Source organism: Nocardia sp. NPDC046763 (assembly GCF_040645495.1).
Taxonomy (GTDB): domain Bacteria; phylum Actinomycetota; class Actinomycetes; order Mycobacteriales; family Mycobacteriaceae; genus Nocardia.
Map to the genome: position 1 here is coordinate 1 of NZ_JBEYYI010000043.1, position 53,965 is coordinate 53,965.

At 64.9% G+C, this 53,965-nt stretch carries 54 protein-coding genes, 4 tRNA genes and 1 pseudogene; 53 read left to right on the forward strand and 6 right to left on the reverse strand.

Translation table 11 applies throughout. The features are described 5' to 3' along the window. Positions 1-311: 311 nt before the first annotated feature. The 5 genes and pseudogenes from ABZ909_RS40405 to ABZ909_RS40425 form a co-directional block, all read left to right on the forward strand. On the forward strand, positions 312-1,394 hold the full coding sequence (locus ABZ909_RS40405) for a YncE family protein (RefSeq protein WP_357011151.1): 1,083 nt from the start codon (positions 312-314) through the stop codon (positions 1,392-1,394). Positions 1,395-1,850: 456 nt separating this feature from the next. Then, positions 1,851-2,402 (forward strand): Chromate resistance protein ChrB, encoded by a 552-nt coding sequence (locus tag ABZ909_RS40410; protein WP_357011153.1) that lies wholly within the window; start codon positions 1,851-1,853, stop codon positions 2,400-2,402. Positions 2,403-2,432: 30 nt separating this feature from the next. Continuing rightward, a complete protein-coding gene (locus ABZ909_RS40415; protein WP_357011155.1) occupies positions 2,433-3,047 on the forward strand; it encodes a phosphatase PAP2 family protein in 615 nt (204 codons plus the stop codon). Next, complete coding sequence (locus ABZ909_RS40420; protein ID WP_357011157.1) at positions 3,044-4,252, forward strand: MFS transporter; 1,209 nt, start codon at positions 3,044-3,046, stop codon at positions 4,250-4,252. The genes ABZ909_RS40415 and ABZ909_RS40420 overlap by 4 nt, the downstream gene beginning before the upstream one ends. Positions 4,253-4,543: 291 nt before the next feature. Further along, positions 4,544-5,752: pseudogene (locus ABZ909_RS40425) on the forward strand (permease); the annotation flags it as partial. Positions 5,753-5,911: 159 nt separating this feature from the next. On the opposite strand, the gene ABZ909_RS40430 reads toward ABZ909_RS40425, so the two are convergent. Further along, positions 5,912-6,187, reverse strand: coding sequence for a DUF302 domain-containing protein (locus ABZ909_RS40430; protein ID WP_357011159.1), 276 nt, complete (start codon positions 6,185-6,187; stop codon positions 5,912-5,914). A 381-nt stretch (positions 6,188-6,568) separates the two neighbouring features. On the opposite strand from ABZ909_RS40430, the gene ABZ909_RS40435 reads away from it, so the two are divergent. Both ABZ909_RS40435 and ABZ909_RS40440 read left to right on the forward strand, forming a co-directional pair. Next, positions 6,569-7,864 (forward strand): site-specific integrase, encoded by a 1,296-nt coding sequence (locus ABZ909_RS40435; protein WP_357011161.1) that lies wholly within the window; start codon positions 6,569-6,571, stop codon positions 7,862-7,864. Between the two features lie 75 nt (positions 7,865-7,939). After that, the gene (locus ABZ909_RS40440) at positions 7,940-9,211 is read left to right on the forward strand and encodes a hypothetical protein (protein ID WP_357011163.1); all 1,272 of its coding nucleotides are present in this window, start codon (positions 7,940-7,942) and stop codon (positions 9,209-9,211) included. Here ABZ909_RS40440 and ABZ909_RS40445 read toward each other — a convergent pair. Further along, a complete protein-coding gene (locus ABZ909_RS40445; protein WP_357011250.1) occupies positions 9,193-9,915 on the reverse strand; it encodes a creatininase family protein in 723 nt (240 codons plus the stop codon). The two genes, ABZ909_RS40440 and ABZ909_RS40445, sit on opposite strands and share 19 nt — an antisense overlap. Before the next feature lie 232 nt (positions 9,916-10,147). On the opposite strand from ABZ909_RS40445, the gene ABZ909_RS40450 reads away from it, so the two are divergent. The 21 genes from ABZ909_RS40450 to ABZ909_RS40550 all read left to right on the forward strand — a co-directional run bounded on the left by ABZ909_RS40450 (position 10,148) and on the right by ABZ909_RS40550 (position 21,217). Further along, on the forward strand, positions 10,148-10,321 hold the full coding sequence (locus ABZ909_RS40450; RefSeq protein ID WP_357011165.1) for a helix-turn-helix domain-containing protein: 174 nt from the start codon (positions 10,148-10,150) through the stop codon (positions 10,319-10,321). Then, positions 10,321-10,938 (forward strand): hypothetical protein, encoded by a 618-nt coding sequence (locus ABZ909_RS40455; protein ID WP_357011167.1) that lies wholly within the window; start codon positions 10,321-10,323, stop codon positions 10,936-10,938. The genes ABZ909_RS40450 and ABZ909_RS40455 overlap by 1 nt, the downstream gene beginning before the upstream one ends. 3 nt (positions 10,939-10,941) lie before the next feature. Then, on the forward strand, positions 10,942-11,787 hold the full coding sequence (locus ABZ909_RS40460) for a hypothetical protein (protein WP_357011169.1): 846 nt from the start codon (positions 10,942-10,944) through the stop codon (positions 11,785-11,787). Further along, complete coding sequence (locus tag ABZ909_RS40465) at positions 11,784-11,951, forward strand: hypothetical protein (RefSeq protein WP_357011171.1); 168 nt, start codon at positions 11,784-11,786, stop codon at positions 11,949-11,951. Before ABZ909_RS40460 ends, ABZ909_RS40465 begins: the two co-directional genes overlap by 4 nt. Next, the gene (locus tag ABZ909_RS40470) at positions 11,948-12,184 is read left to right on the forward strand and encodes a hypothetical protein (protein ID WP_357011173.1); all 237 of its coding nucleotides are present in this window, start codon (positions 11,948-11,950) and stop codon (positions 12,182-12,184) included. Before ABZ909_RS40465 ends, ABZ909_RS40470 begins: the two co-directional genes overlap by 4 nt. Continuing rightward, positions 12,181-12,936 (forward strand): hypothetical protein, encoded by a 756-nt coding sequence (locus ABZ909_RS40475; RefSeq protein ID WP_357011175.1) that lies wholly within the window; start codon positions 12,181-12,183, stop codon positions 12,934-12,936. Before ABZ909_RS40470 ends, ABZ909_RS40475 begins: the two co-directional genes overlap by 4 nt. Then, positions 12,933-13,190 carry a hypothetical protein gene (locus ABZ909_RS40480; RefSeq protein WP_357011176.1) on the forward strand — a complete coding sequence of 86 codons (258 nt, stop codon included), beginning with the start codon at positions 12,933-12,935 and terminating at the stop codon, positions 13,188-13,190. Before ABZ909_RS40475 ends, ABZ909_RS40480 begins: the two co-directional genes overlap by 4 nt. Before the next feature lie 125 nt (positions 13,191-13,315). Then, positions 13,316-15,277 carry a hypothetical protein gene (locus ABZ909_RS40485; RefSeq protein WP_357011178.1) on the forward strand — a complete coding sequence of 654 codons (1,962 nt, stop codon included), beginning with the start codon at positions 13,316-13,318 and terminating at the stop codon, positions 15,275-15,277. Continuing rightward, positions 15,274-15,495, forward strand: coding sequence for a hypothetical protein (locus tag ABZ909_RS40490; RefSeq protein ID WP_357011180.1), 222 nt, complete (start codon positions 15,274-15,276; stop codon positions 15,493-15,495). The genes ABZ909_RS40485 and ABZ909_RS40490 overlap by 4 nt, the downstream gene beginning before the upstream one ends. Beyond that, positions 15,492-15,668, forward strand: coding sequence for a hypothetical protein (locus ABZ909_RS40495; protein ID WP_357011182.1), 177 nt, complete (start codon positions 15,492-15,494; stop codon positions 15,666-15,668). The genes ABZ909_RS40490 and ABZ909_RS40495 overlap by 4 nt, the downstream gene beginning before the upstream one ends. Continuing rightward, positions 15,665-16,612, forward strand: a complete 948-nt coding sequence (locus tag ABZ909_RS40500; protein WP_357011184.1) for a DUF2637 domain-containing protein — start codon at positions 15,665-15,667, stop codon at positions 16,610-16,612. The genes ABZ909_RS40495 and ABZ909_RS40500 overlap by 4 nt, the downstream gene beginning before the upstream one ends. Further along, positions 16,609-17,043, forward strand: coding sequence for a hypothetical protein (locus ABZ909_RS40505; RefSeq protein WP_357011186.1), 435 nt, complete (start codon positions 16,609-16,611; stop codon positions 17,041-17,043). The genes ABZ909_RS40500 and ABZ909_RS40505 overlap by 4 nt, the downstream gene beginning before the upstream one ends. 32 nt (positions 17,044-17,075) lie before the next feature. Further along, the gene (locus tag ABZ909_RS40510) at positions 17,076-17,990 is read left to right on the forward strand and encodes a hypothetical protein (RefSeq protein ID WP_357011188.1); all 915 of its coding nucleotides are present in this window, start codon (positions 17,076-17,078) and stop codon (positions 17,988-17,990) included. A gap of 193 nt (positions 17,991-18,183) precedes the next feature. Further along, positions 18,184-18,651, forward strand: coding sequence for a single-stranded DNA-binding protein (locus ABZ909_RS40515; protein WP_357011190.1), 468 nt, complete (start codon positions 18,184-18,186; stop codon positions 18,649-18,651). Positions 18,652-18,653: 2 nt separating this feature from the next. Then, positions 18,654-18,908, forward strand: coding sequence for a hypothetical protein (locus ABZ909_RS40520; protein ID WP_357011191.1), 255 nt, complete (start codon positions 18,654-18,656; stop codon positions 18,906-18,908). A gap of 2 nt (positions 18,909-18,910) precedes the next feature. Beyond that, complete coding sequence (locus ABZ909_RS40525; protein ID WP_357011193.1) at positions 18,911-19,513, forward strand: hypothetical protein; 603 nt, start codon at positions 18,911-18,913, stop codon at positions 19,511-19,513. Then, on the forward strand, positions 19,510-19,779 hold the full coding sequence (locus tag ABZ909_RS40530) for a hypothetical protein (RefSeq protein ID WP_357011195.1): 270 nt from the start codon (positions 19,510-19,512) through the stop codon (positions 19,777-19,779). The genes ABZ909_RS40525 and ABZ909_RS40530 overlap by 4 nt, the downstream gene beginning before the upstream one ends. After that, positions 19,776-20,171 carry a hypothetical protein gene (locus ABZ909_RS40535; protein ID WP_357011197.1) on the forward strand — a complete coding sequence of 132 codons (396 nt, stop codon included), beginning with the start codon at positions 19,776-19,778 and terminating at the stop codon, positions 20,169-20,171. The genes ABZ909_RS40530 and ABZ909_RS40535 overlap by 4 nt, the downstream gene beginning before the upstream one ends. Continuing rightward, positions 20,171-20,365, forward strand: coding sequence for a hypothetical protein (locus ABZ909_RS40540; protein WP_357011198.1), 195 nt, complete (start codon positions 20,171-20,173; stop codon positions 20,363-20,365). Before ABZ909_RS40535 ends, ABZ909_RS40540 begins: the two co-directional genes overlap by 1 nt. Then, positions 20,362-21,024 carry a hypothetical protein gene (locus tag ABZ909_RS40545; protein WP_357011200.1) on the forward strand — a complete coding sequence of 221 codons (663 nt, stop codon included), beginning with the start codon at positions 20,362-20,364 and terminating at the stop codon, positions 21,022-21,024. The genes ABZ909_RS40540 and ABZ909_RS40545 overlap by 4 nt, the downstream gene beginning before the upstream one ends. Positions 21,025-21,031: 7 nt before the next feature. Beyond that, positions 21,032-21,217 (forward strand): hypothetical protein, encoded by a 186-nt coding sequence (locus ABZ909_RS40550; RefSeq protein WP_357011202.1) that lies wholly within the window; start codon positions 21,032-21,034, stop codon positions 21,215-21,217. Between the two features lie 84 nt (positions 21,218-21,301). On the opposite strand, the gene ABZ909_RS40555 is transcribed toward ABZ909_RS40550, so the two are convergent. Next, complete coding sequence (locus ABZ909_RS40555; protein ID WP_357011204.1) at positions 21,302-22,282, reverse strand: hypothetical protein; 981 nt, start codon at positions 22,280-22,282, stop codon at positions 21,302-21,304. Positions 22,283-22,699: 417 nt separating this feature from the next. On the opposite strand from ABZ909_RS40555, the gene ABZ909_RS40560 reads away from it, so the two are divergent. Continuing rightward, positions 22,700-23,041, forward strand: coding sequence for an ankyrin repeat domain-containing protein (locus ABZ909_RS40560; protein WP_357011206.1), 342 nt, complete (start codon positions 22,700-22,702; stop codon positions 23,039-23,041). 1,297 nt (positions 23,042-24,338) lie between these two features. Continuing rightward, positions 24,339-25,028 carry a hypothetical protein gene (locus ABZ909_RS40565; protein WP_357011208.1) on the forward strand — a complete coding sequence of 230 codons (690 nt, stop codon included), beginning with the start codon at positions 24,339-24,341 and terminating at the stop codon, positions 25,026-25,028. 53 nt (positions 25,029-25,081) lie between these two features. Here ABZ909_RS40565 and ABZ909_RS40570 read toward each other — a convergent pair. The 3 genes from ABZ909_RS40570 to ABZ909_RS40580 all read right to left on the reverse strand — a co-directional run bounded on the left by ABZ909_RS40570 (position 25,082) and on the right by ABZ909_RS40580 (position 25,346). Beyond that, positions 25,082-25,156: transfer RNA gene (locus ABZ909_RS40570), tRNA-Val, on the reverse strand. A gap of 23 nt (positions 25,157-25,179) precedes the next feature. Next, positions 25,180-25,250, reverse strand: a tRNA-Cys gene (locus ABZ909_RS40575). A 23-nt stretch (positions 25,251-25,273) separates the two neighbouring features. Continuing rightward, positions 25,274-25,346, reverse strand: a tRNA-Gly gene (locus tag ABZ909_RS40580). Positions 25,347-25,703: 357 nt separating this feature from the next. Here ABZ909_RS40580 and ABZ909_RS40585 point away from each other — a divergent pair. From ABZ909_RS40585 to ABZ909_RS40695, 23 genes are all read left to right on the forward strand, one after another. Beyond that, a tRNA-Val gene (locus ABZ909_RS40585) sits at positions 25,704-25,775 on the forward strand. A 55-nt stretch (positions 25,776-25,830) separates the two neighbouring features. Next, complete coding sequence (locus ABZ909_RS40590) at positions 25,831-25,959, forward strand: winged helix-turn-helix transcriptional regulator (protein WP_357011210.1); 129 nt, start codon at positions 25,831-25,833, stop codon at positions 25,957-25,959. A gap of 126 nt (positions 25,960-26,085) precedes the next feature. Continuing rightward, on the forward strand, positions 26,086-26,862 hold the full coding sequence (locus tag ABZ909_RS40595) for an ROK family protein (RefSeq protein WP_357011212.1): 777 nt from the start codon (positions 26,086-26,088) through the stop codon (positions 26,860-26,862). Positions 26,863-27,288: 426 nt separating this feature from the next. After that, positions 27,289-28,071 (forward strand): maleylpyruvate isomerase family mycothiol-dependent enzyme, encoded by a 783-nt coding sequence (locus ABZ909_RS40600; RefSeq protein WP_357011214.1) that lies wholly within the window; start codon positions 27,289-27,291, stop codon positions 28,069-28,071. A 712-nt stretch (positions 28,072-28,783) separates the two neighbouring features. Beyond that, positions 28,784-30,166 (forward strand): wax ester/triacylglycerol synthase domain-containing protein, encoded by a 1,383-nt coding sequence (locus ABZ909_RS40605; RefSeq protein ID WP_357011216.1) that lies wholly within the window; start codon positions 28,784-28,786, stop codon positions 30,164-30,166. Positions 30,167-30,918: 752 nt separating this feature from the next. Continuing rightward, positions 30,919-31,761 (forward strand): alpha/beta fold hydrolase, encoded by an 843-nt coding sequence (locus tag ABZ909_RS40610; RefSeq protein WP_357011252.1) that lies wholly within the window; start codon positions 30,919-30,921, stop codon positions 31,759-31,761. 20 nt (positions 31,762-31,781) lie between these two features. After that, positions 31,782-32,537 (forward strand): TauD/TfdA family dioxygenase, encoded by a 756-nt coding sequence (locus tag ABZ909_RS40615; RefSeq protein WP_357011218.1) that lies wholly within the window; start codon positions 31,782-31,784, stop codon positions 32,535-32,537. Positions 32,538-32,656: 119 nt separating this feature from the next. After that, complete coding sequence (locus ABZ909_RS40620) at positions 32,657-33,898, forward strand: asparagine synthase C-terminal domain-containing protein (protein WP_357011220.1); 1,242 nt, start codon at positions 32,657-32,659, stop codon at positions 33,896-33,898. A 23-nt stretch (positions 33,899-33,921) separates the two neighbouring features. Then, a complete protein-coding gene (locus ABZ909_RS40625) occupies positions 33,922-34,704 on the forward strand; it encodes an enoyl-CoA hydratase/isomerase family protein (RefSeq protein ID WP_357011222.1) in 783 nt (260 codons plus the stop codon). 5 nt (positions 34,705-34,709) lie between these two features. Beyond that, entirely contained in the window at positions 34,710-36,203 is a 1,494-nt protein-coding gene (locus ABZ909_RS40630; RefSeq protein ID WP_357011224.1) for a class I adenylate-forming enzyme family protein, read from the forward strand. Continuing rightward, positions 36,200-39,205: an AMP-binding protein gene (locus tag ABZ909_RS40635; protein WP_357011226.1), complete on the forward strand. Its 3,006-nt coding sequence runs from the start codon at positions 36,200-36,202 to the stop codon at positions 39,203-39,205. The genes ABZ909_RS40630 and ABZ909_RS40635 overlap by 4 nt, the downstream gene beginning before the upstream one ends. Next, entirely contained in the window at positions 39,202-42,975 is a 3,774-nt protein-coding gene (locus tag ABZ909_RS40640) for an amino acid adenylation domain-containing protein (protein ID WP_357011228.1), read from the forward strand. The genes ABZ909_RS40635 and ABZ909_RS40640 overlap by 4 nt, the downstream gene beginning before the upstream one ends. Beyond that, on the forward strand, positions 42,972-43,226 hold the full coding sequence (locus tag ABZ909_RS40645) for an acyl carrier protein (RefSeq protein WP_357011230.1): 255 nt from the start codon (positions 42,972-42,974) through the stop codon (positions 43,224-43,226). The genes ABZ909_RS40640 and ABZ909_RS40645 overlap by 4 nt, the downstream gene beginning before the upstream one ends. After that, on the forward strand, positions 43,223-44,356 hold the full coding sequence (locus tag ABZ909_RS40650) for an acyl-CoA dehydrogenase family protein (protein ID WP_357011232.1): 1,134 nt from the start codon (positions 43,223-43,225) through the stop codon (positions 44,354-44,356). Before ABZ909_RS40645 ends, ABZ909_RS40650 begins: the two co-directional genes overlap by 4 nt. Then, positions 44,353-45,138, forward strand: a complete 786-nt coding sequence (locus ABZ909_RS40655) for a TauD/TfdA family dioxygenase (protein ID WP_357011234.1) — start codon at positions 44,353-44,355, stop codon at positions 45,136-45,138. Before ABZ909_RS40650 ends, ABZ909_RS40655 begins: the two co-directional genes overlap by 4 nt. 47 nt (positions 45,139-45,185) lie before the next feature. Then, positions 45,186-46,625, forward strand: coding sequence for an MFS transporter (locus ABZ909_RS40660; RefSeq protein WP_357011236.1), 1,440 nt, complete (start codon positions 45,186-45,188; stop codon positions 46,623-46,625). Positions 46,626-46,630: 5 nt separating this feature from the next. Further along, positions 46,631-47,641: a ParB N-terminal domain-containing protein gene (locus ABZ909_RS40665; RefSeq protein ID WP_357011238.1), complete on the forward strand. Its 1,011-nt coding sequence runs from the start codon at positions 46,631-46,633 to the stop codon at positions 47,639-47,641. Continuing rightward, positions 47,638-48,852, forward strand: a complete 1,215-nt coding sequence (locus ABZ909_RS40670) for a cytochrome P450 (RefSeq protein ID WP_357011240.1) — start codon at positions 47,638-47,640, stop codon at positions 48,850-48,852. Before ABZ909_RS40665 ends, ABZ909_RS40670 begins: the two co-directional genes overlap by 4 nt. 22 nt (positions 48,853-48,874) lie before the next feature. Then, positions 48,875-49,687, forward strand: coding sequence for a phytanoyl-CoA dioxygenase family protein (locus ABZ909_RS40675; RefSeq protein WP_357011242.1), 813 nt, complete (start codon positions 48,875-48,877; stop codon positions 49,685-49,687). Positions 49,688-49,719: 32 nt separating this feature from the next. Continuing rightward, the gene (locus ABZ909_RS40680) at positions 49,720-50,793 is read left to right on the forward strand and encodes a zinc-binding dehydrogenase (RefSeq protein WP_357011244.1); all 1,074 of its coding nucleotides are present in this window, start codon (positions 49,720-49,722) and stop codon (positions 50,791-50,793) included. 28 nt (positions 50,794-50,821) lie between these two features. Continuing rightward, the gene (gene mce, locus ABZ909_RS40685; protein WP_357011245.1) at positions 50,822-51,244 is read left to right on the forward strand and encodes a methylmalonyl-CoA epimerase; all 423 of its coding nucleotides are present in this window, start codon (positions 50,822-50,824) and stop codon (positions 51,242-51,244) included. A 25-nt stretch (positions 51,245-51,269) separates the two neighbouring features. Then, on the forward strand, positions 51,270-52,592 hold the full coding sequence (gene ccrA, locus ABZ909_RS40690) for a crotonyl-CoA carboxylase/reductase (protein WP_357011246.1): 1,323 nt from the start codon (positions 51,270-51,272) through the stop codon (positions 52,590-52,592). 6 nt (positions 52,593-52,598) lie between these two features. Continuing rightward, positions 52,599-53,965 (forward strand): acyl-CoA dehydrogenase family protein (locus tag ABZ909_RS40695; RefSeq protein WP_357011248.1); only part of this gene is annotated, 1,367 nt, incomplete at its 3' end.

The window sequence follows — 53,965 nt, forward strand, 5'->3', positions numbered from 1 at the left end:
AACGTGCCCTGGCCAAGGACCGTGAAAGCCGATACTCCAGTTGCGGTGAGCTGGCCGCTGCCGCCAACGACACACTGAGGGCGGCAACCGGGCTGACGGCGGCACACTCGCCGACGCCGGCGAACGAGCTCAACCGGCACCGCCGGTGGCGAGGTGGATCTTGGTGGTCAACCCGCCGCGGGAACGCCCGATCGCACGGTCGGCTGGATGAGCTCACCGCAACCGTCTCATCGTCGCCGAAATCCAAGATGGTGACGGAGACCATCCCGGCAGTCGGAGGCGCCGAGTATGCGAGCGCGATGGAGTCGGCGGTGCTGGGGACCCCGGTCCGAAAGCGCCGCGTCCGCCGCCGGTTGCTTGCGGTTGCCGCCGCGGCGGTCGCGATCATCGCCGCGGTCGCTGTCGTCCTGATGTGGCCGAAACCGCCACAGCACGGCTCGCCGGCTTTCACCGTCAGGCCGGTCGCTGTAGGGAAGAGCCCGCAGGGCGTCGCGGTCGATCCCATGACACACAATGTGTATGTCGCGAATTTTTCCAGCGGTACCGTTTCCGTTCTCGACGGCACCACCAGCGCTGTCACCGCCACCATCGAAAACATTCCGGGCGCGATGGGTGTGGCGGTCGACCCGCAAACCCGCACCGTGTACGTGAGCGACTACGCCGACGCCGGCAAGGTGTTCGTGGTCGACGCGAACACCAACACCGTCACCGCGAACATCGCCGTCGGGGCCAACCCGGACGAAATTGCGGTCGACCCCCGTACCCATCTGGTGTATGTCACCAACGCCACCGTCGATCCGCTCGCAGAGGGCCAGACCGGCGTACGCGTGGCGTCGAAGCCGGGTTCGGTGTCGGTGATCGACCCGCGCGCCCGCGCCGTGACCGCCACCATCGGGGTGGGCCTCCGGCCGATCACGGTCATGTTCGACGCCGATCGCTCGCGGCTCTACGTCGGCAACGAGACCGACAACTCCGTGTCGGTGATCGACGTGTCGACCGACACCGTGGCCGCGACTGTCGCGGTGGGCCGGGCGCCGCTGGGCCTCGCGCTCGACCATCGCTCCGGCACCCTCTACGTCGCGAACAACGTGGGTGACTCGATATGGATGATCGACACCCACACGAACCGGGTCGACGGCACCATCGCCGTCCGCCGCCCGAGCATGATCGCCATCGACGAGAATCGCCGCATCGTCTACGTCGGGGTGCTGCCGACGACCGATGACCCGGCCACGCTCGACCTGACCCCGGTGGCGATCGACGCCGACACCCACAAGGTCACCCCCATCCCCGGGTCCGGCCGGAATACAGCGGCGGCCGCGGTGGACCCCGGCACCGGCGCCGCCTGCCTCGCAGACTTCGTCGACAATGCGGTCTACGTGGTCAGACCCTGACCGATTACCTTGCGGCACAGGTGGACCCGCAGCCACGACCGTCTCGCGCAGAGTGGGCGGTGACCCTGAAACGGTCGGTGATCAACCACATGATCGAGCACGCTCTCCTCTCGTCCCTGGACCCCATTTGCTGACCATCAGGCCGCACGTGCCGGATTCGGAGCGCAGTCTGGTCGCGGGGCCGTTCAGCGCGACAGTGGTATTTCGTTGCGCTGCAATGTAGTCGGTGTAGAGATAGCTTGTCGCTTCGTGCTGGATGATGTTGTGGCCGAGGATGTTTCGGCATGGCGGGTGGGTTTCGATGAGGTGTTCGCTCGGGTAGCAGTGCGCCGCCGCGAGCCCGCGCGATCGCGACGAACAGGCGGCCGGATTCGGAGTAGTGGCCGGTGTGCTCGTGTGGACCGGAACGGCCGTCACGGCGGCGGGGTAGAAGTAACGTCTGTTACATTTCGTGTCGTGACGGAGAATCGGGCGGTGGTGCGGTGGCTGGTGCTGTTGGTACGGGTGCCGACCGAACCGTCGCGGCATCGGGTGGCCGTGTGGCGTGAACTGCGCCGGGTGGGTGCCCTGCAGGTCGGGCAGGGCGTGTGGGTGGTGCCCGATGTTCCGGTCTTTGCCGACGGAGTCGCGCGGGTGATCGAGCTGGCTCGCCGCGGCGAGGGTGAGGTACTGGTTTTGGACGCTACGGGTCACGCCGATACCGATACGGCGCGGTTGGAGGCGATGTTCACGGCCGAGCGCGTTGAGGAGTGGGCGGAATTCCTGGCTGATTGCGCCGGGTTCGATGCCGAGATCGACAAGGAGATCGCCAAGGCCAAGTTCACGATGGCCGAGCTCGAGGAGGAGGAGCAGAGCCTGGAACGGCTGCGGCGCTGGCATCGTGACATCAAGGCCCGCGATGTGTTCGGCGCGCCCGCGGCCGCCGAGGCCGGGCAGCAGCTCGAGCACTGCGCCGATCGGCTGGCCGACTACACCGAGCGGGTCTTTCAAGCCCTGCACCAGATGTAACCGACCACTACCGGACCGGAGGGAGCCCTGATGAGCATGGACACGCGAATCTTCTACGACATCAACGACTTTGCGCGCGATACCCCGTGGCTGCATCCGATCGTGTCCGGCTACGCCAATTACGGTGTCGTGCTGTTCGGGGTATTGCTGCTGGCTGGATGGTGGATCGCGCGCCGCGACGGCGATCCTGCTCGGATGGTGGCGGCGGTGTGGGCTCCGCTGGGCATGTTGATCGCGCTGGTGATCAACCAGCCGATCGCCGCCGCGGTCGACGAGACCCGCCCATGTAATGCGTTGCACGACATCGTGGTTCTGCACTGCAACACCGATGCCGGGTTCCCCAGCGACCACGCGGTCATGGCCGGTGCGGTCGCGGCCGGACTGTGGCTGGTACACCGGCGACTCGCGGTGCTCGGCGCGGTGGCCGCGCTCGTGATGGCGTTCGCTCGGGTCTACATCGCCGCGCACTACCTCCAAGACGTCCTCGCCGGACTCGCCCTCGGGGCGGCGGTCAGCCTTGTCGGGTTCTACCTTGCCCGACCGCTCATGGCACGGCTACTGGCCCTGCTCGCTCGTACTCCACTGCGCATCCTGCTCACCGACACCGCCGCTGAACCCGCTGCCGCGCAACAAGAATCGCGATGACCGCTACTCCGGGTACCCGAACCGATACCGGCCCGGCGCGGCTGCTGCCGCTGTACGCGGCCGGGTTCGTGACCGCGTTCGGTGCGCACAGCATCGCGGCCAGCCTCGCCGGATACACCAGAGAACAGCATGCGAGCCTGCTCACCTTGGGGCTGCTGCTGGCCGTCTACGACGGTGCGGAGGTGCTGCTCAAACCCGTCTTCGGGACGCTGTCCGACCGCGTCGGGGCACGGCCGGTGCTGCTCGGCGGGCTGGTGGCGTTCGCGCTCGCGTCCGCGGCGTTCGTACTGGTCGGCAATCCCGGCCTGGTCGGGGTCGCGCGGTTCGGTCAAGGCGCGGCCGCGGCCGCGTTTTCCCCAGCCGCCGGGGCGATGGTCGCCCGGCTCACCCCGACCAACGGACACGGGCGCGCGTTCGGCAACTATGGCGCGTGGAAAGGCCTGGGCTACACCCTCGGCCCGCTGCTGGGCGGCATCCTCGTCGCACTGGGCGGCTATGGCCTGCTGTTCACTGCCCTCGCGGTACTGGCGGCGGCGGTCGCGGTGTGGGCGGCGGTCGTCGTGCCCGCCGTCGCGGTGCTGCCGAAAACCCGTCAGACCGTGCTGGATCTGGCACACCGCCTCACCGGCGGCTCGTTCCTGCGCCCGACCGCCGCCCTGGCCGGAGCCACCGCCGCGCTTGCGGTCGGGGTCGGATTCCTTCCCGCGATCGGTGCCCGCCACGGCCTGGGACCGCTGGCCACGGGCGCCGTCGTGTCGCTGCTCGCCGCCACCGCCGCGCTCGTTCAACCACGCGTGGGGCGTGCCCGCGACACCGGACGGCTGAAGGACCGATCCGGTTTGGCAGCCGGGCTCCTCCTGGCCGCGATCGGGCTCGCCACCGCCGCAGCGCTGCCCGCAACAGCGGGGACGGTGTGCGCTGCCGTAATCATCGGGGCCGGTACCGGACTCATCACCCCCCTCGGATTCGCGCACCTGGCCGCAACAAGCCCACCCGAACGGATCGGCCAGACCATGGGAGCCGCCGAACTCGGCCGCGAACTCGGCGACGCCGGCGGCCCCCTTCTCGTCGGAATCATCGCCACCGCCGCCACACTCGACACCGGCCTGCTCATGCTCGGCGCACTCCTCGCCGCCCTCGCCGCCGCGATAACCCTGACCACACGAGCAACCGCCGTCGTTTACCCCGATACCGACGCCGCCTGACACCGCGAAAACCGCACCGTCTACCGCTGCGTGCCACAACCCGCGAAGCGCTGGAATCAGATCCTGCTGCTCCCCGCCTACCCCGAATCGGGTCGATAGCGCTCCGCTCGAGCACCATCGACTGTTTCGTCGCCGTCATCGCGGAAACTGCCTCTGCGACAGCCTTCTTCGAGTGCAGTGCACGCCACGTGCACCTGCGTTGATAGGGCAATCCGTCCTTGTGCGGCGGGCTTGCGGTCCACACCGGTTGATTCATACCCCTATGGGGTATAGGGTCGCGACGGTGTAGTCATGGAGACTTCTGAACAGGACGAGACAAGGACGGCGATGAACGCTATCGGACACGCGCTGGCATTGGCGGGCTCGATGACCTGGGAGATCCTGTGGGCACTGATCCTTGGCTTCGCGCTGTCGGCGCTGGTGCAGGCGGTCGTACGCAAGTCGACGATCGTCCGACTACTCGGCGATGACCGCCCCCGTACACTCGCCGTCGCGGCCGGATTGGGTGCCGCGTCATCATCGTGCTCGTATGCGGCTGTGGCGCTCGCGCGTTCACTGTTCCGCAAGGGCGCGAACTTCACCGCAGCCATGGCCTTCGAGATCGGCTCGACCAACCTGGTCGTCGAACTGGGTATCATCCTGGCCCTGTTGATGGGGTGGCAGTTCACCGCGGCCGAATTCGTCGGCGGCCCGATCATGATCGTGTTGCTGGCGGTGCTGTTCCGGCTGTTCGTGCGCTCCCGGCTGGTCGACGCGGCCCGCGAACAGGCCGACAAGGGGCTGTCCGGATCGATGGAAGGCCATGCCGCCATGGACATGTCGGTGCCGACGGAGGGTCCGTTCCTGCGACGACTGTTCTCCCGGCAGGGTCTGACGGCCGTATCTCACGTCTTCGTCATGGAATGGGCCGCCATCCTGCGCGACCTGGTCATCGGCCTGCTCATCGCGGGCGCGATCGGCGCCTGGGTGCCGGATTCGTTCTGGCAGAAGTTCTTCCTGACCGACCACCCGCTGCTCTCGGCGATCTGGAGCCCGCTCGTCGGACCGCTGGTGGCGATCCTGTCGTTCGTCTGCTCGATCGGCAATGTGCCACTGGCCGCGGTGCTGTGGAACGGCGGCATCAGCTTCGGCGGCGTCATCGCCTTCATCTACGCGGACCTGCTGATCCTGCCGATCCTCAACATCTACCGCAAGTACTACGGCGCCCGCATGATGCTCACCCTGCTGGGCACCTTCTACGCCGCCATGGTCGGCGCCGGCTACCTCGTCGAGATCCTCTTCAGCACAACCGGTCTCATCCCGCGCGAACGCAACGCCATGGTGATGACCGAAGGCATCCACTGGAACTACACCACCTGGCTCAACATCGCCTTCCTCATCCTCGCCGCACTCCTGGTCATCCGCTTCGTCCGCACCGGCGGCATCCCGATGCTGCGCATGATGGGCGGCGCACCCGACGACGAGCACGCCCACCACGATCACAGCGCGCACGTCGACCACGACCACAGCGCGCACGCCGACCATGACCACAGCGCGCACGTCGACCATGACCACAGCGATCATCGGGCCCCGCACGACCCCGCTCCCAGCGGACACGATCACGCCGACCACGACCACACCGGGCATCATCCGCCCGGCCACACCCACTGACCCGCTGCGCTATCCGGCAGTGATCTCGTCGATGGCCGCGTGGAGGCGGTCGCCGGCTTCATCGGCAACCGCCTTCATGCCTGGTGCGTCGGCCAGGTCGGCCATCAACTGTGGGTCGGTGGCTTCGACCAGCACCGTGTCGGGTCCGATGCTGCGCACCACGACGTTGCAGGGCAGCAGCAGGCCGATGCGCCGCTCGGCGTCGAGCACGCGGTGGGCCAACGGCGGATTGCGGGCGCCCAGGATCAGGTAATCCTCTATACCGGCCCCGAGCTTGGCGCGCATCTGCGGCGATTGCGGAGGGGTGTTTACGGCAGGCGGCTGACGCTTCCGTCAGGTCACAAGTAGGTCAGAACAGCAGAAAGGCCCGGTGGAAACCGGGCCCTATCTGGTCGAACTCTGGTGCGCGATACTGGGATTGAACCAGTATCGCGTAGTTTCACCTCAGGGCCGCTGTGCAGCGAAAATGGGTTTCTATCAGTATCTTTCACGAACTTGCTCTGTTGCACTGGTTCGCATGGGTAGGCACCGATACACTTTTCTCAGTTCATGGTGAGTTCATTGCAGAGGGGTACTGGCTGAGTTCACATGAACTCAACGTGAACTCGGTTATGAACTCAATCTGAACTGAGATCTGAGGACCCCGCGAGCAGAGGCGGTAGTGGCATGGTCCGAGGGAAGGGGCGGAAGGACAGGACGCCAGGGACGTTCGGTTCCGTCGACAAGCTCCCCAGTGGGCTTTTCCGTGCCCAGTACTACGGGCCGGACGGGCGTCGTTACAAAGCGCCGACGCTCTTTCTCGCGCAGCAGGATGCACGCTCGTGGCTCTCGGTCGTCCACTCGGACATCATCCGTAAGGCATGGCAGCCGCCCGACATGGTGGTCACCGAAGACATCAAATTGACGTTCAGGGAGTACGCCGAACAGTGGATCAAAGCGCGCGACTTGGCCGATCGCACCCGAGAGGACTACCAGGACTGGCTTGATGCCCACATCTTGCCTGTCCTTGGCGATTACCCGATCGGATCGATCGAAGAGAACGACATCCGAGTGTGGTACGGCAAGCTGAATGCTGAGACGCCGACGCTTCGTGCTCGGGTGTACGGGCTGTGCTCCACGATCTTTAACACAGCACTCACGGACAAGAAGGTTCCCGTTCACCAAAACCCTTGCAAGGTCAAAGGTGCTGGCAGTGTGACGAGGGCGAAGGTGATTCGGCCAGCGACCCTCGCTGAGCTCGAAGTGATCGTGACCACCTTGCCGCCGCGGTTCAAGCTGATGGCTCTGTTTGCTACCTGGTGCGCTCTGAGGTTTGGCGAACTAACTGAGTTGCGACGCAGGGATATCGACCTCGTGCGGCGGCGGATCTACGTTCGGCGGGGAGTCGTCCGCCTCAAGAGCAAAGAGCGTGGGGTTGCGGTCCGAAAGGTCAAGGAGCCCAAGTCTGATGCGGGCAGTCGCGACGTCTCGATCCCACCTCACCTGATCCCCGCAGTGGAGGACCATCTCCGCGATCACGTTGGTCCCGGCCGGAACGCCCTCATCTTCCCGTCGATGACTGACGAGAATGAACACCTTGCGCCATCGACCTTTTCGCGCCACTGGTACAACGCATGCCGGGCTGCTGGGCGATGGGTCGAAGCTGCTGACGACGATCCCGACAGCACGGATCATGCTGACCTCACTTTGCACGACCTTCGTCATACCGGCGCAGTGCTGGCGGCTCTCACCGGTGCGACCTTGAAAGAGCTCATGGAACGTTTGGGTCATTCGACCCCCGGTGCTGCAATGCGGTATCAGCATGCAGCTAACGACCGTGACACTGCGATCGCAGTGGCTCTTTCGAAATTCGTTGAGCCAGAGCCGGATATCGAAGACATGAGCAATGATCGAGCGAAGCCACGGCCTCCCCGTCGCTCGCGGTCGAACGGTTCGTCTCCGCGCAGACGGCCGAGGAGCTAAAGGGGGAGTAATGCAAGAAATTCCAAGAACATGTCGGCCGATCGTGTTGTACTTGTCCGGCATGGGGAGGCATCGATGAGTACAGCCGGACAACTCCCGAGCTCGTTCGACACACCGCTAGACCAGCTGCTGGGTACCGAGCTGAAGGGAACGCCCAACAAGCTGATCGCGCGAAAGATGGTCGAGTACAGCCAGAGCGACGGTGGTCCGCCAGTCTCGGCTGACGGCAGCACGATTGCTCGCTACAAGAAGGGCGTACATCGACCGAGCGAGCGCAGTCGCGATGTTCTGGTCGCGGTGCTGAGCAAGCTTGCAAATCGAGACGTATCAGCCGAGGAACTCGGCTACACGACGCCTGAACCTCGGACCTCCGAGTTTTTCATTCCGGAGTTATCACTTGTTCGTCCTGGAATCGTCACGCTAGCACAGGAACCCATTGACCCAGCCTTCGTCGGGCACCTCCAACTAATGCTCACTGAGCATGTTCGAATGGACGCCTTGGCAGGCCCTCGCTACATCCTTGACACTCTGCGCAGTCAGCTGATCCTCGTAGAGGAATTGTGCGGAAAGGCCCGCGGAGCAATGCGTGCATCGCTGTTGGAGGTCAGTGCACGGTTCTGCGAGTTCGCGGGCTGGCTGTATCAGGACTCCGGCGATCTTCAGGCGTCGCTGTACTGGACGAACCAGGGGATGGACTATGCCGAGGAGTTGGGTGACAACCATCTCATGTCCTACATCCTCATGCGCAAGAGCAACATCTTGACCGAGGCTGGAAGGGGCGCTCAGGGGTTGGGGCTCGCGAACGCCGCATTGCGGCGGTGGGAAGACATCACGCCAGAGCTTCGCGCCGTGGCGCTTCGGCAACTCGCAAATGCGCACGCGCTTTTCGGTGAGGCGGACGAGTGCCGACGGGCTCTGGATACCGCGATGGCGCAGGTCTTGGACGCGGACCCCGACGACCCGGGCCGTCTCGCGAAGTACTGCACTCCGTCCTACATCGAGATGGAGGCTGCGCAAAGCTGGGTGCTGCTCGGAAGGCCAGAGCGTGCAATCGAAACCTACAACTTAGGGCTTGCCGACTGGCCAGTGTCTCAGCGTCGAGACCAAGGGCTATGTGCTGCGCGCCTGGCCTCCGCGTGTGTCAGGGTAGGCGAATTTGAGCAAGCAACCCTCGCGGGCGCGAAGGCAATCGAACTTACTCAACTGTCGCCGTCTGCACGTTCCATGGGAGTTCTGCGGGACTTGTCGCGGCAGCTTTCGGCAAGTCGTGAGAAAGCCGTAGGTGATCTAAGGGGCATGCTCTCGAACGTCCGGCAGTTTCCGAAGCCCTATTCAGCGAGTGCCTGAAGGTGATTCTTGAAACCGTGAGAAAGCGATTCGAGAGCAAGCCTGCCTTTTTCCTTGGTTCCCAATGAAGGGAATCCGATCACGCCGCTTGTGGTGTACGCGGTCATGCCTTTGATAAGCAAGAATTGCCTATCATCCGCGCGCCAATCAGCTGTCTCGAAGCCGGATCGGAGCAGTTCCGGGGCGACGTGGAGCAAGATGGAAGTCTCGAGCTCACCTGCGTGCATATCCTCGTGAGCGTTGGTCTTCATTCCGGAATCAGTCCGCGCAGAATGCCAGTCCAGAGGGCCAGGGAAGAGAGTCATCTGCCGGTCCGTGACGTTCGCCTCCTGCACGATGTTCTGAAGAATGTAATTACCGCCGTGGCCATTGACAAGCACTAGCTTCTGGACTCCCGACGTGATCAAGGACTCCTTGATATCGCTGATTATGGCTGCCAGAGTTGTTGCCCGAATGCTGACGGAACCGCTGAAACCTGCGTGCTCATGTGAACACGAGAAGCTGACGGGCGGCAGCAGCATCACGTCATGGTCATTGGCGATCTTCTGTGCGATCGCGCACGCAATCGCAGTATCGGTAATAAGAGGGTGGTAATCGCCATGCTGCTCGAAACTTCCGATCGGCAAGACGGCCACAGTGGGGTTCTGTGCTCGTACATCTGCGGAGGTAGCGCCAGTTAGCAAGTGGTCCACGCGAACCAACATACCGTGCCGCACTCAGAACATCGGATGAATCCGTTGGGGTCGTACGGGGGTCGTACGATGCCGTCCCCTATACGCCCTTGCTGCCTCCTGTACCACTGCTACGCCCGGCATGTCGTGAGTTTCTCTGTATCTCAACGGGTTTCAGCCCCGCCGATCAGAGAAGGAAACGATTGCCTTGGTAGTTACAGGAAAGCGCCGCGAAGGCCAAAAGCAAAGGGCCAGAGGCGAATACATGCGGCTCGAAGAAGTAGCCGAGTACTTCCGGGTCCACAAGGACACCGTGCGCCGCTGGATCTCGGAAGGTCGCCTGACCGGTTACATGGTCGGTCCGAACACCCTACGGGTCCTCCGAGATGAGGTCGTGGCCTTGCCGCGTCCCATCCCGACCGCAGGGAGCGCGGCCTGATGGGCATGACCTCAGTAACAGCCCGAGAGCTGACCGAGCAGATCAAGGCTAGCGCCGAGGATCTCTGGCAGCTGATTGCGCAGGCATATCTCGATCGAGTCTGGGAGGTGCTGAGCTACAGCTCGTGGGACGAATACTGCGCGAAAGAGTTCGGTAGTTGTCGACTCCAGCTTCCCCGGGAAGACCGGCAAGAAGTCGTTGCCTCGATGCGTGAGATCGGGATGAGCCAAAGGGCTATCGCCGCAGCCATTGGTTTGAGCAAAGGGACTGTCCAGAACGACCTCGCGGCAAGTGGACAATTTTGTCCACCTGAGCCGGTTCTCAGTTCGGATACCAAGACCCAACAGCCTGAATCTATCGATAATGCAGCAGTTTTGGCGAAGCCTCAACCCGAAACGCGCCGTCGTCGCCCGATCGCCGAGGCGTTCGACGTGGCGCGGTACGACCTGCTGAAGCGGGCCGAGTCGCTGGTTCGGCTGGCCGCTGACGACCGGTTCGACCGCAACGCCGATCAGCTGGCGCACCGCTACCGATTCGACCTCATCCAGGCCCGGGACGCGATTCAGGCCGTCCTTGATCGCCTGCCCGAACCCACCACGGATTCCCGGAAGGAATGACCCATGTATCTCATCAACTCCGAGCAGCCGGGAGACCCCATGATCAGTCAGATCATCGAGATCGATGCCCCCATGGCACGGCACATGCTTGAAAACAACCCGAACAATCGCCCGGTCCGCCAGGCTCGGGTGCAGCAGTACTACGACGACATGGTTTCTGGCCGTTGGCTTTTCAACGGTGAAGCGATCAAGTTCAGCGCCGATGGTGAACTCCTTGACGGTCAGCATCGGTTGCAGGCGATCGCGCGGACCAGCGGCCAGAAGTTCCCGATGCTGGTGGTGCGTGGTCTGCCCCGCGATACCCAGGTGACGATGGACCAGGGGGCCAAGCGCACCCCGGCCGATCAGCTCACCCTGACCGGGGTCACCGGCCACAACACCACCTTGATCGCCGCAGCGCTGCGGGTCTATATCCCGTGGCTGGAAGGCAACCTGTTCGGCGACTACACCCGTAATGCGGTGTCGACCACCAGGATTGTCGAGTTCGCGCAGGTGTACCCGGAGACGGTGGCCTTGGCCGAGCGGTTCACCTCGGTGGCCAAACGGTTGAAGTGCCGACCCGCGGTGGCGGTCGCAGCGCTGATCCGGCTCACCGAGATCGACGCCGAGGCGGCCGGTGAGTTCCTGCGGTTGTGGGACAGCCTGGTCGGATTGCCCGCGGGCTCCCCGATTCTGGCGCTGCGCCAGCGCCTGGACTACACGCACACCCACAAGATCCGCACCAGCGACCGCGACCAGATCGGGTTGATCGTGGCGGCCTGGAATCTGTGGCGGCGCGGCAAGTCGGTGTCGAAATTGCAGCGGCCCAAGGGCGGCTTCAGCATCGAGAACTTTCCAGAGCCGAGGTGATCACCATGTTCCGAACCTCTCTGATCGTCGCGGCGATCCTGCTGATCATTGGCTTGATTGCCCCTGGCCTCGCGTCGCTGCTACTGGTGGCGCTGCTGATCGTCGGCGCTGCGGGCCTGGCCCGATCGTCTTCGCGCTCCCGTCATTGGGGTGGTCGGCGATGAACGACTACATCCTCATGGAATCGTCGGACCGGCGCGCGGTGTCGATGCCGCCCGGGGTGCTGGCGGTGTTGATCCTGCTGGCGTTCGTGTTCGCGGCGGGCCTGTATCTGGGCGTGCTGCTGTTCGGGCGGCACTCGGCGCTGCCGGTGACCGTGGTCGCGTGCCCTGCGCCGGGGACGCAGGTGGCGGTGTGGCCGTCGGACTGCCCGCATGATGTGGTGGTGACGCGGTGAGCGGCAAGGAGTTTCGCCAGCAGCCCCACGAGACCCGGTTCCTGGAATTCGTCTCGCAGGAACGCACGATCGCGATGGCGCTGGTGCCGACCGCGATCGGCCGCAGTCCGCGGGCGGCGCGCACGATGGTGCACCGGCTCAAGCAATCCGGCCAGCTCCAGGTGACCCGCATGGACACCGGTGAGCCGGGGCCGTGGCGCGCCTCGCCGTACTTCGATGAACCCGGCATGCCCGCGCACGGCCCGCTCTGGGTCTTTCCCGAGCGCGAAACATGCTGGGGGTACACCGATTTCGATCCGGGGCCGTGGGAGCCGCGGCCATCGATGGCGGCGCACATGACCGCGGTGACCTCGCTGCGGCTGGCGCTGATGGGCATGGAGACCGACCCGGACCTGTGGACCAGTGAGCGAATGCTCTACCACCGATTGCATTCGGAGAACGGCCAGCCTGTCGGGCATGTGCATGACGCCTGGTTTCAGGACTTCACCGACCCGGACAAGGTGTGGGCGGTCGAAGTCGAGTTGACCCGCAAGCGTGGTGCGGGACGGCTGCAACACGCCATGACTGCCGCCCTCGATGCCGCCGACCGGCACGAACTGGCCGGAGTCCTGTACTTCGTGCGTGGCGAGAGCCTGCGCCGCGCGGTCGAGGACACGGCCGTGCGGATCGCGAACAAACGAGGCATCGAACGGGTGCCGAATCTCGAAATCCATGACCTGGACGCCACTTTGGCGCGAAAGGAGATGCCGTGATCATGCACGGAAACCCGCCGAACGACCCCGGCCCTCTGCTGATCATCATCGACGGTCGCGGCGGCCATCAGCGTGTCGAGATGGCGCATTGGCTGTGCCGGAAAGCCGCTTCCCGCTTGGGAATTGACTCCGATCGAATCGGACTGTGGCCGACCGAATCACGGCCGGACCTGTGGTCACTCCCTGCCGACCGCGCAATTGCCACGCTGGAAGCTTTGATCCGCGAGTCCCAGCCGCCGGACGAGGTGATCTGATCATGGCCGATTGCACTCCGCTGATCACCCCGCAGGATTGTGGCACCACCGCGCAAATTCCCTCGCCCGTACCAACCTCAGTACAGGTACCCACGTCGGATCCCTCCGCGGCACCGCAGGTACTGGTGAACACCGTTCCCACGCCGACGAACGCACCAACCCGGTTCGAGAACCCGGCACTGCCCAACGGTTGGCGGGCACCGGACTGGCATCTGCATATCGGCAGCGTCGGTGAGGTTTTCGCGACCGTGGGCACCGTCGTGCTCGGGCTCGGATTCCTGATCACCCTTGCAGTCGTCCTGAACGGGCTGGCGGCATGGCGGCGGTGGGAGGCCCGACAGGTCCGCAACTACGCCGCCGGTGCCCTGGTGCTGCCGATCGCCGCAATGTGGATCGCCGATTCCTGGTTTGCGCCATTGACCTTGTGGTGGCAGGGCACTCGCGTGCTCGTGGCGTCGGGTCCAGCGTCGGGCGCGATCGTGGCCATGATCGCCGGGTGCCTGCCGGTGGCCTGGGCCGCGACCGCGGTATATCGGGCGCGGTTCCTGGCTCGACTGGATACCGAGGGCTCGGATTCGCCGTGGAAAACCCGCCGGTTGCAACGCCGCCAGCGCCACGGCAAAGCCCGCGCTGCCCGCCGCGCTGCCCGCTACGGCGCACCGCTGGTCACCGGCTGGTTCAAGGCCCGGGTCGTGCTCGGGTCGCTGTCGGAACGCACCGACGCGACCCAGCCGAGCACGATCACCCGGTTGGTCGATAAGCGCACCTCGCGGTTGGAACTTCCGATCGAGGGGCTCGGGCACATGGTGGTGCTGGGCAAGTCGCAGAAGGCGGGCAAGACCACCATGCTCGTGCGACTCGGAACCGGCCTGTATTCCGCCTACTGGCACCGCTACGTCCGCACCGGCGAGAAACGGCCCTTGCTGATCTTCATCGATTGCAAGGGTGGCAAACCCGGCCTCGCGACGGGCCGACAGGTGGTGAAGATCGCCGCGAAGCTGAAGGTAGACCCGAAGCGAATTGCGTTGTGGCCCATCACCAATCGCCTCGATCTGTGGTCGATGGACGTCGATGACATGTGCGCCACGCTGGAAGCGATGATCAACCCGGTGGCCGCGACCGAGTCGGGGTCGGAGCATTTCAAGCAGAACCGGATCCGGGTGACCAAGCTCGCGGTCGACGCGCCGTGCGGTCCGCCCCGGTCGAAGAAGGAGTTCCTCGACCGGCTCAGCGTCGACTGGCTGACCAAGGTCGGGTGGGCGAACGACGATGCGATCCTCGCCGAGATCGACGCGTTGGAGAAGAACAAGCCGCCCGCGGTCGGGGACGTCAGCGGTAAGTTCCGCAACATCTTCTCCGCGATCGGTGAGGGCTTCGATGGCGGCCGACCGCTGGATTCCTTCGACGTCATCTATGCGACGGTGCCCGGCACGGTCCGTGGAGAGAACGCCCGCGCCCAGGTCGCCGCGCTGAACACGCTGATCACGCAGTTCGCGTGTGGTGAGCATGACCGGCAGATCATTTTGATCATCGACGAGATGTCGGCGGTGGCCGACAAGACCGGCGGCATCTCTCAGATCGATATTGCCGAACGGCTTTTGGGCATGGACGTAGTCGCGTTCTTCGCCGCTCAGAACCAATTCGGGCTCGGGCAAACCCCCGACGAACGCCGCCGCCTGCTCGAAGCCTGCCCCTCTGGCGCGCTGCTGATGGCACAGGAAGGCGGCGGCAAGGTCAGCGAGGTCTTCGGATCCGGCCCGGTCACCGAGAACACGCGGCAGTCCAAGAACGGCAAGGTCGGCGAGGACGGCACCCTGGGTAACCGGGAAACGTTCTTCATCGACCCCAACCGGCTCGCGGAATTCGAACGCGGAGACGTGGTCTGGGTCCATGCCCTCAAAGCCCAATGGGGCCACGTGATCCCGGTCGACTTGGACGAGATCGTTCCGCTGCCCGCGGATCCGCGCCCGGAACGGTGGGCGGTCAACACCCTGCCGCGGGTGCCGTTGCAGAAGGTCCGCGATCTCGATTCCGGGCGGGCACGCCGCGCCGATCTCGGATTCAGCGAGGGCGGTGAAGCAGCATGACCGACTACCGAAACGGCCTGTGGACAGCCGTCATTGCCGAACGCGACACCCATACCGCTCGCGGCTACGACCACATCCATGACCGCTTACACGGCCGTTCACACCTGCACGAGTTGGCCGAGCACTACATCGGTCTCGGCACAGCCGAAGGCGTGGTGAAAGCCGCGTCGCTGGTGCTGGCAGCCCGGGAGATGTGTGGCGAGGAGCGTCGATCATGACCGACTACCTGCGCCCCATGGCCGCCTACGTGGCCACCCTCGGCGGACACCACAACCGCCATGACCGCACCCTGTTGTCCACCCCGGACAGCTACGCGGACACCCCGGACACCCGGGCGGACACCCCCGTCGACAACGCGGACAACAGCACCGAGTGGGGGTGGACACGATGACCGCTCCCACCACCCCGCGCGGGCGTGGCGTCGCACGGACCGGGTTCGTGTTCGGGTCGCTGACCTCGGTGGCCACCAATGTCCTGCATACCTTCCTGCCGACCGTCCATATGCCCGCCGGGCTCACCCTGGTGATCGCCGCCCGGATCGGGTCCGCGGTGTGGCCGTTGGGATTGCTGCTCAGCGTCGAAGTCCTGGCCCGGGTGTCGTGGCGGCGCGGGCGCGGCTGGTCGATCGCGCGGTTCGGCGGAGCCGGAGCCGTGGCGTTCGGGTCGGCCGTCATCTCCTACTCCCACGTCCGAGATGTCCTGTTGGCCTGGGGGTACGGGCATCCTGCCGCCGAATTCGGGCCGCTGACCCTCGATGGGCTGATGGTGGTCTGCGGGTTCGCGCTGCTGTCACTGACGCCCGGCGACCGAGAAAACGCGGCCGAGCGGAATGCGGCGGATAGTGCTGATCGGCGACGGGTGCGGATCCGAGACCCGAAGCCGACACCAGCCCGCGAGATCGCACTCACGGCGCAGATCGAGGCCCTGCCTGTCCCGGCCGATCCGGTTGCCGCGGTGGTGGCCACGGTGTCCGGACAGCCCGACAACCTTGCCCTACAGGGGGACAGCGGTGCGGGACACGCGGACAGCCCCGCCGATCTGGTGGCCGCCGAGCCTAGACAGGCGGACACCGAGCCCGACGCCCGCCGCGAGCGAGCGCGAGAACTCCACGGCCAGGGCTGGACTCATGGCCGCATCGCGACCGAACTCGCGGTCAGCAAACGCACGGTCCGCCGTTACCTGTCCACCCACCCGGACACCCCCGACCCGGTGGACACCCCCGCCGCCGATCCCGCGGACACCACCACGACGGCAGCGCTTCCCGAGCCGGATTTCGACTGGCTAACCGCCCTGAACACCAACCACCACCACGAACCTGAAGGAGCTCTGTCATGACCAACAACGACGGCAACAGCCCCGGAATCGATTGGGACGGTGAGCTGACCGCCCTCATGGAGTCCTCCGGCATCGACCCCGCCCAACTCGCACGGCGCAGCCTCGCCCAGCGCGTCGGCCGCTGGATCATCAAGGCCCGCGCAGCAATCGGCGCGATCGTCGTGACGATCCCGGCGATGTGGCTGATCGACGCCTCCGGTGCCCCGGTCGCCGCCACGGTGCCGTTGACGGTGTGGCTGGCGGGCTGGATCGGCTACGGGATCTGGGTCAGCGCCGCCCGCCCCGACACCGCCACCCTGGCCTACTACCTCAAAGACCTCGCGACCGCCACCTACCGGGCCGGGTCTCGGCAGGTGTTCGAACGCTCCCGCCCCGCCCGAGTCCGCTGGCGTGCCTGGCGGGCCGCGCGCCCTGCCCAGGCTACGGCCTGAAATCCCGAACCACGAAAGGAATGTGAATTCTTATGTCCGGCAACGAAGTTGACGAGGCGGCCCGGAACTGGCCGCAGGTAATGGCCCTGATCATGCAGATGTGGCAGCGGATCCAGCGCGCGAGCGCCGACGGATCGATACGCCTCTCGCGCACCGAATACAAGCAGTTCATGAGCGAGTTCCGCGACGCGCAGAAACTGCTCACCCACCAGATCGACACCACCCGCGCCTGGTATCAGGCCCGCACCGAGGAATACCAGCGCGAATCCCGAGCCGCCACGGCCCGCGCACAGGCCGGTGCCAGCGCCGAGGAACAGGCCAGCGCCAGCGCCTACCTGTCCGGGCTGCGGGCCGGGATCGAACACACCATCCACGACACCGTCCTCACCGCCGAACAGCGCGGGCAAGTCGTCCAAGCCCTCGACGCCGTCGACACGGATCCGGGAAAACCAGTACCTCGCAATGTGTTCGAGCCGGTCACCGACAAGGCCGCGGTACAAGCGCGCTTCGCTGCGGCCGAGAGTGAGAACCGGGTGGCCGTGCATCGCGAGCAACGCGCCGCCGCAACCGAAGAAAGCGCGAAACCCGCAACGGCGGGCACCACCGAGATGCAACGCGAGTCCGCCAAGCGGTTCGACGAACTGTCCAAGCGGATCGAACAACTCGAAGAGCGTTTGGAAGTCCTGGTCCCTCGCGAATCCGCCACAGCCGCCACAGCCGACGGGCACGCCAAGCCTCGGGCCACCCAGAAGAGCAACCACACCGCGCACCAGCACAACGGCCAAGCGCAACCGCGCGCTGAGGAGCAGGCACAGGAGCAGCCGAGCAACGGTGCCGCCACGCACGCCCCCGCCGCACAAGCCGAATCGCCAGAACAGAGCCACCAGCCCCAGGCCAGCGCCGAAGCCGCCGCGGAGTTCATCGCCGAGATGGAAGCCGAGGCATGAGCGCCGAGCCGACCGGAACCCCCAAGTTTTTCAACAACAACACCGCAAAGGAGGACCCCACCACATCCGATACAACACAGCCGTTCTGGCTGAACCCCAATCAGATTCACGACATCGACCCATGCTGTTGCCTCGCTTCGGCAGCCAATTATCAACGGACACAACCAATTCTAGTTATGGAGTAGTGAGAACAATGTCCGGTGAAACCACCTTGACCGTCATCGGCAACCTGACCGGCGACCCCGAACTTCGGGACGTCAAAGGCCAGATGGTCGTCAACTTCACCATCGCGTCCACGCCCCGCGTGTTCGACCGTCAGGCGAACCAGTGGAAAGACGGTGCGCCACTGTTTCTTCGGTGCGCACTGTGGCGTGAAGCCGCCGACAACGTCGCCCAGTCCCTGTCCAAGGGTTCCCGGGTAATCGTGACCGGCAAGCTCTCGCAGCGCAGCTACGAGGACACCAACGGCGTCAAACGCACAGTGATGGAAGTGACCGTCGATGAGATCGGGGTGTCTTTGAAATACGCCGTCGCCAAGCCGATCAAGCGGAACGCCTTCGCCGGTGCCCGCAACGGCGGCCAGGCCACAGCCAAGGAAACCGGCTCGCGGGGCAGTGATGACCCGTGGGCAAGCTTCCAGCCCGAGGCGGAGGAGGCGTGATCATGCGCACCACCGACCTGGGCGGCAACGGCCACAACGACGGCACTGCTGAGTACGGGATGGGCTTCGGGTTCACCACCGGGTACCAGGCCGAGACCGGCCTGATCGAGTTCACCGTCTACCTGTTCGGAGACACCGACCACGAACTCGGAATGAACCTCACCGTCCAACAGGCCATGGATCTAGTGGACCTGTTCACCCTCGCCATCGGCGACGCCATCGAAATCCCTGCCAGCCAAGATGAAATGGAGTTCTGATCATGGCGTACCTCAGCAACAGTGCCAACGCCACATCCAGCGGCGAGTACGGCCAAGGCGGATGCGGTGAGATTCGTACGCACTGGCACAACATGCCCGATGCGACCATCGAAACCCTGCCCGTCGACGATTCCCGCGGAGATATCCAAATCCGCTGGAGCGTCGGTACTTTCGATTACGTCCTGGCCTGCCTCACCATGGCTGAGACACACGTCCTGCGGGACCGACTGACCGCGATCATCACCGAGGTCGAAGGACCCGAACCCAGCGTCACCGACAACGAGGTCGACGACACGGTCACCGTCAACGCCGACGGCACCGTGCAAGCGCTGGACAACGAACCGATTCATTGCCGCGATTGCGGAGGCCGAATCAGCCTGCTGTCCAACGGAACTGACTATTGGTGGACGCACGAACCGTTCTCCATCAATGATCACGAACCCGTGCAGTTCGGGCCAGTGTTCTGCCGAGTCTGCGGCGGGCGCATCTCGCTGGTGATCAGCGGGGACGACCGCTGGTGGGTGCACTACTTCGCCCCGTTCGACGAGCACGCTCCCGAACCCGGCCTCGTCACCGCCCCGAACCCCAATGGGGAGGCGGCGTGATGAACGCGGAATACAAGGCGCACAGCGTGACCGAGATCCGCGCGATCGCGGCCACGATGCGCGACGACGGCAGCATGCGGATCGCCTACATCCACGGCGACCCGAGTCACTACATGATCGCTGATCTCCCCGGCGATCTGGCCAGCCTCGTGCTGGAGGTTATCGGGCAGGCTCTGCTCAACGCCGAGCAGAACGGTGCCACCAGCGAAGGACCGTCAGCGTGGACAGTCCTGACCACCACCGTAAACGCGGAGGTGGCGCGGTGAACACCACACAGATGATTCAGCGGTCCGACCACCTTGGGCGGCTGCTGATCACCATGGAGCCGGGCGCGAAATTCCGGTTCACCTTCCTCTACAGCCTGGGCGGGCAATACCGGTCGGTGACGGCCGAACTACCCCGCCCCAGCACTGCGGATCTGTTGCAGGCCATCACTTCAGCACTCCAGGAAGGAATTCCGGTCGACGCCAACGAACCTGTTGCCGCCGACACGAAAGCCTACGGAGTGTGGGTGGCCGAGCTGATCAAGGAACGCGACGACCTGCGAGACCACTGCAAAGAACTGCTCGATCAGGTGCAGTGCTTGCAATGGGATCTCAGCGCGCTCCAAGCCCAGCACGACCTGTGCCGGGAATCAGCGGTCGGCGAGGGGGCGTGATGGACCCGAACACGGCCTTGACCCGAATCCGGGAGTTGATCGCGGTCTATCACAGCATCGGCGACGGTGCTGACTACGACCCCGAGTTCATCGTCGAGTTCTTCGAGCACGTGGAAGAACTGGATGGGTGGCTGTCCCGGGGCGGTTTTCTGCCCAAGGAATGGGAATGGGCACGTGCGGCGGTGACGTCGTGATGGACCCGAACCTGCCCTTGCAGGTGATCCGCGAGCTGATCAACGATGCCGAACAACTGCAACAGTGGCAGATCTCCAGCCATGACCACCGTCAGCGGTTGATCGACAAGCAGGAATCGTTGCTCGTCCGGTTCGCCGAGAGCTTCGAGGATCTCGACAGGTGGATGTGCCGCGGTGGCGAGCTACCACGGGACTGGAATTCGCAGACGCGCATCGATCGGATCACTCCGATGATGTGCTGTGGCGAGCCGATGGCGGTCTTCCCCGCGCACATCGGGACCTCATTCGACACGGGACAGGACCGCGCCATCGTGGTGTGGCACTGCTCCGAATGCGGTCACAGGGAGCCCTACGAACCCCATCCGATGGATCCGGACGCGACTGTGCCGAACTGCCTGTGCGGTGCGGTCATGGTCGATGTTCCTCCGTCGCAATGGGATCCGTCGAAGTTCCGGATCGTCATGTGCACCGACTGCGGGGCATATGACACCTGGTGGGGCATTCGCTACGACAGCGGATACCAGCGGGAGAACGGCCACACAACGGAGTGTGAGCACGAAACCCGCCGGGTGATCGATGAATTCAACGAGGAATGCATCGATTGCGGCATCCGCGGCCCCGTCGATCCCAGGCGGGATGTCGATGATGGCCAAGGCTAAGAAGCCGATGAGCCGCCGGACAGAGCTACGGCTCGGGCGGGAGATTCAGGAACAGTACGACCGAGGTGCCAGCTGGGCCGCGATCATCGTGGACTTCGATATGCCGAAGTACAAGGTGCAGCGGCTGGCCAGGATCTACCGGGAGGACTGTGAGCGGAAAGCCCACCAGAACCAGCTGACCCTGTTCAAGTGACTCACCGGAAACAACCGAACACCAACTGAATATCGAGAAAGCGGAGCCCAGGCCACCTGTAATGGCCTGGGCTCCGCCCTGTTTCTACCAGGTCGGGATCAGCGGAGGAAGAGCAGCGATCGCTGACCGCAGAGACGTGACGATCGGTTCGACCGCAGGGACGGCCGCGGTGAAAGCGTCCACGTCGTCGGCAAGCTGCTGACCGAAGGGCACCGCATCGGCAGTCGGTGTCTGTGTCGCGGGTGCGGGGGCGGAGATTTCGATGACCGGCGGAGGCTCCGCAGGTTTGGGGATGTCGACGCCGCTGCCGAGGGCGCCGGCGCTTGCGCCACCCAGGATCGCCCCGACTGCGGCACCCACTCCGATGGCGGGGACGGCGGCGATCGCCGATGCGGCCAGGCATCCCAGTCCGGCACCGGCCGCCGCACCGAAGGGCAGGCCGACACCGGCAGCGGTCGCACCGATGGCTCCGCCCGCGAGTCCGCCGACGATGGCCCCGATCCCGCATCCGACGAATGCGGCTGGCACCGAGACGAGTTCCGCGCCCACTGCCCCGGCCACAACGCCGCCGGTGAGGGTCGAGGCGGCCCGGCGATCAGACTCGTCGCGGCTGAATCCGAGATTGTCATACCCGGCAGCGATCTCCCACTCCATGTAGTCGAGATACGCCTGAACCTTGTTCCGCGTCTTGGCATCCACCCAATCCGGAACCGGCACCGTCGTGTCCCCGGCCCGCAGCACGTGCGGATCCATAGTCACTTCCGGTGATGGCGCGGCCGATTGCGGTTCATCGGGTTCGGTGGCCGGTGGTTGCTGAATCAGGGTGTCGGCCTGGGGTCCGAGTTGCTGCTGTGGACGGGGGCGTGCCGGTGGGGCGGGCGGATCAGGAAGGTAGTCCGCCAAGCTCGGTGGGGCAGCGGGAGGAGCCGGTGTGGTACTGAGGCCCGGCTGCCCATCCCCTGGCACCGCGAGGCCGGGCTGTCCCGATGCGCCCGCGAGACCCTGCCCTGTGACGGTGAGGAGCGGCAGTACGGCCAGCGCTGTGAGTGTGCGTGTTGTGGTCATTTATTCGCACCTCGATCCGACCGGTACACCGCCGGATCGATTCTTCGGAGCGGAAACGACCGCTTGCGGTGATCACGCTGATCGGGAGCCTACTCAGAACGCGCTGCACGACAACGAGGCCCAGGAACCTGGCACAGACCGTCGCTTCGCTGGCATTGCGACCGTGCCATTGGCCAAGGTGGCTGTGCTGGTGAACTCCGACGTCGTTCATCGGTCAACCGTGATGCCCTCCAGCGCAGTCGGGATCCGTTGATATCGGCGAAAACTGACGTCGCTGGGTGGCGTGTCCCGATGCTTCGGCGCGTCTGCTGAACGCACTATTCTGCCGATGAGCGTGTCCGCACCTCGACAGTGAAGGCCAGGCCATAGGTTGCTTTGCATCAGGAGGATGCGGACCAATCGAATGGGTGTGAACCTTTGGAGCTGACGGACGACGAGATTCAGAAAATTCAATCGAAGTACAAAGATCTGACCAACTACCAGGCTGATGACATTTTCGCCCCGATCGATCCGATGACATACCGCGAGTCCGGCGGAGATGGGCTGTTGCATATCGCCGCTGATAGGGGCGATCTGGAGACCATTCAACTGATGCTCCGCGCCGGGGCCGACATAAACCAGCTTGGCGACATGGGCCTGACCCCGCTCCACTATGCCTATTTGCATCATCAGCAGACCGTTGTCGACTTCTTGATCGAGAACGGTGCTTCCCTCGAGATACGAGATGAGTTCGGCAAGCTCCCGGCCGACCGGCAGTAGACAGTGAACGCACGGTATTGCCGCATAGTGCGCGGTTCGAAACGGCCACAGCGGGTGTCAAGTCCGATCGCGACGCCGGTTTTCGCCGATACGGCATCCAGCTCGCTGCGACCCACGTCGAGATGCACCGATCAACGACGTCATGATTCGCCGATGTAACCAACCAAGGGGTGGGGTGGGGGTGCGTAGACAAGGCGGGCAGGCCCCGCCTGCCCGACACCCCTGCCCGCTTCGATGCCGCGGTTCCGCCGTGCCGGGCGTGACTTTCCGGTCTCCGAGCCGTCACCGTCGGCACCGGCCGCCGCCCGGAAAGTCATGTTCGGCATGGCGGCGGCATCGGTTAAAATCGCGCACCCCCACCCCACCCGCCGGACGTCAGACGCGTCCGAACAGCGACCGTGCGCGGAAGCTGCGGCGTCGCCCGAGTCTCGACACGCCGAGCCGGGCCGTAATATCCCAGCGGCACAACGTAAGTCATTCACCGGTCTACGACGGTACCCTCAGCGCTCGAACATATGAGAAACGCAGACCTTCGCTGAAATCGGGGCGAATACGGCGGTAGCTCAGGGTCGGCGTTATGCACGCGAGTCGCATGCCTTCCCGCCCCCTGACCAGGGGGGAAGGGTTTCATGCTCAGAGGACAGCAAATACACCCATCAGTGTGTATTTGCTGTCCTCTGAGCATGAAACAGAAGAAGAGTAAGGGGCGAGAAGGCGAAAAAATATGAGTAACAAGAAAATTCAGTAAGAGAAAGAAGTAAGTAACCTTGGGTGAGAATCGGTGAAGTCCGGTGCAAGGTAGCGATGGGTAACGAGGGTGCGTAACCGGCGGTCGAGTGAGCGGTAGCGCCCGGCAGCGTGGTGACGTTCGGTGCGAACGCGGCGGTATCAGTGGTCCGGCCCGGCGGGAATGACGGCGGTCTCGGGTCCGGTGATGGGCACGATCCCGGTGTTCCTGAACGGGTTGGTGGATTCCCTGGGCACACGCCGCATGATAAGGGCGTCCAACCTCCCGTCAAGTCGCGAATTTCCTGTGCGGTCAGGTGATTCGGGTGCCGGTCGGGCGAGGGAAATTCGCTCCTTGAGCGTGAGCCTCCTGGACGCCCTGGGCAGGCGATAGGGGCAGGCCGCGGGGCCTGCCCTCGGAGGACGCGGCGCGCGCCCAGGGAATCCACGTTCTCCGAGGCCCCCAATCCCATTGACACGTACGTGTCAGAACCACCGGCCCCGAACCCGAAACGCGCTCACGGACCGGTTGACACGTACGTGTCAACGTCATCGGAAGGACCCGGAGATCATGACCGACTCCGACACCATCACCGGCCTACTCGTCAACGCTCTCGAGAACACCTGGGCCGCAATCCGAGCCCGCCACCCCGACGTCCCCGACGTGGTATTGACCGTGGGGGCCGGATCAACCGGCACTAGCGAAATGACCCTCGGGCACTTCGCGCCGAACCGCTGGATCCGCGGCGAGTACGAACTCCATGAGCTGTTCGTCGGCGGGGAAGGGCTCCAGCGCGGGGCGGCCGATGTGCTCGGCACTCTGCTCCATGAAGCCGCTCACGGCATCGCCATCACGCGCGGGATCAAGGACACCAGCCGCCAGGGCCGGTGGCACAATGAACGATTCCGCGCCCTCGGGGAGGAGCTCGGGCTCACGCTGGCGCATCACGACAAGATCGGATGGTCGGTCACCACCGTGCCTGACCGGACTCGTGAGATATACCGGGACGAACTCGAAGAACTTGCGTTCGTGTTGGTGGCCTACCGCCGGTGCGAACCGAATCGGCGCGGCGGTCGCAAGTCCAACAACAACGGCTTGTCTGCCGAGTGTGACTGCGGCCGCAAGATTCGCGTCTCCAAGAGCGTGATGGAGGGCGGCCCGATCTACTGTGGCAAGTGCGGCGGGGAGTTCAGTACCGAGCACGAACCTGGGGGAGCGAGCTCAGTTCAGATCGAGTTCACACCGGTCAGTTCACATTGAGTTCACGACAGCAGAAAGGCCCGGCGGAAACCGGGCCTGATCTGGTCGAACGTTGGTGCGCGATACTGGGATTGAACCAGTGACCTCTTCCGTGTCAGGGAAGCGCTCTCCCGCTGAGCTAATCGCGCGGGTCTTTGCTCTTCAAAAGAAGAGGCGGCGACGGGAATCGAACCCGTGTGCACGGCTTTGCAGGCCGTTGCCTCACCACTCGGCCACACCGCCAAGCAGGCCGTGTCGGCCTCTCGAGCGGATGACGGGATTCGAACCCGCGACCCTCACCTTGGCAAGGTGATGCGCTACCAGCTGCGCTACATCCGCATTTCGTCCCGGGCGCCTTTCGGCTGTCCCGCTGACGAGAGAGAACATTAGCCGACGATCTGCGCAGGTAACAAATCGCCTGGTAGGAGGGGGTAAATCTGAACTACAGGCATGTAGTTCCCCCAGTCGTCCGGGGCGGGGAGGGCCGGGTGGGCAGGAATCGCCGTCCACCCCAACCCGCCCGGGCGGCGGGCCCGTGTCGTCCCGGCAACGTGCCGGTGAAGCCTCACCCATCACACGGTCCCCAGAAACCTCAGTTTTACGCTGTTGTGCACGCGATTTGGTGTGACAGCAACGGGGTGTGTAATCTTCATTCTCGTTCGAGCGGCACCGCAAACGCTGGTCCGAACACCCCGCGGTTCTATAGCTCAGCGGGAGAGCACTCGCTTCACACGCGAGGGGTCGCTGGTTCGATCCCAGCTAGAACCACTCGAATCGAATGGCCGGTCTGCCACAGGTAGACCGGCCATTTTTCATGCCATGGATGCTGGTCTACCCGGAGATCCCCCCTCGCGTGGAGTACACACTGACCGAGCGCGGCCGGGCGGTCGAGCCGGTGATCGCGGCCCTCGCCGCGTGGGGTGGTGGAACGTCCTTGGCCGAGCAGCTCTGAGTCCGGCCTCTTTTCGGCATCCCAACCCCTCGCGGCAGGCGCACGATAGACGGGAAGCCACCGATGGACGGTTGAGGTGCCGCGGCCTTCCGGTCGCGGTCGATCGGGAGATACGGAGGTTGCGACATGACGAGAACCGCGCAGCGGCAGGACACGACCTCGGTGCCGACGACCCTTGCTATCGATGTCGGCGGTACGGGATTGAAGGCCGCGGTGCTGGACGCCAATGGCGATTTGAGTTCGGAGAAGGTGCGCGTCGAGACACCCCGGCCTGCCTATCCGGATGTGCTGATCGCCGCGGTCGCCGATCTGGTGCGTCCATTGCTGCCCGTCGACCGGGCATCGGTCGGATTCCCCGGAATGGTGCGGGCGGGGCGGGTCTATTCGGCGCCCAATCTGGTGCGATCACGGCCACCCGAGGACGAACTCGACCCCGGTGCGGTCGCGGCCTGGTCGGGGTTCGCATTGACCGAGGCGCTGGAAACCGAACTCGGGGTGCCGGTCAAGGTGGCCAACGACGCGGATATGCAGGGTGCCGCGGCGATTCGCGGCAGCGGCCTGGAAATGGTGGTGACCCTCGGGACCGGATTCGGGACGGCACTGTTCTACGAGGGGAAGCTCACTCCGCACCTGGAGCTCGCGCATCATCCGTTCCGCCACGGCGAAAGCTACGACGAACAGCTCGGCGACGAGACCCGCCGGCAAATCGGCGCCAAGAAGTGGAATCGCCGTGTCGCGCTCGCGGTGGCAACCCTGGACGCACTGGTGTTTTTCGACCACCTGTACATAGGCGGCGGCAACGCGCGCCACGTCACCGTCGATCTGGGCCCCAAGGTGACCACGGTCGACAACCTGGCCGGCATCCTCGGCGGCTTCCGCCTGTGGGATTGTGCGCCGAGCTGAGTTGCGCTGGTGCGCCGCGGATCCACGCGGACGGGCGGGGCGGTGGCAGGTGTGTCGGTACCCACCCACCCGGCTGTGCGCTGACCGCTTGACAGCACCCCATAGAAGAGTCGTTTTCGGCCCTCGTGATTCGAACGGCTCGAGTGGGCGCGCCCAGCCTGATGGAGGTCGGCGAACAGAGCCTTCTCGTCGGTCAGGCGCGACGAAATCGAGCCCTGTTCCTAACGTCCCGCCACGCCAAAGCTCACTGCGGCGGCCTCCGCCACGGTGGGTCACCGCCACATCCTTCCGCGGCTGGGCGAGGTCGTACCGGTCGCGCGTGGCCAATGGCGGCCAGCGAGAATCACATACATCGTGCACGATGGAACCGGGGTAGGCTGACCGGTCTGTCTACTGCCTCATGAATATGCGCCCAGGAGGCCCACCATGCCCACCCCGCAGTTATCCGTCTCCGGGAACCCGTCCCGGCGTATCGCGGTAGCCGATCAGACCGAGCGCCTATGCACGCTTGTTCGGGACGCGGACCTGTCCACCCCGGTCCCCACTTGCCCCGGCTGGACATTGGCCGACCTGATCCAGCACGTAGGCAGCGTGCAACGCTGGTTCTCGGTCCTGCTCCAACTGCGTGTTCAGGGGCCGCCCAAGAGCCGGGAGGTGGATCTCCATCTGCCCGAGCGCCCAGAGTTGTTGCCGGACTGGCTGGCCGCAAGCGCGGCCGTGGCAATCCACACCTTCGAAAGCATGGACCCCGACCTGCCCATGTGGGCTTGGGGTGAGGACCAGCACGCCCGATTTTGGGTCCGGCGCATGCTGTTCGAAACACTCGTACATCGCGCGGATGCCGAACTGGCCCTTGGCATCACGCCCGAGATCGCACCCGGCATGGCCGCTGATGGCGTGGACGAATTCCTGGTCAACTTGCCATACGCTGGACTGTTCGCCCCCGGCGTCAAAGAAATGCGCGGGCGCGGCGAGACCATCCGGTTCAAAGCTATCGATGTAGGCGATGAATGGGTGATGCGTCTGCGGCCGGACGGCTTCGGAATCATCGAAACCCCATCGATCATCCCCGCATCGAGCACCATTCGCGGCACTGCGGCAGACCTGCTGCTATTCCTGTACGGTCGCCTGCCGCATACCGCGCCGACCCTGAAAGTGACTGGCGACGAGACCCTTTTGACTCGCTGGTCGGCGCACTCCAAGTTCTGATCCCGCATAGGCGACAGCCGGGCCCGCACAGAGGTGGAGGACACGGCGGCTGTGGCCGCCACGACGGTGGGCCGTCGTCGTGGGTGCGTGCTCGGTACGCGCCGGAACCCGCGGCCCGGATCGTTGGCATGTGGCTCATGATCTCGGGAAGTCAGCGAGGGGGCTGGCAGGGGGCTCGCCGGTGCCGCCGAAGCCGGCATGGTCGGCGCGCAGACCCGCACTCCGCGGCGCACCAGCTCTTCGAGTGCCGGTCGGTAGGTGCGATTTGCCAGCTCGAATCCGTGCAGCAACACCACGGTGGGACCGGTGCCGCCGACCAGATATCGGCTGCGGATGCCGTCGACCGACGCTGTCCGCCACTGCAGCCCGCTGATATCGGGCCGATTGGCGTGCCGTGGGAGCTCCATGGTTCGACCGTGCACAGCGGGATCGGCCGCTGCCGAGAGACCAATTTCGTCCGTCGACGCTGGAATGGTCCACGACCGCTGGGACCTTCGACTCCTCTTCGGCGGGGCCCGGCTGCTTCGGATCTCTGTAGTTCGAGGACGCTCCGGTGACCTTCTGCCCTCCCGATCACCCGTTCTGTTGAGTCACAGTGAACTGGAGGACATGCTCTGCGAGTACGGGATTCGGAGTGCGCCGAGCGGTTCCAGGGTCTCGGATCGGCAGGACCGGCCGACGGCGCGGGCAGTAACTACGGATGGCGCGGACAATGGCTTCACTCGACTCCCATATGACACAGTCGGACCTCTTCACCTGGAGCATGGAGCAGGACCCGAGCCTTCGTTCCACGATCGTGTCGGTGCTGTTGCTGGACGCCGAACCGGACTGGAATCGGTTGCTGTGCACGATCGATCGGGGGACGCGTGCGGTGCCGCGATTCCGGCACCGGCTGGTTGCGGTGCCGTTGGGCCTCGCACCCCCGCGGTGGACGTCGGATCCGGATTTCGACCTGTCGTGGCATGTGCGGCATTTCGACGTGGCCGCCCCCGCCGATCTGTCGTCGGTGCTGGAGTTCGCGCGTACCGAGGCGATGGCGGCGTTCGATCCGGCTCGACCGCTGTGGCGATTCACCGTGCTCAGCGGTCTCGCCGGTGGCAAGAGCGCGGTTGTCCTGAAAGTGCACCACAGCCTTACCGACGGTCTCGGTGGTATCCAGATCGCCGGTGAGATACTCGATTTCGACCGCGCGGGAACCGAGCGCGCGCAGATTCCGGAGCCGGCGCGCGCGGCCGGGCGCGGTGTTCTCGGCGATATCGTGGCATGGAACTGGACGGTTGGCGCGGGGCTGGTGCGCGGTGGGCTGTCGATCGTCCTGCCGGCATTCCGGCGGACGGTCACCAAACCGGTCGAAGCGATCAAAGACGGTGCGGCGCTGGCAGGTTCGCTGCTACGTCTCGCGTACCCCATCACCAGCACCCTGTCGCCACTGATGACCGAACGAACCCTGGGGCGGAGGCTGACGGTATTGGATGTGCCGCTCGACGCCCTGCGGCACGGCGCACACGTCGCCGGCTGCACGGTCAACGATGCCTTCCTGGCCGGAGTGCTGATCGGTCTGCGCGCCTATCACGACCGCCACGGCGCGAAGGTGGACCAACTGCGGGTGGCCATGCCGATCAGTCTGCGGCGGGCCGCGGATCCGATCGGTGGAAACCGGATCACCTTGGCGCGCTTCGCTGTTCCGGTCGACATGGCCGCGGCCGTCGACCTCATGCGCGCGCTCGACGCCACGGTCGAGGGGTGGAAGCACGAACCGGCGATCCCGCTCTCGAATGCCGTCGCGGCGACCTTCAACCGACTACCGGTCGGATTGCTCACCGAAATGTTCAAACACGTCGACTTCGTCGCCTCCGACGTCCAGGGCTCTCCGGCAGACCTCTATCTCGCCGGCGCGAAGGTCGATCGGATCTACCCCTTCGGCCCCACCACCGGCACCGCGTTCAACATCACCCTGATCTCCCACGTCGACACCTGCTGCATCGGAATCAACTCCGACACCGGGGCTGTCCCCGATCCGGAGGTGCTGACCGATTGCATCGCGGCCGGGTTCCGGACGGTCGCCGACATCGACGCGGTCCCGCCCGACCGGTAGCCGCGAGCCCACCCGAGCTCGCCGATGCCGGAGGCGAGGTCGGGTGGGCTCGGAGGCGGATGCCGCGTCCGAAGTGGCTTGCTATCTCCGGCCTCGGTGAGGACGGATGGTCGGCACGGGTGGGGCTGCAAAGGCCACCTCTGCGGATCGAAAGTGCTTCTACCGCAATGTCATTGCTCCCTCTCGGCTTTGGGTCGCGGACCCTGATCGGGATCATGGGGGACAGGACCTACGGACTCGGTCGCTGTACTTTTCGGATGGTTCTGGCCTGGCAGGGCCGATTCCGATGGTAGAGCGGCGAGCTGGGTGTGTATATCACGTTGCGGGACAAGTACTTCCGTCGAATCACGTGATTGTCGCGGTATTCCGCTCACCGGGATGCGTGCAGTCGTTCGTTCGGCTCGGCTCCTAGGCTCGGGAGATCGAGGCACCCGATGTCGTGTCGCCGTTCGGGTACGCCGCAGAAGCATGGACGGATGGGGGTCTCATGGACGAGTTGGCCGGTGTGATGGTCGAGGAAAGCTCCCGCGATGATGCTCAACTGCGAATAATTCGCGGTTGAACATGGTGGCCGTGCGTCGGTAACGCTCGGTTCTGTAAGGGTTGGAGTCGGCTCCGATCCAGGTCTGGATTTCTACTTGCACGCATTGGCATTCCGCTGTGATGCGCTGCTCTGAAAGGCAACTATTGTCTCTCGAAGGTGTTCAATGAGCTCCATTGACGATCATGCAATTATCGGTACTGTCGCTACCGTGAGTAGCTCTTATGAGGAAACCCGGCGTGCGGTTGAAATCGATGGCAAGACCGTGCGTTACCATGAGTCCGGGGAGGGTCCGCCGCTGTTGCTGCTGCATGGGTCGGGTATCGGTGTAACTGGGTGGAAGAACTTCCGCGGTAACCTCGAGACCTTTGCGAAGCAATTCCATTGCTATATTCTTGAATTTCCGGGATTCGGCGTCAGTGATCCCTGGGAGGGAAATCCCTTCGCTGTGGCGGTGGAAGCTGTCATCCGGTTCATGGACAAGCTCGGCATCGCGTCGGCATCAGTAATCGGGAATTCAATGGGTGGTGTGGTCGGCGCACTGGTGGCCATGCGCGAGCCGTCGAGAGTCGAGAAGCTCGTCGCGATCGGCGGAATCGGGACGCCGGCGTTCGGCTCGGGGGTCAGTGAAGGCACGAGGTTGCTGTCGGAATTCGCGGACGCGCCCGACCGCGACAAGCTCGTGCGCTGGTTGCGATGCATGGTGGTGGACACTGATCTGCTCACCGAGGAATTGATCGAAGAGCGGTGGGTGACCGCTTCGGATCCGGCAGTGCGCAAGACACTGCGCGCGATGTACGGCTCGGAAGCGCTGGCGCGGATGCTGCGGCCGAGTGATCCGGTTCCGTACTGGTCAGCTCTACATCAAGTGTCCTGCCCGACTCTCTTGGCTTGGGGCCGAGAGGACCGGCAGTGCCCCCTGGATATGGCCCTCATTCCGTTGCGACTCATTCCATCCGCGCAATTGCATGTGTTTCCGAACTGCGGGCACTGGGTGATGACGGAGGCTGAAGAGCAGTTCGAAGCGCAGGCATTGGAATTCCTGCTGCGTTAGCGGGAAAGGGAGAAATCTAGATGTCGGATATGGCCGAGGTGGCGCGGGTCGCTGTGTGTACCGCGCGTTGGCGCGAGGAGCTGCGACCGAAGCTCGATACCTTTGGATTCGCGATCATCGAACCGGGGCCGGATGCTCCGCAGCTGGATGAGGTGATGGCGGAGCTGGGTGAGCCGGTCGAATATTATTTCGGAACAAAACTTGCGCTGGAACCGCAGGAGGGTTCCGAAAATCTGCAGTTCACGACACGCGGAATGCCACTGCATGCGGATTCCATCTTCAATGCGGGACCGTCGGTGAAGTTCATCGGAATGCAGTGCGTCACGGCCCCCGCGGCGGGAGGTGAGACGCTGATTTCGAATACCGCGGCGTTCTTCGACAATGCGCCTGCGGATCTGATCGAATCTGTTCGAGATATTGTTGTGGAATATCGGAATAGAATCGACGGATATTACAAGGATGGTGTCGCGGGAGAACACCCGCGTATCGTCCCTGTGCAGGTGGACCCGGATACCGGGGTCGAGCGGCTGGTGATGGGATTCAGCGATCCCGAAGACCCCATGCGCACGCATGATGCGGTCGTCGTCGGATACTCCGACTCGGACAGCGCGGAACTACTGCGCCGAATCGAGGAGATTCTCTATCTGCCGAACGTGATGTACTCGCACAAGTGGCGCGTCGGGCAGCTGATGGTCATCGACAACCGTCGCGTACTGCACGGGCGAGCGCCTTTCGAGGGGCAGGCTCGCAAGTTGATCCGGCTGTCTGTCGCATGAGCGCCGAGACGAATATGGATCGCTATCCAGGGGTCCTGCTCGAGCTCCGCCGCCATGGAGCACGCCTGTCCACTTCAGTCGAAGGTGTTGTGTCGCAGAGTGATTCAGGATCGCTCGTCGTGGAGGAGTTCGGTCGGGACTGGCCGCTGCCCGCGGGAGGCATGGACAGTTGCACCACCATCGAATGGGCTCCTGAACATGTCGTGGTCAATACCGGCAGGCAGAACGCCACGGTCCTCTACTACTGGGCTTCCCGTGCGGGCAACTGCTACCTGCTCGGCTCGGACCTGGCCGGATTGACCGCCCGTGCAATGGCTTTGGCCGGACCGCAGAACGACCGCCTGGGGCAGATCCGTGCCTTGCGGCGAGACATCCGCAAGATCGGCGGTGGCCGCACAGCCGTATTCAGCGTTACCGGCGATCGGATCGATGTCCGGGAGACTGTCGCGCGAGTGTGGACCCCCGCACTCATCGCGGGCGAGTCCGCGCAGGAAGCCGGCGAGCGTCAGGTCGAGATATTGCGACAGGAGATCGTCGCGAGTCGTGAGCCGGGGCCGGTCACCGTCGTCGTCTCCGGGGGAGTCGATTCCGGTCTGGTCGCCGCCCTGGCACAGCGGACAGGGGTTCTCGATCGCCTCGCCAGTCTGGGCACGCCGTGGGGGAACGAGTACGCCGCCGCCGATGAGCTCGGAGCTCACCTCGGGCTTCCGGTGCACCGTATTCCCCTGTCCGAGAACGATATTCTGCGGGCCCTCCCGGAAACGATCCGCATGTTGGGTGAGCCGGATCGCGAAACCATCGCCGCCGGAGTCGGTCTCGTTGCGGTCTACCGGCAGGGCGCCGTGCCGCTCGGCACCGTGCTGACCGGTGTGGGTTCGGATTTGATCAATTCCGGTCATCGGGTGGATGCGGACGAGGTCGCGGATCTGCGCGCCGCGGTATCGGACCGGCTGGCGGAGGCGTCGCTGACGTCGGAGCTGTCGGGCGTCGCCGCCGCGGCCCACGGGTACGTGCTGCGCCACATGTACTGGAGCCCGGCCGTCATTCAGGCGGCGTTGGACACCGATCCACAGGTCATGCGTCACCGGGGCCGCGAGAAGGGCCATCTGCGTACAGCCGCCGAGCGGTTGCTGCCCGAATCGGTTGCGTGGCGTCCCAAACAGGCCCTGCACCACGGTGCCGGTGTCGATCGCAACCTGGAGGCCGCGGTGGCCCGGTTGCTCGGGGGCGGCGCGGTCGACGCCGGTCGCTTCTATCGACTGGTGGAGGCCGAAGTGGTGGAAGCCCTGCTCGCATCCCCACACGAGTCGCCCGATTCGGATAAATGCCTGGACCGCGCCGTGGCCGCATACGCGCGGTGATCACTGAAAACTGGGAGGTTTCCATGAGCAACATCGAGATCGAAGACGTCGGTCGTGTACGCATTGTGCGGCTGGCGCACGAGAAGCCGACGAACCCGGTGGGGAAGCAGACCGCCTTGGCGTTCATGGCGGCGATGCGGGACGCCGATGCGGACGAGAACGTCGGGTCCGTCGTGGTCACCGGTGGCGAGAATCGGTGCTTCAGCGCCGGCGGCGATTTCAACGAGGCCCGGATGCTCTCGGACGACGAGATCGTCAACGACACGATCGACTGGTGCACCGACCTGTACCTGTCGGTCCTGAACATGAGCAAGCCAACGATTTCGGCCGTCGATCGCCATGCTGTCGGCCTGGGCTTCCAACTGGCCCTGATGTTCGACTGGAAGCTCATGTCGACCCGAGCGGACCTGTTCATGCCGGAGCTGGAGCACGGAATCGGTGCGTCGATGGGCGCGACGATCATCACCACGGCCTGTGGCTACGATGTGGCCCGCCATGTCGTCATGTCGTGTCGGCCGATCGGGCCGGAGGAGGCGATGCGCCTGGGCATGATGGACGAGGTTTGCGAGCCGGAGTTCTTGTTGGATCGGGCGATTCAGCGGGCGAATCGAATGTCTCGGTATCCGGGCATCGCGTTCGCGGCGACCAAGAAGGTGCTCACCGAGCATATGCGCAGAGCGCTCGAAGACACCCGCGCGGCTTCGCAGCACGTGCATCGCGAATCCTTCCGGGCGAAGGCCATGACGAAGCACTTCGACAACATTCTGGGAACCGTGCAGGAAACCGAAGTGGTCAGCGCCGGGTGATGAACGTGCTCGATCGCTCGAGCGGTGCCGATGGCACTGTGTGCGGGCTTCTGTATTCGGAGTTCTCGACTGTTGCGACGGCAGCCCCGGACGCTCCGGCGATCATCGGATTCGACGGAATCGTGGTCTCCTACGGCCGGCTGTTGCGGGCTGCCGCTGAGATCGCCGATATCCTCTCCCACAGTGTGGATTCCGGCCGCATCGTCGGTCTGGCCGTCGACGATCCGGGGACGTTTCTCGCTGTCTATTTCGCCGTCTCCCGGATCGGTGCGGTGGTGGTACTGCTGGACAGCACGGTCGAGGACCTCACCCGACAGTGCGAGAAGTTCGACCTGGACTTGGTGGTGCGTGACGGTTCGGAGGGTCTCGGATCCATCGTGATCGAGGGGGTCCAGGCCAGGGGCCACGGCACGACGGCGGGGACCGGCGGTGACGCTCACGCCTATCTGCAAGGCGATTTCGTCGTGCATTGCACCTCGGGTTCGACCGGCGCCCCGAAAGGCATAGTGATGTCCGAGCCGGCGGTCCTCGCCAGGGTGCGGTCGTGGGCCGGGGAGGCCGGGCTGACGTCCTCGGACGTGGTGCTGTGCGCATTGCCGCTGTGGCACGGGCACGGCATCGATGTGTTGGCCCTGCCCGCACTGCTCAGCGGCGCCCAGGTGGTGTTCCAGCGCGGAACACACACCACCGCACGAGGATTGGCCCGCGCCGTGCGAACCCATGCCGTGAGCATCGTGAGTGGTCTGCCGGTGATGTATCAGATGCTCGTCGCCGCCGAGGGCGTGGACCGATCGATGCTTGCGACCCTTCGCTATGCCCTGACGGGTAGTGCGCCCATCGCAGCCGAGACTCAGCAGAAATTCCGTGAGCGTTTCGGACTGCCGCTGAGACAGGGCTATGGGCTCGGAGAGATCGGCATCATCGCCTGGGATGCGACGGGAGCCGAGCCCGGGACGGTGGGCCGTCCGGTGCCGGGAGTGGAATGGCGGCTGGTGCCCGTGCCCACCACCGGAGCCCCGGGCGCGGCGGAGTGCGAATTGCTGGTTCGCGGCGAGGGTTTGGCGCGTGGCTACTATCGCGACTCGTCGGCCGAGTCGGCGATGTTCACCGATGGGTGGCTGCGCACTCACGATCTTGTCGACGCCGGTCCGGACGGCTGGGTTGTCCGTGGGCGGCTGTCGACATTCATCAATGTCACCGGCAACAAGGTCGCCCCGACCGTGATCGAATCGGCGTTGCGCGGTTGCGCCGGTGTGGTGGACTGCGCGGTGGTCGGTGTGCCCGATGGCGAGGGTGGCGAGCAAGTGGCTGCCCTGATCGTGGCCGCCCCAGAATGTGACGCCAACTCCATTCGGCGGCATGTTGGTTCGCGGCTACGTCCTTATGAACTGCCGCAGCGCTACACCTTCGCCGACAGCGTGCCGCGTACGACGGTCGGGAAGACCGATTACGACGCGGTCGCCCGACTCCTGGATCGACTCCGAGCGAGCGCCCCATGAAGGATGCGAATGCGGTCGGAATCGAATGGTGTGGCCGGACAGTGAGTTTCGGGCAGTTGGACGCGGCCGCCGGCGCGGTGGCTGAGCGATTGGTCCGGATCGGGGCCGCCCGGGCGAGCGTACTGGTGATGGGACCGCTCTGCCCGGCTTACCTGGTCGGGCTGCTCGCCGCGTGGCGAGCCGGTGCCGTTCCGGTCCCCGTCGACACCGGTTTGAGTGCCGACCGGTACGCGTGGCTGGAGCGACAGTTGGCCCCGGTGGCGCTGGTCAGCAGCGATGTGACCGCCGTTGAGCAGTACCGGGCGGTGACCACCGGGACGACCGAGCTGGTCCTCGACGCCGCCACCGGTGCCATCATCGTCGAGGCCGGTCCGGATAGTGACTGCCCTGCGAGAACATTCGACGATCCGGACGCGAGCTATGTGATACCGACCTCCGGCTCCACCGGTGAGCCGAAAGCCGTTGTCGGCAGTCGCCGGGGTTTGGAGGATTTCCTGGACTGGTTCCGCGACGAGTTCCAGTTGACCGCCGCCGACCGCTGTGCCGCCATTACCCGGGTCAATTTCGATCCATCGCTGCGTGAATTGCTCGGCGTGCTGGGTGCAGGCGGAACACTGGTACTGCCGCCGGTCGACGCGCAGCTGGATCCGCGGGCGCTCGCCGACCACCTGATCGACGCTCGCCCGACACTCGCTTTTCTGGTGCCGTCCCTCGCTGTTCGAATAGCAGGGGATCCGCGGCTCGCCGAAACCGGCTTGCCGGATCTGCGCCTGATCTTCTTCGCCGGTGAGAGCCTGAGCGAACGAGTGGTGCGCGAATGGGCGCGCATCGCGCCCGGAGCCGAGATCGTGAATCTGTATGGTCAGACGGAAGCGACACTGGCACAGCTGTTCCGGCGCGATGTCCAGCTTCTGGATACCGGAGGGACTGCCACCGTTCCGGTCGGCGGCCCTCGCCCGGGTATTGGCGTGGAACTGTCCGAACCGGACGACTCCGGTCTCGGCGAACTCCTGCTCGTATCGGACACGCCGGCCCTCGGCGTCCTGACTCCCGGGGCCGGCCCGCACCGGATCACCCCGATTCCCAGCCCGCTCCCGACCGGCGATATGGGTTATCTCGCCGCCGAAGGAGATTGGGTCGTTCTCGGCCGCGCCGGCAATGACCTCAAGGTCGCGGGCAGCCGAGTCTCCTTTCATCGCTTCGTCACGATGGTCGAAAGGCTGCCAGCGGTCCGCCAGTGCGTCGTCGTCGACCGCGACGGCCCGCATGTCTTCGTTGCCCTCGGCACGGCAACAGACGCAACCTCCGATGCGTCAGAAGCACTGCGCGCCACGGTGAGCGCCCTCGGCGCCGATCTGAAGCTGCCGCGATTCGGCCTGCACCTACACGCCGAACTGCCCATGCTGCGCAGCGGCAAGGTGGACCGACAGGCCTTGACAGCGCTCGCCGGACCGGTCGAAATCGACTCCGCGGCACACCCCGCCGCACCCGAGTCCGACTGCGAGGCAATCGAACGGACCCTGCGTGCCATCCTCGGAATCGGTTCCGGTGCAGCGGGATTTGTCGATTCCGGCGTCGGCTCGCTCGACATGTTCGACGTGGTGGCGGCAGTGCACCGGCGATACGGCGTCCGTCTTACCGTTCCCGAATGCTTCGCCCTGCGCGAGGTGCCCGCCTTGGCAGCGGAGATCATGCGTCGTCGAGGGGACGCCGCCACCCGCGACAGCGTCGCCGCCGATCACCGGCCCTCAGAGGTGCCGGGCAGCTATCCGCTGTCCACTCGCCAGCGTGCCTACATGTGGGTGTGCATGTCCGGTGGCAATGCGAACTGGTGCAACCTGTCTCGGGAGATCCAGGGTGAGCGGCCGTACTCCGAGGCGGAGGTGGTGGATGCGGTGCGCGCCCTGCTCGCGCGGCACGATGCGCTCGGCCTCGCGTTGGACGCCGGATGGAACAGTCAGATATACACGCCGGCGGCGGCTTTGGAATGTCCGCTGACCGTCGTGAACACCGCCGTGGTCGTGGACTCTCCGGATTTCCGTGGTCTGGTGCAGTCCGTGCGGGCCCGGCAGGTCGCCGAATTGATCGATCCGACCGCGCCTCCTCCACTGCGAATCGTGTTGGTGCGCGGCCGCGACGGTTGCTCGACGCTGCTCGTCGCCCACCATCTGTTCGTCGATGGGCTCGGCATGGATGTGCTGGCTCGGGAACTGCGTGAACTGCTTTCCGGTCGACGGCTCGAGCCAGTGTCACCCGGGGACTCCTATCGCGACTATTGTGTCGCGACAGCCCGGTCGGAGAGTCCGGGGCCGGCTGCCGCCTATTGGCGGAAACTGTTGGCCGGTGTCGAACAGTTTCGTCTCCCCGAGGCGTCCGGAGACGACTCTGCGGTGGGCGAACTGCGCTCCCTCCCGCTGGGTGCGATGTGCACCCGTGCGGTGCACGTCCTGGCCGAGGAGTCGGGCGTTTCCGCGTTTACCGTGGTGCTGGCCGCATTCGAGCGCGCCGTGGCCGAAACCATCGGCATCGGTCGGCTGCCGATCGTGGTAGCCAGCCAGCATCGCGCGACGGCAGGCCCCGCCGCGGTCGGCAACTTCACCAGCACGCTCATCGTCTACGGCAGCGGTTCGACGTCGTTGCTGCACAGCATCTCCGAGATCGCGTCCCAACTGGCAGCGGGCACCGAGCACGGTGATTGGGAATTCGACCAGCGGGTGGCCGACCTGGGTTTGGACGCGGTCGACTGCTTCCCGATCTCGACAGTCCTGTTCAACCAGCACCCCATGGCGCGCGCACTGCGCGCCCGCGAACTGGGGTCCTGGCAGCCGCGGTCTCTGGGCCGCTCGCTGCGCTATCAGCTACAGGGGGAGCTGCAAATGTCGGGACCCGAAATGGTCATGACCTACTACTATCGTCGCGGCATCGCCGGTGGCGATGTGATCGACCGCGTGCACGCGGCGTTGCTGCGTACCGTCCTCGTCGGCCGCGAGGTCAGCCGATGAGTGAATTCGCCGGTGCCACAATTCCTTCCGCGCTGGAGCTGAGCCCTATTCAGCGGGCCTATCTGGTCGGCGATCAGGACGGCCTGGAGTTGCGCAGTCCCGCGCGCTACTACGTAGCCTGTGATCTGGAGATGTCCGATATCGAGACCCTCCAGCGCCGGCTCGACCACCTGGTGCGCGCGCACCCGATCCTGCGCACCGGCATCGGGGTAGACCTGATCCCGATACCGGTGGACGCCGAGGTGACCATCCCGGTCGAGGTCACAAAGGTCGATGAACAGTCTTTCGCTGCGGCCGACGCCGTAGTTGCGAACGAATTCCGTTCCGACGACCTGGAATTCGATGTATGGCCACAACTTCGCGTCGCCGCCGTATGCTCGCCCGCACGCACCCGGTTGCATCTTGTCTACGCGATGTGGCTCATGGACGGCACCGCGCTCACCCGATTCCTGCGCGGTCTGCTCGTGCCGGACCCACAGCCGTCGGCTGGACTCGCAGTGACCGGGAGCGTCCTCCGACGTCGGGACAGCGACGAGACATATTGGCGCACTGTCACGGCCAGCCTGCCCGACGCTGCCGAGCTGCCACTTCGGCCGGGCTGGCGGCAATCGAGCCGTGCCGTCTCTCACCGGATCGTGCGTCTCGCGCCGGAGTTCGCGAAGCCGCTGGCTGCTCGGGCACGCGCCCACGGGCTGACCCTGCCGATGGTCTTCGCCACCCTGTACGGCACGATGCTCGGGTCCCTCGGTGGGGGACGATCCCACACCGTGACGGTCGTGCGATCGCAACGACCCGCACGCGAAACGGACGGTGCGCTGGGCAATTTCGGCAGCACTCTGCCACTGGCGATACCAGCGCTCGGGACCGAAGATTTCGTCGCCCTCGCCCGCGAGGTCCAGAGCCAGTTCCTCGAACGGTCTGTCCACTTGTCACCGAGTGGATCGGACATCACCCGCTGGGCCGATCCGACGGGTGATCGGCGACGTCTGGCTCACCCGTACGCCTTCACGGCGGTGGAGCTGGACAGTGCCGCCGAGGCGGCAATCGGGCTGCGCCGCGACTGGAACAGCATTCGCATGCGGGTTCCCCAGGTGCTGCTGGATCATCAGGTGGGCGTCGACAGCGACGGTGCGATTCTGCTGGGATTCGACTGGCGTACGGATGCTTTCGACAGCGGATTCATCCCCGACCTCATTGATCGCTATCTGCGCACCGCGACCGAGCTGGCGGGCGGGGAATCCGCCTGGACCCGCTCCCCCCAGCGCGTGTTCTCGGGCTCCAGGCCCAACCCTGGGACGACAATCTCGGGCGGCCGCCCAGCGCCATTGCACGAGCGGGTTCTGACCACAGCGGCGCGGATGCCGGAGGCGCCCGCCGTCCGCGACGCCCAAGGCGTGCTGACCTATGCGATGTTGGTCGACGCGGCGACGGACGTGGCCGAACGCCTCGTGACCGCGGGCGCGGTCACCGGCGACCGGGTCGGAATCCATATTCCGCGCGGCCGGGGGCAAGTGGTGGCTGTCCTCGGTGCGCTCCTGGCCGGCTGCGTGTACGTCCCGTTGGATCGGGCCTTGCCCGATGGCCGTCTGGACCGCATCACCAAGCGAGCCGAGCTTCGCTTCGCCCTGACCGATGGCACGGGCAGTGTGGTCGACGGATGGCGGCGGCGGGGAGTGAGCCCACTCGCGGTCCCGACGTCGACGCCCGCGCGCTGGCCGAAAAGCTCTGTTATCAGCCAGAATTCGGCAGACACCGCCTATGTGATCTTCACGTCCGGTTCCACTGGTGAGCCCAAAGGGGTGGTGATCAGCCATGTCGCGGCGTCCAACACCATCGACGCCGTCAACGAGCTGATCGGGCTCGGGCCCACTGACAGCGTGCTCTCGGTGTCGTCGATCGGTTTCGATCTGTCGGTCTATGACATGTTCGGCCCGCTGCTGGCAGGCGCAACGGTCGTAATGCTCTCGGAAGATACCGCGCGTGCGCCGGCGGCTTGGACCCGGATCATCACCGAATACGGCATCACCGTCTGGAATTCGGCGCCGGCGCTGGCGGTGCTGCTCGGGGAGGAAGGTGCGGCGCTGCCGTCGCTGCGCACGGTTCTTCTCAGCGGGGACTGGATCCCCCTCCGACTGCACGAGCGAATGCTGCGGGTGACCCCCGGCGTGGACGTGATCGGGCTGGGCGGTGCGACCGAGGGCGCGATCTGGTCCATCGCACACCGCATCACGGTCGCCGATCGCGCCGGTCGGTCCGTTCCCTACGGGAGACCGCTTGCTGGACAGAACATCCTGGTGCTCGACGAGCAGCGCCGAATTTGCCCCGATTGGCAGATCGGCGAGCTCTACATCACCGGCGCTGGCGTCGCGGACGGCTACTTGAACGACCCGGACAAGACCTCCGCCGCATTCAGCGACGATCCGGAATTCGGCTGGATGTATCGCACCGGTGACCGAGGACGCCGGAGCCCCGACGGTGTCATCGAGTTTCTCGGCCGAATCGATACCCAGGTAAAGCTCAACGGCTACCGCGTGGAGTTGGGTGAGATCGAATCATTGCTGGAAGGAATGGAATTCGTCCTTCGCAGCGCGGCCTGCGTCACCGATGACCGTCTCGTCGGCCATGTTGTCCTCGCCCCCGGCGCCCCGGCCGATTGGCAGGCACAGGCGATCGCGCTGCTACGAAACAACCTGCCGCAGTACATGGTTCCGCGCACACTCGGCGCCGTCGACGAGATCCCGCTGACCAGCAACGGCAAGGTCGACCACCAACGGCTGCGCGCCGCCGCGCCCGCGGACGAGAAGCGAGATCCCGCACCTGAAACGGGTGGCCTGCACTGGCAGCAGGTCGCGGCCTGCTGGACCGACATACTCGGCACTGCCCCCGGGACGGATGATTTCTTCCGAGCGGGCGGCGGGTCTCTCGACGCGATTCGGCTGCTATCGCTGTGCCGCAACAGATTCGGCTACGAGGTCACCTTGGGGGGATTCCTGTCGAACCCGACCGCGGCGGGTTTGGCCGAGCTCTGCGCCACTGCCCGCTCGGCGGTGCAGTCCGCGGTCTGGAGCTTCAACCCGCGATCGGCTCCGGATCCCCGGGGACGAGTGATCTTCTTTCCCCCGGTCGGTGGCGGTGTTTCCGCGTATTCCGAACTGATTCGTGCACTGCCCGCCGATCTCGATGTCCACGTGGTCGGCTTCGATCACCCGCTGACCGCGCCTGCCCGCCCAACGCTGGCCGATCTCGCGGTCGCCTGTCACGCCCGGATACCCGGCACCACGGCGGATTCCCATCCGCCCTGCGTCTTCGTCGGCTGGTCCTTCGGTGGGGCGCTCGCCATCGAAGCCGCACGTTCGGCCCCGGTCCGGCCCGCACGGGTCATCGTGATCGACACACCGGTCTCGGCGCAGGCGAGACGCTGCGATGACGGCGAGCCGGCTTTGCTCGCCGGATTCGTGCACGACTTGCGCCGTGCGGGCGGGGTGGCGGTCTCGGTCGCCGAGGTGCACGCCGATCCGGCGCTGCGCGCCCGCTTCGAGGTATACCGGCAGAACATGCTCGCCCTGCGCGAGTGGAAGCCGGCACGAGTGACGATGCCGGTCACCGAATGCCGCGCAGAGCAAGATCCGGCTGAACCCGATTCGACTGCATGGCAGGAACTTTCACCCTCCGTGCGGCGCATCACCTTGGACGGTGATCACTTCGACGTGTTCGCCGCTGACAACAACACACACCGGGTACAGACAGAGATCGAAGGTGGATTCCAATGAACGAGGCAACGGTGCGCGCCGCGATTGCCGAGGAGCTGAACGCCCGCGGCTATCGATTGGGCGCAGACGAGCACGCCGCAGATCTCATCGGTGCCGGAGTCAACTCGGTGAACCTGGTACGCGTATTGACCGCACTGGAGGAACGATTCGACATCGAGTTCGAGGCATCGGGCTTCTTCCGGGAACCGGTGACCATCGCCCGCCTGGCCCGGACCATCCTGGCCGGTGGCGGAAAGCGGGCGGACGGGTGAAAACCTCACGGCTCGAGGAGGACTCGGACATCGTACGCGGCGCGAGCGCCGTCGCCGCCCTGGCGGCAACCCGTGCGGAGCATGCCGAGAACGCCCGCACGCTCGACCGTGAGGTCATCAACGCCTTGGTCGCGGCCGGTTTCACACGTCATTTCGTGCCGACGCGCTTCGGTGGGGCCGGCGGAAGCCTCTCGGAGCTGATGCACGCCGCGGTAACCGTCGGCAGTCGCTGTCCGGCGACGGCCTGGTGCGCGGTGCTGGCGGGGCTGATGGCTCGCGTCGCTCTCGCCTTGCCGGCCGAGGGGCAGACACTGCTGTGGTCCGCCGGACCGGACGTTTTCATTGCCGGCGGTATCAGCCCGCACGGCACCGCGACGGCAACCGACGAAGGATGGCTGCTGTCGGGTGTCTGGCCGATGGTCTCGGCCGCGGAGCATTCGGACTGGGTGCTCCTGGCGGCCGAGGTTCGGTCCGCCGACGGCCGCGCCGACCGCGTTTGTGTGGTTCCACGCTCGGCGGTCCACGTCGAGCGATCCTGGGACAGCGTGGGAATGGCGGCCACCGGCAGCCACACCGTGATCGCGGAAGAGATCCTCGTGCCCGTAGCGATGACCTTTCCGTTCGCCCGCCTCGGCGAGATCGACGAACCACCGATCGGTCCCGACGGCCGGACCGTGCCGCTGCTGGCGGTCAACGGCCTCATCTTCACCCTGCCGATGATGGGCGCCGCATACGGTGCGTTGCGCGAATGGCGCCACAGCAACCGTGCCAAACTCGTCGATCGGGCCACCGAGCCGGCGGCGGCGCGCATTCTCGAGACCTTCGCCCGCGCCGCCAGCGAAATAGACGCAGCCGCACTGATTCTCGACCGCGTTGCGCGTGCGGCGGACGACCAGTCCGCCGTGCTCGGACGAGCGGAAGTTGCTCGCAACCAACGCGATTGCGCCTTCGCATCCGACCTTCTGCTCGATGCGGTCGACCGGCTGTTCCGTGTCGGCGGGACGAGTGGTCGCTCCACCGGTGGTGCGCTGCAGCGGTTCTGGCGCGACATCCATACGGCCGGTGGCCACGCCGCCCTGCGTTTCGACACCGCCGCCGCGGCCTTCGCGGCACTGACCATCGACCAGTGAGGGGACAATCCGTGGAAACCATCACCGACATGCGCCTGCTGGCCGAAGCAGCCCGGTGCGCCCGTGGACCGTCCGAACCGTATGTGGAGCTTCTGCGGCGCTACGGCTTCGTGGTGCTGGAGCCGGGCGGGGGATCGACGTTCTCACTGGAGGACATCATGTCCCCCCTCGGCGATTCGACTGCTTACGGCTACGGCACACAGCTGATCCAGGAACAACGCGCGGGCACCGCCAACTCCCAGTTCCGGACCGGCGCGATACCGATGCATGTGGACGCGTTCCTCAACGCCAACAGCGTTCGGTTCATCGGACTCGAATGCCTGGAGGCTCCCACCGAGGGCGGGGAGACTCTGATCGCGAGCAGCGCAGCCTTTTTCGCCCATGCGCCTGGTGAGCTGGTGGACACTTTGCGCGGCATCGAGATCGAATACTGGTCGAACGTCTCCGGTTCCGGATTCTATCTGGAACGCCCGGAGCGGACACTGATCAAGGCCCCGGTCCAGGTCGACCCGGTCACCGGCGGTGACGCGCTGTGCCTGGGCGTGGACCACCCCGCCGATCCCACCCGGAACTTCGGGGCCGCGGTGGTCGGATACGACGGCGAGCAGCACGCGGCGCTCATGTCCGAGCTCGCCGAGGTCCTCGCGCGCCCACAGATCATGTACGCCCACCGATGGCGGGAAGGACAGGTGCTGATCATGGACAACCTGCGCGTCGTGCACGCCCGCGCCGACTATCCCGCCGATTCGCCTCGGAAGCTGCTGCGAATCTCCGTGTCTTGACGTTCGGCCGACACTTGCCCTGTCCCGTAGCACCTTCGGAGTGACCCTTGTCCAATACTGCCGCGTCGCCGGAACATTCGATTGATCAGCATCCTCGAACCGATCGGACCGGTGTCGTCCTGGCCGCACTGCTGGCTTGCCAGCTGATGATCATCCTCGATGTCACCGTGATGAACGTCGCGTTGCCGCGGATACGGTCGGATCTTCATTTCAGCGCCACCGGGCTGTCCTGGGTGATGGACGCCTACACCCTGGTCTTCGGCGGTTTGCTGTTGCTCGGTGGCCGCGCCGGGGACCTGTTCGGTCGCCGCCGGATATTCATGGCGGGCATCGCCGTGTTCACCCTGGCTTCGCTGCTGGGCGGACTGGCTCCGATGGCTGGATGGCTGATTGCCGCCCGTGTGGCTCAAGGCATCGGCGCGGCCATGGCCGGACCCAACGCACTGGCATTGCTGACCGCGCTCTTCACCGATCCACAGGCCCGCATGCGCGCACTGGCTCTCTATTCGGGCATGGCCGGAGCCGGTTTCGCCATCGGCCTACTGGTGGGCGGCCTCCTCACTCAGTGGCTGACGTGGCGATCGGTGCTGTTCATCAATGTGCCGCTCGGCACCGGTGCCTTGGTGGCTCTGCGCTGGTTGCCCCGGATACCGCGGCAGCCCGGCCGATTGGACATCCCCGGGGCGATCACGGCGACCGCCGGGGTGGCGGCGGTGGTCTACGGCTTCATCCGCGCTGCCGCACAAGGTTGGGATGATGGGATCACCCTGACCGCCCTGATCGGCGGTGCGGTCGTGGTCATCGCCTTCCTCTTCGTCGAGCGCCGCGCCGACCAGCCCCTGTTGCCGCTGGCACTGTTCGCCGACCGCAACCGCGCCGCCGCCTACATGAATGTGTTCGTCGGCTACATGGGCAGCATGTCGATGTTCTTCTTCCTCACCCTCTACATGCAGGACGTGCGTGGAATGGGTCCGCTGGCAACGGGTTTGGCCTTTCTGCCGACCGCCGTGCTGATGTTCGCCCTGATCCGGGTGATACCCCGCGCCCTGCAGCGGTTCGGGCCACGGGCGGTGACGATGGCCGGCTCTCTCTTCCTGGTGGCCGGGCTCGCGCTGCCCACCCAATTATCCACTGATACACCGTATTTCCCGACGATATTCGCGGTGGCAGCGCTCATGGGCTGTGGCACCGGACTGGCTCTGATGCCCCTGAGCGTGATCATCATGGCGAATGTGCCGCCACAGCTGGCCGGGATGGCGGGCGGGACCTTGCAGACGCTGCAGCAGACGGGCTCGGCTGTGGGGCTGGCGGCACTGGTGACCGTGTTCGGGGCGGCCGGCCGGAACGCGTCCGGTTCACCGGAGCGGATGCTCGTCCACGGCATTACCGCGGCGTTCGCCGTCGCGGCGGTCATGGGCGCACTCACTTTGCTCGGAACGCTGGCATTCCGGCGTCCGGAAAACACCGCAGAGACGGGAGTGAACTGATAGGGATGGATAATGTCGACTGTCGAATCCCAGTGAAGTTGGACAACTCGGTCCTAGGGGAGAGTTTTGTCGCGCAGATCGACAGAATGGTCACCAGTGCGCCCGTGTGGATATCAACCAAACTATTGATGAACGCCGATTCGCCTCGAACGGCGGGCGAAGACTCGGCGCATATCGCCGCACTGGCGGAACTGGATACAAAATTGCCGCCAATTATCGTGCATCGAGCCTCGATGCGCGTGATAGATGGAATGCATCGGTTGCGGGCAACCGAGAGTCGCGGTGCAGCCGAGATTCAGGTGATTTTCTTCGAAGGTACCGAGTCGGAGGCCTTCGCCGTCGCGGTTCGCGCGAATGTCGGACACGGATTGCCGCTATCTACCAGTGATCGCCGGATCGCCGCCAAACGTCTTCTGGAGATGCATCCCAATTGGTCGGATCGCATCCTCGCGGAACTGACCGGGCTATCGTACAAGACGATTGCTGCCATTCGGCGGACGGCGATAGTGCCGATGCCGGGCGGTGATACTCGCATCGGCCGGGACGGGAAGGCCCGTCCGGTCAGCAGTGCGGCCGGCCGACTGCACGCGAGTCGATTGATAGCAGCGAAGCCGGATGCCTCGTTGCGCGAGATCGCGAGAGAAGCCGGAATATCCCCGGCCACAGTTCGTGATGTTCGCTCGCGCATGGATCGGGGAGAGGACCCGGTGCCGAACCGCGCCCGGCCTGTACCGAAGAGTGTTCACCTGTCCCTCGAGCGCTATCAGATGCTCGACGAGACGTTACGGGCGTTACAGCGTGATCCCTCGCTGCGCCTGACCGAATCAGGTAGAGCATTCCTCCGATTGCTCGGCGCGCAGCGGCTGGACCAGCGGGAATGGGAGAGATTGTATTCGAGCGTGCCTCCGCATTGTTCGGAACTGGTATCCAGGTTCGCCCGCGAGCTTGCCTTGTGCTGGTCCGGATTGGCGGAGGCGCTATCGGTGCCCAAACACAAAACCCTAGGACCGAAATGACCGAACAAACCCTCCTGCGCTTGACCGCGGACTTCTATCAAAATCCGCATGCCACCTACCGGGAACTGGTAAAGAGTGGGCCGGTGCATCGGGTGGAACTGCCCAACGGTCTTCGAGCATGGTTGGTGACCAGCTACGAATTGGCCAAGCAGGTGCTCACCGACCCCACGGTCAGCAAGGACCTCTACGGCCCGGCAGGCGCGACGGCTCAGGGCAGCGCGAACATTCCGCTCCGTCTGGACCCGCCCATCAATGACAATCTGGTCTACTCCGACCCGCCCCGGCACACCCGGTTGCGTAAGATCGCAGCTAAAGCATTGTCCGGAAACGCGATTCGCGACTTCACGCCGCGAATCGCCGAGATTGCCCGCACGCTGCTTCGCCTTACTGCCGGGCAGAGCGATATCGATTTGCTCGGTTCCTACGCCTACCCCTACACCGTGACCGTAATATGCGAGCTGATCGGAATAGACGCGGCGGATCGCACCTTGTTCCAGAGTTGGTTGCAGACACAGATCTCTGCGGCCGATACGGCCGACAAGTACGCTGCGGCCGCAAATTTCGAGAATTATGTGCACGGACTCATGGAAAGGCGTGACGGGCAGGGCGCCACCGATTTCCTTTCCGAGCTGATGGCTCCGGACGAGCAAGGCGACCGACTCGACAAGCGTGAGCTGGTGGCCATGATCAACGCCATTCTGCTGGGCGGGCAGGAAACGACCGCCGCGCTGATCGGAAATACCGTCTTGACACTATTGCTCCGCCCGGATCTAATGGAGGAGCTGCGGGCGAATCCGGATATCGTTCCGGAATTCATCGAAGAGCAATTGCGGTTCGAAAGTTCCGGCAATATCTCACCGCCGCGCTTCACCACGGCTCCGCTCCGGCTCGGCGGCACAGTGATTCCCGCCGGGCAGGTCGTCGTGGTATCACTCGCCACCGCGAACCGGGATCCGGGCTATTTCGAGCGGCCGACGGAAATGGATCCACATCGGCTGGACAATCGGCATCTCGCCTTCGGATACGGGATTCATCGTTGCGTCGGGGCCGCCCTCGCGCGATCCGAAGCGAAAATCGCCTTGTCGGAGCTACTGTCCCATTTCTCGGACATCTCGCTCGCCGTGGAGCCGACGGAGTTGCGGTGGCAGTCGAGCTCCATAACCCGGGGCCTGACGTCGCTTCCGGTCCGGGTTCGTTGCGCCGTTCATTGATTCGACGTAAGGGCAATATGCAATGCAACTGACTGATGAACAGATCGATCGGTACGAGCAGGACGGTTACCTGGTCCTGGAGTCGGTATTCGATACGGGTGAGCGGGATGCGCTTCTCGCGGCTCTGGCCCGTGATTCCGAAACCGACGGCCCGCACCGGATTGTGGAGGATACCGGGGAACTGTCCGCGCTGTACGCATCGTATCGGCGTGAAGCGGAGTTCGCGGATTTCATTCGAACACCGCGAGTGCTGCACCCGGCCCAGACGCTCCTAGCCGGAGACGTCTACCTGTACCAATTCAAGATCAATGTCAAACCGGCGTTCGGCAAGGTCAGGGTGTCTTGGCATCAGGACTACGCGGCGTGGAAGATCGCCGACGAACTGCCCGATCCGCACCTGGTCAACGTCGCCTTGCTGCTGGACGAGGCTACGGAGTTCAATGGCCCGCTGATCTTCGTCCCGGGCTCGCACCGGCGTGGCAATCTGCGTGGCACCCGCGATGATTCGCCCGTGTCCGAAATGCACCTCGACCCGGAGGACATCGCGCTGCGGCCAGGGCACATCGCATCGCTCGTCGACGAATGCGGAATGCGCAGCGTGCGGGCGCCGGCGGGCTCGCTGGTGCTGTTCTCTCCGGAAGTCGTCCACGGGTCGGCGCCCAATATGTCGCCGACGCCGCGCCGTCTGCTGATCGCGACCTTCAACCGATGTTCGAACCTGCCACGTACGGCCCAACCACGTCCGGCGTATCTCGTGAACGACGAGCCGGCACCTCTGAGGTCGCCGGAGGCGAACTTCGAGCACGCCCCGCTCGTCTTGGACGGTGCCCGGTGAAAGCCCGCGCGGTCGTCCTCGAAGAATTCGGGATGCAACCGACCTTGCGCGAATTCGACTGCCCCGTACCAGATCCCGGCCAACTCGTGATCGACTGCGGTTACGGCGGCGTCTGTGGCACCGACCTGCATCTGCAGCAGGGCCATCTCGCGATACCCACGCCGCTCGTACTCGGGCACGAAGGACTGGGAACAATCGCCGAACTCGGGGCGGGAGGGCACGTGGACGCGCTCGGGGCCCCGTTGACCGTCGGCGATCGCGTCATGTGGGCGTCGTCCATCTCCTGTGGCACCTGCGAACCGTGCCTCCGCTATCGCGAGCCGACACTGTGCGAACGTCGTCGGACCTACGGCGTCAACCGGCCTGTCTCAGAGGTGGTTCCACTGGCCGGCGCCTGGGCCGACCGTATTGTCTTGCATCCGGGCACGACCGTCGTGAAGGTTCCGGCAGGCATCGACGATCTGGCCGCCATGTCCTTCGCCTGCGCGGGACCCACCATGGTGCACGCGCTGTTCGAGCGGCGGCCGGTGCGGGTGGGCGAGACGGTCGTCGTCCAGGGCAGTGGACCGGTCGGGCTCGCCGCCGCCGCCCTGGCCCAGCTGTCGGGGGCGGCGCTCGTGGTGCTGGCCGGTGGGCCGAGTACGCGCCTGGAGCAGGCGAAACGCAGTGGAATCGGAGACCTTCACGTGAACGTCGTCGATCGGGACGCCGAGTCCGGTCTGCGGGATGTGCGTGATCTTCTGCCTGCCGGAGGTGCCGACCTGGTGATCGAGTGCACCGGTGTCCCGGCCGCGATCCAGCAAGGTATCGGATTGGCCCGGCGCGGTGGCTCGTATCTGATTGTCGGGCAATATACCGACGCCGGAACCACGGTGATCAACCCCCATCACATCGTTCGCCAACAGCTCGATGTGATCGGTTCATGGGCCTTCTCCGGCGCGCATCTGCTCGAATACGTCCGTTTGCTGCCTGCCCTGGCGACCCGATTCGACTTGGCCGGACTCGTCACCTCCTTCCCGCTCGCGCAATATCCCGATGCCATGGCCGCGGTCCGCGAGGGACGTGTGATCAAGGCGGTACTCGCGGCCGACTCCATGACCAAGTGACTGTGCCGAATTACTGGAGAAGGACCGTATGTTCACCAGACTCGACCATGTAGGAATCGCGTGCGCGGATCTCGAGCAATCGATTCTCTTCTATCGGAATACGTTGGGGCTCGAGGTTTTCCACCAGGAGCGGAACGAAGAGCAAGGCGTCGTCGAGGCCATGCTGCGCCTCAACGGCACCGACGACGGACAGTCGAGCTATATCCAGTTGCTCGCGCCGACTCGCCTGGATTCCCCGGTAGGGAAGTTTCTGCGCAGCCACGGTCCGGGACTTCACCATCTTGCCCTCGGTTGCCCGGACGTCGACGCCGTGTCGGCGGCCGTGGGGGACAAGCGCATGAACGTTCTGTTCCGGCCGCCGCGCCCAGCATCGATGGGATCACGCGCCACTTTTCTGCATCCACATGAATGCGGCGGCGTATTGATCGAAATAGTGACTGCCGCCGGGTGATTGCCCGGCACGAAAGAGGATGACAATGGACGAACTATCCGAGGCCGTGGTGTCCGGGGCCGCCCCCGAAGTCCTCGAGCGCACCCCGATTCCCGACGAATACACCGCGGCCCACGTACGTGTGGAAGACATCGACATGTTCTCGGGAGTCGAGGACAAGGATGTGCGCAAATCGATCCGGGTCGGTGCGGTTCCGATGCCCGAACTCGCCCCTGACGAAGTGCTTATCGCCGTCATGGCCTCCGCCATGAACTACAACACCGTGTGGTCGGCCATCTTCGAGCCGCTACCGACCTTCAACTTCCTGCGCCAATACGGCAACCAGGGTGGTTGGGCCACCCGGCACGACCAGCCCTATCACGTGCTCGGATCCGACGCTTCCGGTGTCATCGTCCGAGTTGGAGCGGGTGTGCGGAACTGGAAGGTGGGCGATCCTGTGGTCGTCGCCACCGCGCACGTCGACGATCAGGAACCACTCACCCATCACGACGGCATGATGGGTGCGGAGCAGCGAGCCTGGGGATTCGAGACCAACTTCGGCGGGCTCGCGAACTATGCCGTCGCACGAGCCAGTCAGCTGCTGCCGAAGGCCGCCCATCTGAGCTGGGAGGAAGCGGCGTGCAATCCGCTGTGTGCCGGCACCGCCTACCGGATGCTGATCGGCCAACATGGCGCGAACATGCGACAGGGCGATGTTGTCCTGATCTGGGGCGCGACAGGTGGTCTCGGCGGGTACGCGGTGCAATTCGTGAAGAACGGCGGCGGTATCCCGGTCGGTGTCGTGAGTTCCGATGAAAAGGCCGAGGCCGCACGGAAACTCGGTTGTGAAGTGGTGATCGACCGCCGTGAAATCGGTGAGATCTCCGCTGATCCGGCGGTCACCGTCCAGGCCGGGCGGCGCCTGGGCAAGCTGATCCGGCAGGAGGTCGGCGAGGACCCTCAGATCGTCTTCGAACACGTCGGCCGCGACACCTTCGGTATCTCCGTCTTCGTGGCCGCCCGCGGCGGAACCGTGGTGACCTGCGGATCGAGCACTGGATACGCACACAATTTCGACAACCGCTACCTGTGGATGCGAATGAAACGGATCATCGGCAGCCACGGCGCCAACCTGTATGAACAGTGGCAGGTGAATCGCCTCCTGCAGCGTGGCCGGATCGCGCCAATGCTGTCCGCGGTCTATGGACTCGACCAGGTCGGCGAGGCCGCGCGCGCCATTCAGAGCAATACGCATATCGGCAAGGTGGGCGTGCTGTGTCAAGCACCGCGGGCCGGCCTCGGCGTCACCGACCAGGGGCTGCGGGCTCGACTCGGCGAGGATCGGGTCGCCCCGCTGCGGGCGCGGTAGCCGCGGATGGGCCATTACAAGAGCAACGTCCGTGATCTCGAGTTCGTGTTGTTCGAGGTACTCGACGTGGGCGCGGTACTCGGGTCCAATGGCTCGCACGATCTCGACACCGCGACCATGCGGGAGATGATCGCCGAGGTGCGGAGGCTGGCCGAAGGCCCGCTGGGCGAATCGTTCGCCGACGCCGACCGTAACCCGCCGGTCTTCCATCCGGACACGCACTCGGTGACACTGCCGGAATCGTTCCAGCGATCCTGCCATGCGCTGCTGGCAGGCGGCTGGGAAAGACTGGGCCTGGCAACCGAATTGGGCGGTACTCCGGTTCCGGCGGTGCTTCGGTGGGCACTGTCGGAGCTGATCCTGGGCGCCCAACCGGCCGCCTACTTCTATGTCATGGCCGGTGCGCAGTTCGCCGACATCCTCTTCGACATCGGTACACCGCGGCAGCGGGACTGGGCGCGTTTCGCCGTCGAGCGTGGCTGGGGCGCGACCATGGTGCTTACCGAACCGGACGCCGGGTCCGATGTGGGTGCCGGCCGCACCAATGCCGTTGCGCAGCAGGATGGTTCCTGGCATCTCGAGGGCGTCAAGCGGTTCATCACCTCGGGAGATTCCGGCGACCTGTTCGAGAACATCATGCATCTGGTGCTCGCTCGGTCCGAGGGCGCCGGCCCGGGCACGAAAGAGCTCTCGCTGTTCTTCGTGCCGAAATATCTCTTCGATCCGGATACCGGTGAACCGCTGACGCGGAACGGGGTATTCGTGACGCAGGTCGAACGCAAGATGGGATTGAAGGTCTCGGCTACTTGCGAATTGACCTTCGGGGCTCATGGAGTTCCCGCCAAAGGTTGGCTGGTCGGCGAGGTTCATGACGGCATCGCGCAGATGTTCCGAGTGATCGAGATGGCGCGAATGATGGTGGGCACGAAGGCCGCCGCCACCTTGTCCTCCGGCTACTTGAACGCGCTCGACTACGCGAGAGCGCGAATTCAAGGACCCGACATGTCGTGCATGGCCGACCCGACCGCGGCGCGTGTACCGATCATCGCGCATCCCGAAGTGCGTCGCTCGCTGGCCATGCAGAAGGCGTACGCGGAGGGTCTTCGAGCCCTCTATCTGTTCACCGCCGCGCACCGAGATTCCGCAGTGGCACAGCATATTTCCGGCGTCGACGCGGCCCTTGCAACGCGCGTCAACGACCTGCTGCTGCCGATCGTCAAGGGTGTCGGCTCGGAGCGGGCCTACCAGTACCTGACCGACTCGCTGCAGACCTTCGGTGGCTCCGGCTTCCTGCAGGACTACCCGATCGAGCAGTACATCCGCGACGCCAAGATCGACTCGCTGTACGAGGGCACCACCGCCATCCAGGCGCA

Bases quoted from the DNA above. Each gene is read 5' to 3' on its own strand.
- ABZ909_RS40415 (WP_357011155.1), top strand. From the start codon at position 2,433: ATGAGCATGGACACGCGAATCTTCTACGACATCAACGACTTTGCGCGC.
- ABZ909_RS40420 (WP_357011157.1), top strand. From the start codon at position 3,044: ATGACCGCTACTCCGGGTACCCGAACCGATACCGGCCCGGCGCGGCTG.
- ABZ909_RS40430 (WP_357011159.1), bottom strand. From the start codon at position 6,187: ATGCGCGCCAAGCTCGGGGCCGGTATAGAGGATTACCTGATCCTGGGC.
- ABZ909_RS40435 (WP_357011161.1), top strand. From the start codon at position 6,569: ATGGTCCGAGGGAAGGGGCGGAAGGACAGGACGCCAGGGACGTTCGGT.
- ABZ909_RS40440 (WP_357011163.1), top strand. From the start codon at position 7,940: ATGAGTACAGCCGGACAACTCCCGAGCTCGTTCGACACACCGCTAGAC.
- ABZ909_RS40445 (WP_357011250.1), bottom strand. From the start codon at position 9,915: ATGTTGGTTCGCGTGGACCACTTGCTAACTGGCGCTACCTCCGCAGAT.
- ABZ909_RS40450 (WP_357011165.1), top strand. From the start codon at position 10,148: ATGCGGCTCGAAGAAGTAGCCGAGTACTTCCGGGTCCACAAGGACACC.
- ABZ909_RS40455 (WP_357011167.1), top strand. From the start codon at position 10,321: ATGGGCATGACCTCAGTAACAGCCCGAGAGCTGACCGAGCAGATCAAG.
- ABZ909_RS40460 (WP_357011169.1), top strand. From the start codon at position 10,942: ATGTATCTCATCAACTCCGAGCAGCCGGGAGACCCCATGATCAGTCAG.
- ABZ909_RS40470 (WP_357011173.1), top strand. From the start codon at position 11,948: ATGAACGACTACATCCTCATGGAATCGTCGGACCGGCGCGCGGTGTCG.
- ABZ909_RS40490 (WP_357011180.1), top strand. From the start codon at position 15,274: ATGACCGACTACCGAAACGGCCTGTGGACAGCCGTCATTGCCGAACGC.
- ABZ909_RS40495 (WP_357011182.1), top strand. From the start codon at position 15,492: ATGACCGACTACCTGCGCCCCATGGCCGCCTACGTGGCCACCCTCGGC.
- ABZ909_RS40500 (WP_357011184.1), top strand. From the start codon at position 15,665: ATGACCGCTCCCACCACCCCGCGCGGGCGTGGCGTCGCACGGACCGGG.
- ABZ909_RS40505 (WP_357011186.1), top strand. From the start codon at position 16,609: ATGACCAACAACGACGGCAACAGCCCCGGAATCGATTGGGACGGTGAG.
- ABZ909_RS40510 (WP_357011188.1), top strand. From the start codon at position 17,076: ATGTCCGGCAACGAAGTTGACGAGGCGGCCCGGAACTGGCCGCAGGTA.
- ABZ909_RS40515 (WP_357011190.1), top strand. From the start codon at position 18,184: ATGTCCGGTGAAACCACCTTGACCGTCATCGGCAACCTGACCGGCGAC.
- ABZ909_RS40520 (WP_357011191.1), top strand. From the start codon at position 18,654: ATGCGCACCACCGACCTGGGCGGCAACGGCCACAACGACGGCACTGCT.
- ABZ909_RS40525 (WP_357011193.1), top strand. From the start codon at position 18,911: ATGGCGTACCTCAGCAACAGTGCCAACGCCACATCCAGCGGCGAGTAC.
- ABZ909_RS40540 (WP_357011198.1), top strand. From the start codon at position 20,171: ATGGACCCGAACACGGCCTTGACCCGAATCCGGGAGTTGATCGCGGTC.
- ABZ909_RS40550 (WP_357011202.1), top strand. From the start codon at position 21,032: ATGAGCCGCCGGACAGAGCTACGGCTCGGGCGGGAGATTCAGGAACAG.
- ABZ909_RS40555 (WP_357011204.1), bottom strand. From the start codon at position 22,282: ATGACCACAACACGCACACTCACAGCGCTGGCCGTACTGCCGCTCCTC.
- ABZ909_RS40565 (WP_357011208.1), top strand. From the start codon at position 24,339: ATGACCGACTCCGACACCATCACCGGCCTACTCGTCAACGCTCTCGAG.
- ABZ909_RS40590 (WP_357011210.1), top strand. From the start codon at position 25,831: ATGCTGGTCTACCCGGAGATCCCCCCTCGCGTGGAGTACACACTGACC.
- ABZ909_RS40595 (WP_357011212.1), top strand. From the start codon at position 26,086: ATGACGAGAACCGCGCAGCGGCAGGACACGACCTCGGTGCCGACGACC.
- ABZ909_RS40600 (WP_357011214.1), top strand. From the start codon at position 27,289: ATGCCCACCCCGCAGTTATCCGTCTCCGGGAACCCGTCCCGGCGTATC.
- ABZ909_RS40605 (WP_357011216.1), top strand. From the start codon at position 28,784: ATGGCTTCACTCGACTCCCATATGACACAGTCGGACCTCTTCACCTGG.
- ABZ909_RS40615 (WP_357011218.1), top strand. From the start codon at position 31,782: ATGTCGGATATGGCCGAGGTGGCGCGGGTCGCTGTGTGTACCGCGCGT.
- ABZ909_RS40625 (WP_357011222.1), top strand. From the start codon at position 33,922: ATGAGCAACATCGAGATCGAAGACGTCGGTCGTGTACGCATTGTGCGG.
- ABZ909_RS40635 (WP_357011226.1), top strand. From the start codon at position 36,200: ATGAAGGATGCGAATGCGGTCGGAATCGAATGGTGTGGCCGGACAGTG.
- ABZ909_RS40640 (WP_357011228.1), top strand. From the start codon at position 39,202: ATGAGTGAATTCGCCGGTGCCACAATTCCTTCCGCGCTGGAGCTGAGC.
- ABZ909_RS40645 (WP_357011230.1), top strand. From the start codon at position 42,972: ATGAACGAGGCAACGGTGCGCGCCGCGATTGCCGAGGAGCTGAACGCC.
- ABZ909_RS40665 (WP_357011238.1), top strand. From the start codon at position 46,631: ATGGATAATGTCGACTGTCGAATCCCAGTGAAGTTGGACAACTCGGTC.
- ABZ909_RS40670 (WP_357011240.1), top strand. From the start codon at position 47,638: ATGACCGAACAAACCCTCCTGCGCTTGACCGCGGACTTCTATCAAAAT.
- ABZ909_RS40675 (WP_357011242.1), top strand. From the start codon at position 48,875: ATGCAACTGACTGATGAACAGATCGATCGGTACGAGCAGGACGGTTAC.
- ABZ909_RS40680 (WP_357011244.1), top strand. From the start codon at position 49,720: ATGCAACCGACCTTGCGCGAATTCGACTGCCCCGTACCAGATCCCGGC.
- mce (WP_357011245.1), top strand. From the start codon at position 50,822: ATGTTCACCAGACTCGACCATGTAGGAATCGCGTGCGCGGATCTCGAG.
- ccrA (WP_357011246.1), top strand. From the start codon at position 51,270: ATGGACGAACTATCCGAGGCCGTGGTGTCCGGGGCCGCCCCCGAAGTC.